At 38.7% G+C, this 57,671-nt stretch carries 46 protein-coding genes and 1 pseudogene; 18 read left to right on the top strand and 29 right to left on the bottom strand.

Going from position 1 to position 57,671, the window contains the following annotated elements; translation table 11 throughout:
• The first annotated feature begins 38 nt into the window (after nt 1-38).
• Both ACHFIZ_RS02000 and ACHFIZ_RS01995 read left to right on the top strand, forming a co-directional pair.
• Complete coding sequence (locus tag ACHFIZ_RS02000; RefSeq protein WP_410882344.1) at nt 39-1,022, top strand: IS982 family transposase; 984 nt, start codon at nt 39-41, stop codon at nt 1,020-1,022.
• 107 nt (nt 1,023-1,129) lie between these two features.
• The gene (locus tag ACHFIZ_RS01995) at nt 1,130-3,274 is read left to right on the top strand and encodes a carboxy terminal-processing peptidase (protein WP_410882342.1); all 2,145 of its coding nucleotides are present in this window, start codon (nt 1,130-1,132) and stop codon (nt 3,272-3,274) included.
• 32 nt (nt 3,275-3,306) lie between these two features.
• On the opposite strand, the gene ACHFIZ_RS01990 is transcribed toward ACHFIZ_RS01995, so the two are convergent.
• Nucleotides 3,307-4,230, bottom strand: a complete 924-nt coding sequence (locus ACHFIZ_RS01990; RefSeq protein ID WP_410882340.1) for an SPFH domain-containing protein — start codon at nt 4,228-4,230, stop codon at nt 3,307-3,309.
• A 93-nt stretch (nt 4,231-4,323) separates the two neighbouring features.
• Between ACHFIZ_RS01990 and ACHFIZ_RS01985 the strand changes: the two genes are divergently transcribed.
• Nucleotides 4,324-4,509, top strand: a complete 186-nt coding sequence (locus ACHFIZ_RS01985) for a hypothetical protein (RefSeq protein WP_410882338.1) — start codon at nt 4,324-4,326, stop codon at nt 4,507-4,509.
• Here the strand turns inward: ACHFIZ_RS01985 and ACHFIZ_RS01980 are convergent.
• Both ACHFIZ_RS01980 and ACHFIZ_RS01975 read right to left on the bottom strand, forming a co-directional pair.
• Nucleotides 4,506-5,612, bottom strand: coding sequence for a CapA family protein (locus tag ACHFIZ_RS01980; protein WP_410882336.1), 1,107 nt, complete (start codon nt 5,610-5,612; stop codon nt 4,506-4,508). The two genes, ACHFIZ_RS01985 and ACHFIZ_RS01980, sit on opposite strands and share 4 nt — an antisense overlap.
• Nucleotides 5,613-5,678: 66 nt before the next feature.
• The gene (locus ACHFIZ_RS01975) at nt 5,679-6,233 is read right to left on the bottom strand and encodes a C40 family peptidase (protein WP_410882334.1); all 555 of its coding nucleotides are present in this window, start codon (nt 6,231-6,233) and stop codon (nt 5,679-5,681) included.
• A 288-nt stretch (nt 6,234-6,521) separates the two neighbouring features.
• Here ACHFIZ_RS01975 and pdhA point away from each other — a divergent pair, with 288 nt between their 5' ends.
• The 4 genes from pdhA to ACHFIZ_RS01955 all read left to right on the top strand — a co-directional run bounded on the left by pdhA (nt 6,522) and on the right by ACHFIZ_RS01955 (nt 12,345).
• Complete coding sequence (gene pdhA / locus ACHFIZ_RS01970; RefSeq protein ID WP_410882332.1) at nt 6,522-7,517, top strand: pyruvate dehydrogenase (acetyl-transferring) E1 component subunit alpha; 996 nt, start codon at nt 6,522-6,524, stop codon at nt 7,515-7,517.
• 33 nt (nt 7,518-7,550) lie between these two features.
• Nucleotides 7,551-9,224, top strand: a complete 1,674-nt coding sequence (locus ACHFIZ_RS01965) for a pyruvate dehydrogenase complex dihydrolipoamide acetyltransferase (RefSeq protein WP_410882330.1) — start codon at nt 7,551-7,553, stop codon at nt 9,222-9,224.
• A gap of 889 nt (nt 9,225-10,113) precedes the next feature.
• A complete protein-coding gene (gene hisS / locus ACHFIZ_RS01960) occupies nt 10,114-11,502 on the top strand; it encodes a histidine--tRNA ligase (RefSeq protein WP_410882328.1) in 1,389 nt (462 codons plus the stop codon).
• Between the two features lie 69 nt (nt 11,503-11,571).
• Nucleotides 11,572-12,345 (top strand): Ku protein, encoded by a 774-nt coding sequence (locus ACHFIZ_RS01955; protein WP_410882326.1) that lies wholly within the window; start codon nt 11,572-11,574, stop codon nt 12,343-12,345.
• Nucleotide 12,346: 1 nt separating this feature from the next.
• Here ACHFIZ_RS01955 and ACHFIZ_RS01950 read toward each other — a convergent pair whose 3' ends face one another.
• The 3 genes from ACHFIZ_RS01950 to ACHFIZ_RS01940 all read right to left on the bottom strand — a co-directional run bounded on the left by ACHFIZ_RS01950 (nt 12,347) and on the right by ACHFIZ_RS01940 (nt 14,908).
• Nucleotides 12,347-12,739 carry a response regulator transcription factor gene (locus tag ACHFIZ_RS01950; protein WP_410882324.1) on the bottom strand — a complete coding sequence of 131 codons (393 nt, stop codon included), beginning with the start codon at nt 12,737-12,739 and terminating at the stop codon, nt 12,347-12,349.
• A gap of 210 nt (nt 12,740-12,949) precedes the next feature.
• Nucleotides 12,950-14,251 carry an ABC1 kinase family protein gene (locus ACHFIZ_RS01945; RefSeq protein ID WP_410882322.1) on the bottom strand — a complete coding sequence of 434 codons (1,302 nt, stop codon included), beginning with the start codon at nt 14,249-14,251 and terminating at the stop codon, nt 12,950-12,952.
• Nucleotides 14,252-14,254: 3 nt separating this feature from the next.
• Nucleotides 14,255-14,908, bottom strand: coding sequence for a TetR family transcriptional regulator C-terminal domain-containing protein (locus ACHFIZ_RS01940; protein WP_410882320.1), 654 nt, complete (start codon nt 14,906-14,908; stop codon nt 14,255-14,257).
• 558 nt (nt 14,909-15,466) lie between these two features.
• Between ACHFIZ_RS01940 and ACHFIZ_RS01935 the strand changes: the two genes are divergently transcribed.
• Nucleotides 15,467-17,803 carry a TonB-dependent receptor gene (locus ACHFIZ_RS01935; protein ID WP_410882318.1) on the top strand — a complete coding sequence of 779 codons (2,337 nt, stop codon included), beginning with the start codon at nt 15,467-15,469 and terminating at the stop codon, nt 17,801-17,803.
• Between the two features lie 111 nt (nt 17,804-17,914).
• Nucleotides 17,915-18,919 (top strand): alpha/beta fold hydrolase, encoded by a 1,005-nt coding sequence (locus tag ACHFIZ_RS01930; RefSeq protein ID WP_410882316.1) that lies wholly within the window; start codon nt 17,915-17,917, stop codon nt 18,917-18,919.
• Here ACHFIZ_RS01930 and ACHFIZ_RS01925 read toward each other — a convergent pair.
• Nucleotides 18,905-19,921 (bottom strand): Gfo/Idh/MocA family oxidoreductase, encoded by a 1,017-nt coding sequence (locus tag ACHFIZ_RS01925; RefSeq protein ID WP_410882314.1) that lies wholly within the window; start codon nt 19,919-19,921, stop codon nt 18,905-18,907. The two genes, ACHFIZ_RS01930 and ACHFIZ_RS01925, sit on opposite strands and share 15 nt — an antisense overlap.
• Before the next feature lie 80 nt (nt 19,922-20,001).
• Here ACHFIZ_RS01925 and ACHFIZ_RS01920 point away from each other — a divergent pair, with 80 nt between their 5' ends.
• Nucleotides 20,002-20,352: a hypothetical protein gene (locus ACHFIZ_RS01920; RefSeq protein ID WP_410882312.1), complete on the top strand. Its 351-nt coding sequence runs from the start codon at nt 20,002-20,004 to the stop codon at nt 20,350-20,352.
• A 50-nt stretch (nt 20,353-20,402) separates the two neighbouring features.
• Here ACHFIZ_RS01920 and ACHFIZ_RS01915 read toward each other — a convergent pair whose 3' ends face one another.
• The 8 genes from ACHFIZ_RS01915 to ACHFIZ_RS01880 are packed head-to-tail and all read right to left on the bottom strand — an operon-like array spanning nt 20,403 to nt 28,484.
• Nucleotides 20,403-21,083, bottom strand: coding sequence for an OmpA family protein (locus tag ACHFIZ_RS01915; RefSeq protein WP_410882310.1), 681 nt, complete (start codon nt 21,081-21,083; stop codon nt 20,403-20,405).
• 54 nt (nt 21,084-21,137) lie between these two features.
• Nucleotides 21,138-21,836, bottom strand: a complete 699-nt coding sequence (locus tag ACHFIZ_RS01910) for an ABC transporter ATP-binding protein (protein ID WP_410882308.1) — start codon at nt 21,834-21,836, stop codon at nt 21,138-21,140.
• A gap of 2 nt (nt 21,837-21,838) precedes the next feature.
• Nucleotides 21,839-23,311, bottom strand: coding sequence for a DUF5687 family protein (locus ACHFIZ_RS01905; RefSeq protein ID WP_410882306.1), 1,473 nt, complete (start codon nt 23,309-23,311; stop codon nt 21,839-21,841).
• Nucleotides 23,312-23,366: 55 nt separating this feature from the next.
• Nucleotides 23,367-24,647 carry a replication-associated recombination protein A gene (locus ACHFIZ_RS01900; RefSeq protein WP_410882304.1) on the bottom strand — a complete coding sequence of 427 codons (1,281 nt, stop codon included), beginning with the start codon at nt 24,645-24,647 and terminating at the stop codon, nt 23,367-23,369.
• A 21-nt stretch (nt 24,648-24,668) separates the two neighbouring features.
• On the bottom strand, nt 24,669-25,916 hold the full coding sequence (locus tag ACHFIZ_RS01895; RefSeq protein WP_410882302.1) for a DEAD/DEAH box helicase: 1,248 nt from the start codon (nt 25,914-25,916) through the stop codon (nt 24,669-24,671).
• Nucleotides 25,917-25,961: 45 nt separating this feature from the next.
• Nucleotides 25,962-26,699 (bottom strand): DUF4197 domain-containing protein, encoded by a 738-nt coding sequence (locus ACHFIZ_RS01890; protein WP_410882300.1) that lies wholly within the window; start codon nt 26,697-26,699, stop codon nt 25,962-25,964.
• The gene (locus tag ACHFIZ_RS01885; RefSeq protein ID WP_410882908.1) at nt 26,686-26,853 is read right to left on the bottom strand and encodes a YfbK domain-containing protein; all 168 of its coding nucleotides are present in this window, start codon (nt 26,851-26,853) and stop codon (nt 26,686-26,688) included. The genes ACHFIZ_RS01890 and ACHFIZ_RS01885 overlap by 14 nt, the downstream gene beginning before the upstream one ends.
• A 14-nt stretch (nt 26,854-26,867) precedes the next feature.
• Nucleotides 26,868-28,484, bottom strand: a complete 1,617-nt coding sequence (locus tag ACHFIZ_RS01880) for a YfbK domain-containing protein (protein WP_410882298.1) — start codon at nt 28,482-28,484, stop codon at nt 26,868-26,870.
• A 96-nt stretch (nt 28,485-28,580) separates the two neighbouring features.
• Between ACHFIZ_RS01880 and ACHFIZ_RS01875 the strand changes: the two genes are divergently transcribed.
• Both ACHFIZ_RS01875 and ACHFIZ_RS01870 read left to right on the top strand, forming a co-directional pair.
• Nucleotides 28,581-29,159: an RNA polymerase sigma factor gene (locus ACHFIZ_RS01875; protein ID WP_410882296.1), complete on the top strand. Its 579-nt coding sequence runs from the start codon at nt 28,581-28,583 to the stop codon at nt 29,157-29,159.
• Complete coding sequence (locus ACHFIZ_RS01870) at nt 29,152-30,453, top strand: carboxypeptidase-like regulatory domain-containing protein (protein ID WP_410882294.1); 1,302 nt, start codon at nt 29,152-29,154, stop codon at nt 30,451-30,453. The genes ACHFIZ_RS01875 and ACHFIZ_RS01870 overlap by 8 nt, the downstream gene beginning before the upstream one ends.
• Here ACHFIZ_RS01870 and ACHFIZ_RS01865 read toward each other — a convergent pair.
• The 8 genes from ACHFIZ_RS01865 to ACHFIZ_RS01830 form a co-directional block, all read right to left on the bottom strand.
• Entirely contained in the window at nt 30,450-31,460 is a 1,011-nt protein-coding gene (locus tag ACHFIZ_RS01865) for an anion permease (protein ID WP_410882292.1), read from the bottom strand. The genes ACHFIZ_RS01870 and ACHFIZ_RS01865 overlap by 4 nt on opposite strands.
• Before the next feature lie 11 nt (nt 31,461-31,471).
• On the bottom strand, nt 31,472-32,113 hold the full coding sequence (locus ACHFIZ_RS01860; protein ID WP_410882290.1) for a DUF47 domain-containing protein: 642 nt from the start codon (nt 32,111-32,113) through the stop codon (nt 31,472-31,474).
• Nucleotides 32,114-32,199: 86 nt separating this feature from the next.
• On the bottom strand, nt 32,200-33,225 hold the full coding sequence (locus ACHFIZ_RS01855; RefSeq protein ID WP_410882288.1) for a sensor histidine kinase: 1,026 nt from the start codon (nt 33,223-33,225) through the stop codon (nt 32,200-32,202).
• A 24-nt stretch (nt 33,226-33,249) separates the two neighbouring features.
• Nucleotides 33,250-34,014 carry a TIGR03915 family putative DNA repair protein gene (locus ACHFIZ_RS01850; protein ID WP_410882286.1) on the bottom strand — a complete coding sequence of 255 codons (765 nt, stop codon included), beginning with the start codon at nt 34,012-34,014 and terminating at the stop codon, nt 33,250-33,252.
• A 9-nt stretch (nt 34,015-34,023) separates the two neighbouring features.
• Nucleotides 34,024-35,280 carry a putative DNA modification/repair radical SAM protein gene (locus ACHFIZ_RS01845; protein ID WP_410882284.1) on the bottom strand — a complete coding sequence of 419 codons (1,257 nt, stop codon included), beginning with the start codon at nt 35,278-35,280 and terminating at the stop codon, nt 34,024-34,026.
• A gap of 51 nt (nt 35,281-35,331) precedes the next feature.
• Entirely contained in the window at nt 35,332-35,985 is a 654-nt protein-coding gene (locus ACHFIZ_RS01840) for an HD domain-containing protein (RefSeq protein ID WP_410882282.1), read from the bottom strand.
• A gap of 32 nt (nt 35,986-36,017) precedes the next feature.
• Nucleotides 36,018-36,296: a helix-turn-helix domain-containing protein gene (locus ACHFIZ_RS01835; RefSeq protein WP_410882280.1), complete on the bottom strand. Its 279-nt coding sequence runs from the start codon at nt 36,294-36,296 to the stop codon at nt 36,018-36,020.
• 155 nt (nt 36,297-36,451) lie between these two features.
• The gene (locus ACHFIZ_RS01830; protein ID WP_410882278.1) at nt 36,452-37,645 is read right to left on the bottom strand and encodes a class I SAM-dependent RNA methyltransferase; all 1,194 of its coding nucleotides are present in this window, start codon (nt 37,643-37,645) and stop codon (nt 36,452-36,454) included.
• Between the two features lie 72 nt (nt 37,646-37,717).
• Here ACHFIZ_RS01830 and ACHFIZ_RS01825 point away from each other — a divergent pair, with 72 nt between their 5' ends.
• The 3 genes from ACHFIZ_RS01825 to ACHFIZ_RS01815 all read left to right on the top strand — a co-directional run bounded on the left by ACHFIZ_RS01825 (nt 37,718) and on the right by ACHFIZ_RS01815 (nt 41,014).
• Nucleotides 37,718-38,086 (top strand): DUF3127 domain-containing protein, encoded by a 369-nt coding sequence (locus ACHFIZ_RS01825; RefSeq protein WP_410882276.1) that lies wholly within the window; start codon nt 37,718-37,720, stop codon nt 38,084-38,086.
• A 378-nt stretch (nt 38,087-38,464) separates the two neighbouring features.
• Nucleotides 38,465-40,309 (top strand): sensor histidine kinase, encoded by a 1,845-nt coding sequence (locus ACHFIZ_RS01820; RefSeq protein WP_410882274.1) that lies wholly within the window; start codon nt 38,465-38,467, stop codon nt 40,307-40,309.
• A gap of 9 nt (nt 40,310-40,318) precedes the next feature.
• Nucleotides 40,319-41,014 carry a response regulator transcription factor gene (locus tag ACHFIZ_RS01815; protein ID WP_410882272.1) on the top strand — a complete coding sequence of 232 codons (696 nt, stop codon included), beginning with the start codon at nt 40,319-40,321 and terminating at the stop codon, nt 41,012-41,014.
• On the opposite strand, the gene ACHFIZ_RS01810 is transcribed toward ACHFIZ_RS01815, so the two are convergent.
• Complete coding sequence (locus ACHFIZ_RS01810; RefSeq protein ID WP_410882270.1) at nt 41,011-41,781, bottom strand: GLPGLI family protein; 771 nt, start codon at nt 41,779-41,781, stop codon at nt 41,011-41,013. The genes ACHFIZ_RS01815 and ACHFIZ_RS01810 overlap by 4 nt on opposite strands.
• Nucleotides 41,782-41,790: 9 nt before the next feature.
• The gene (locus tag ACHFIZ_RS01805; protein ID WP_410882268.1) at nt 41,791-44,586 is read right to left on the bottom strand and encodes an outer membrane beta-barrel family protein; all 2,796 of its coding nucleotides are present in this window, start codon (nt 44,584-44,586) and stop codon (nt 41,791-41,793) included.
• Nucleotides 44,587-44,673: 87 nt separating this feature from the next.
• On the opposite strand from ACHFIZ_RS01805, the gene ACHFIZ_RS01800 reads away from it, so the two are divergent.
• Nucleotides 44,674-46,968, top strand: coding sequence for a helix-turn-helix domain-containing protein (locus tag ACHFIZ_RS01800; protein ID WP_410882266.1), 2,295 nt, complete (start codon nt 44,674-44,676; stop codon nt 46,966-46,968).
• On the opposite strand, the gene dapF is transcribed toward ACHFIZ_RS01800, so the two are convergent.
• Nucleotides 46,965-47,750: a diaminopimelate epimerase gene (dapF, locus tag ACHFIZ_RS01795; RefSeq protein WP_410882264.1), complete on the bottom strand. Its 786-nt coding sequence runs from the start codon at nt 47,748-47,750 to the stop codon at nt 46,965-46,967. The genes ACHFIZ_RS01800 and dapF overlap by 4 nt on opposite strands.
• A gap of 172 nt (nt 47,751-47,922) precedes the next feature.
• On the opposite strand from dapF, the gene ACHFIZ_RS01790 reads away from it, so the two are divergent.
• Complete coding sequence (locus ACHFIZ_RS01790) at nt 47,923-49,455, top strand: Do family serine endopeptidase (protein WP_410882262.1); 1,533 nt, start codon at nt 47,923-47,925, stop codon at nt 49,453-49,455.
• A gap of 199 nt (nt 49,456-49,654) precedes the next feature.
• Here ACHFIZ_RS01790 and ACHFIZ_RS01785 read toward each other — a convergent pair whose 3' ends face one another.
• On the bottom strand, nt 49,655-51,100 hold the full coding sequence (locus tag ACHFIZ_RS01785; protein WP_410882260.1) for an alpha/beta hydrolase family protein: 1,446 nt from the start codon (nt 51,098-51,100) through the stop codon (nt 49,655-49,657).
• A 562-nt stretch (nt 51,101-51,662) separates the two neighbouring features.
• Here ACHFIZ_RS01785 and ACHFIZ_RS01780 point away from each other — a divergent pair.
• Nucleotides 51,663-52,541: pseudogene (locus ACHFIZ_RS01780) on the top strand (IS4 family transposase); the annotation flags it as partial.
• A gap of 536 nt (nt 52,542-53,077) precedes the next feature.
• On the opposite strand, the gene ACHFIZ_RS01775 reads toward ACHFIZ_RS01780, so the two are convergent.
• The gene (locus ACHFIZ_RS01775; RefSeq protein ID WP_410882258.1) at nt 53,078-55,918 is read right to left on the bottom strand and encodes an outer membrane beta-barrel protein; all 2,841 of its coding nucleotides are present in this window, start codon (nt 55,916-55,918) and stop codon (nt 53,078-53,080) included.
• A 39-nt stretch (nt 55,919-55,957) separates the two neighbouring features.
• Nucleotides 55,958-57,229, bottom strand: a complete 1,272-nt coding sequence (locus ACHFIZ_RS01770; RefSeq protein WP_410882256.1) for a 6-bladed beta-propeller — start codon at nt 57,227-57,229, stop codon at nt 55,958-55,960.
• Between the last annotated feature and the right edge of the window lie 442 nt (nt 57,230-57,671).

The following is a 57,671-nucleotide window of genomic DNA, read 5'->3' as shown; positions in this document are numbered from 1 at the left end:
AAGTTTAACGTGTTGTGCGATTAAAAAAAGAGACGAAAATGGATAAAAAAGTTGTGCATAATACTGAAAATCAGTATCTTAAAGAGGAATTACGACCAAGTAAATTACTCTTTATGCACAACCTTTCGACCAATTTCAATCAATTTTTAGAAATAACCAAATCTGTTTTCAAATCCGCTATTAATGAGGACAATAACTTTAGATTTTATCCTAGAAAACCAAAACTATCTGATTGTGAGATTATTGCCTTGGTATTAACCGCTGAATCTTTAGGTATTGACTCAGAAAATTACTTGTTTGGCAAGCTTAAACACGATTATTCAACTGAATTTCCACGGCTAATCCATCGCTGCAATTTTAACCGGAGAAGAAAAGTAATCTTTCCCTGGTTGCAGCAGCTTAATGAACACCTGGCCAAACAAATGAATGAAGGAGAAAATGTATTTATTGTAGATTCTATTCCTGTTCCAATCTGTAAAATCGTTCGGGAAAAATCCTCAAGAATATGCAGGGAAAACTTTGATACAGCTCCTGATAAAGGGTATTCCGCAGTGAACAAGGCTTGGTATTTTGGATATAAACTTCATCTGGTTACTTCTGTAAAAGGGGTGTTCTACTCCATGGACATCAGTAAAGCAAGCGTACATGACATCCATTATCTGAATGACATAAAGTACTCTGGATTAAATAATTGCACACTGATTGGTGACAGGGGGTATTTATCCAAAACCAGTCAGTTAGATTTATTCAATACAGTTAAAATTCAGTTAAAGACTCCTATGCGTAATAATCAAAAAGACAAACAACCATTTGAGCCTGTATTCAGGAAATGTAGAAAAAGGATTGAAACCTTATTCGCTCAGCTGTGCGACCAGTTCATGCTTAAAAGAAATTATGCTAAATCTTTGAAGGGTTTAGCTATGAGAATATTTGCCAAACTTGCCGCTGTTACTTGCTTGCAGGCTATCAATATCAAAAACAACAAACCCATTAATCAGCTTAAATATGCACTCGCTTTTTAATCGCACAACACGTTAAGTTTAGTAAGTTTACAGAAAAGAGACAGTAATAATACTGTCTCTTTTCTTTTATTTTTGAAATTGGTACCATATTAGTATATAATAATAAAATGGATTTTAAATCAGTCAAAGAGATGTTGAGAAGAATATTACTGGTAACCTTTACCGCAGCCGTACTTGCATGTCACGCTTCACCAAAAACCCAGCAAATAGTGCCCGAGATAGCTAACATTGTGCCTGATGCTAAGCAATCTCTCGTGTGCAAGGAAATAGTGACACTAATAGAAAACTATAATTACAAGAAACTTAAGGTTACTGATTCGATATCTTCAGTAATTCTTGACAGGTATGTAAAGGATCTTGATCCATCCAAAAATTACTTCACTGCAGCAGACATAAAGGATTTTGAGAAATTCAGGTTTAAGCTTGATGATGATTTCAGAAATGGAGACCTGACTGCGCCATTTTATATTTTTAACGTCTACCTGAAAAGATATAATGATTGGATAAATTATGGCCTGGTACAAGTGAAAACTAAATTTGATTTCGCCGGGGATGACAGTTACGTTTATGATCGCGAGAAAATGCCTTGGGCTCCATCTACAGCTGATCTAAATACATTATGGAAGAAACGAGTTAAGTATGAGCTTGTTAATCTTAAGATCGCTGGTAGCACAGATGCTAAGAATGTAGAAGTGCTTACAAAACGCTATCAGAATCTAAAGTCTCAAGCCTCGAAAATAAATAATCAAGACGTGTTTCAAACTATAATGGATGCTTTTACAGAAAGTATCGATCCACATACCAATTACTTCAATCCCACAAATGCTCAAGCGTTTAGTGAAGATATGGCCAGATCTTTTGAAGGGATTGGTGCCAGACTACAATTGGAAAATGAAGTGCTGAAAATAGGAGAAATAATCCCAGGCGGACCAGCTTTCAAAAGTAAATTATTGAATACTGGCGATAGGATTATCGGAGTAGCACAAGGCAATGCAGAGTTTGAGGACATCACTGGTTGGAGAATCGAAAACTCTGTTTCAAAAATAAAAGGACCCAAGGGGACGACGGTTAGATTAAAAATAATTCAGGTGGGACAAGAGTTGTCTGCTAAGCCAGTTGTAATTTCATTGGTTAGGGAGAAAATCATTATGGAAGACCAATCCGCGAAGAAAAAAGTGGAAACAGTTAAATCAAATGGTAATACCTACAAGATTGGAATAATCACACTTCCAGCATTCTATGCTGATTTTAATGCGGCTAAGCAAGGTGATAAGAATTATAAAAGCACTACACGTGACGTGAGGTTATTGATTGATACCCTAAAGACTAAAGATAAGGTTGATGCTATTGTTATGGATTTAAGGTCAAATGGCGGAGGTTCATTAACAGAGGCGATCAATTTGACAGGTTTGTTTATTGATAAGGGACCAGTCGTGCAGGTCAAAGATCTAAGGAACCAGGTCGATGTTAATGAAGATACTAATGCTGGAGTAGCATGGGACGGGCCTTTTGGCGTAATGGTGGATAGACTTAGTGCTTCTGCTTCTGAGATTTTCGCTGGTGCAATCCAAGATTATGGAAGAGGAATTGTTTTTGGTACTCAGACCTATGGAAAGGGTACAGTTCAGTCTTCTATAAAAATGGATGACCTTGTAAACCCTTCAATCTTACAGAGGGTCGCAGCTTTAGTAGGTAAGACTGGTACATTGACTAAATCAGCAAGCGATCAGCCTCAGCTGGGTATAATTAACCTGACGATGGCTAAATTTTATAGAGTAAATGGAAGTAGCACTCAGCATAAAGGGGTAATTCCAGACATTAGCTTTCCTTCTTTATACCCTCTAGATAAAATTGGTGAGGATACTGAGAAATCTGCCTTACCCTGGGATACCGTAGATAAGTCTAATTATGTTCCGGTAGCAGATCTAGGTGCTGCCAGATCTGAGCTTGTTAAGTTGCACAATCAAAGAATGGCAAACTCTCTTGACTACAAAACACTCCAGCAAGACTTGGCTGATATCAAGAAAAGAGAAGGTGTGAACTCTGTAACATTGAATGAGGTCAAACTGAAAAAGGAAAGAGACAGTCTGGAAGCTAAAGCCTTAACAAAAACCAATATGTTAAGATCATCAAGAGGCCTTCCACCTATTAAGAAAGGTGACAAGATTACTAAGGAAGAAGGCTTTGACTTCGTTCAAGATGAAAGTCTTAAAGTCATGGCAGATTTGCTTCAATTTAAGAAAACAACATAATAAAATGGCCTCTACTTCAGAGGCTATTTTATTTATGACTGGTTTTTGGCGATTTGCATTGACATCATCTCCTTCATCGTTTTATTCATACCCTCTGTAGATCCATCCAAAAAGATAACATTTCCGTTACTATTTTCTGCAAAATGCTTGATTGATTCAGTCCACATGGTAAATAAGATAACCGATATATCTAAGTTAGCATCCTCCATTTCCTGTGCTGCTTTTGTCATTCCATGTGCAACTTCGGCGCGAAAGAGTGCAATACCTTGTCCTCTTAGTTGAGCGGCCTCTCTTTCTGCAGCAGCAGCGATTTTGATAGCATTTCCATCAGCCTCTGCTCCTTTTGTTTTAGTGATCAGCAAGGCTTGACCCTCATTTTCTGCTGCGGCCTTCAAGTTGTTAGATGCAACTACGCGGCTCATTGATCTCATAATTTCCTCATCAAAAGTGATATCATTGAGTTGAAGATCCTGTAAATGATAACCCCAACTTTCTAATACAATATCTATCTGTTCTTTTACATGAAGCACAATTTCGTTTCGCTGCGCCAATACATTAGCCTGTTTTTGAGTAGCAACATATGCCCTGATAGATCCTTCAATGGTTCTGATAAGCGCTTGCATTAAATTTGTAGAATCCACAAATTTAAAAGCGACATTTTTAATAGTTTCTTCCTGCTGATTCAATACGGAATAAAGTAGCATCGCCTTAAAATAAACATTGGCTTGATCCTGTGTCACCGCCTGAAAAGACAATTCTACTGACCTGTTTTGAATAGATATTCTGGAATGAATATTTTCTATTAAGGGAATTTTCAGACTTAGGCCGGGACCCAATTGCCTCTTGTACTTTCCAAATATGGTTATTACAGCAATCGTGCCTTGCTTAACGGTGACGAACGAACTGAATAGAATGATTAAAGCGAAAAATAAGAAAGCGTAAAAATAATATTCCATGATTTATATTGTTGTAAACTTCTTGAAGATACAAACAATTTCGTATTAGGCACAGATATTGTATAAATAAAATATCTAACTAGAAAAATAATTATGAACGTTAAACGTACATTTGGGACTATCCTTACTATCCTGGGAGTTATTGGTTTAATATATGCAGGTTATGGTTTTACTCAGCATGAACCTGCTACAAGACAACTTATTGTATTTGGAGTTATTGGAGCGATCTTCTTTTTCACTGGGGTTGGTTTAGTAAGAAACACAAAGGACGAGGCTTAGTCGTCCTTTTCCGTAATCAGATTATCAAGGAACTTAAAACGGTGTCCGGGAAAGTCTGTGTTTGTTAGGCTTTTTAGCTTTTCGAACGCCAAGTTATTGGGATCAATTGTCAGACCACGTAATTTATTTTGTCTTACTGAGATAACTTTAGCGGAGATAAAGTTCCCTGAGGTTGTAATTTGGATTTGAAGCAAAGGAGCGATTCCATTTATCCCTTTCAAATTGAACATTCCATAAGTACAGAAATTTCCCAGACTGTAGGCTATGAACCTTTTCTTATAAACTTCCACAGCCCTGGTAACATGCGGCCCGTGACCTAAAACGACGTCAGCGCCGGCATCTATTACTGCATGAGCAAACTCATAAACATTTCCTCTATTCTCTTGATAAAAGATCTCATTTTTGCGAGGCACATGTTCAAATTTTGAACCCTCGGCTCCACCGTGAAAGGACACGATAACGATATTCGCTTGTTTTTTTAACTCCGCTACAAGCATTCGTGCACTATCAAGGTTATTGATCGATACCGTATTCTCGTTCGGGGCAAACGCACAGAATGCATATTTGACACTGTCTATTTTAAAAATAGTTGATGGATAGGATTGTAATCCCGCATAGTTGATATTAAGGGAGTCTAGAATTTCCATAGTTTTCGTACGCCCTCTAATTCCAAAATCGCCCACGTGATTATTTGCAATGCTCAGCAGATTGAAACCAGCGTCCTTAAAAATTCCCGCATATCTCTCTGGCATCCTGAAGGCGAAGCAACTATTGCCAACTGTGTCCTTGCACTTGGTAGATTTACCTGAATTTAAAAAGCATCCTTCAAGGTTTCCAAACACGATGTCGCCTTTTAAAAAGGGAGCCACTTTTGTAAAACTGTTTATACCATCTTTCGGCGGAAGATTTGATAAAGATGGATAGGCGGATCCAAGCATAATATCGCCAACTGCACATACTGTAATCGTATCGTTTGGACGCGCCTGTATTATTTGTGTATCGTCTTTATTCTGAAATGCTACAACGTTTGTGTCTCCAATGCGACAACTTAACACAATTAAGAGCAACGCGGAGCAGGCTATAAGCTGATTTATAAATTTCATTGTAAATAATTTTGCAAAAAAAAGTCCTTTCAATGCTGAAAGGACCTCGTAACTCTTTTAATGATGTTACTCTTCTACAAGATCTTCCTTAATTCCGTCCACAATACGCCCGCCTTTGTAGAAATATCTAGAGTAATAGGGTTCATTCAAATTGCTAATCACGACGCCTCTTGTCGATGAGGCATGAGCGAAACGGCTATCTCCAAGGTAGATTCCGATATGAGTAATACTTCTACTTTTTATTTTGAAAAAAACTAAATCACCTTCTTTAAGTTCATCCTTAGGTAATGGATTAACCATACTAAAGATATCCCTCGAATTTCTTAAGATCGTAGTGTTGAAAACTTTGTCGTAGATCGCTTTGGTAAAGGCAGAACAATCAATGCCTTTCTTTGTATTTCCGCCGAATCTGTATGGAGTTCCAATCCATTCATAAATGAATTTGTATAGCTTAACATTTGATGTCGCGTCAACAGCTACACCCATCACCTGAGAAAAATATTGTGATGCTAAATTATCTGGGTCTTCTAATTTACTGGTTTCTTTTGCTTTGTTTTGTGCATTTACTGCCGAGAGGCTGCACAATACTACAATAGTAGACAACAAAAACTTTTTAATCATGTTATACTGTTAAGTTTGGGTTATAAGACTTACACTTAAACGTACACCACCAGGGGCTTATTGTTTGGATAGCAAACATATGTATTTATAAGACTTATTCCAAATCATCATCGCATTTTTGTTAACAGTTATTAACATTCCTTCAGATATTAACTGATTCTACCTATATACCAATAAGAATATTTCGGCCTAACTTGTGTAACCTTAGTATTCATTTTCGTTCATTTTCTTCCATATATTACAATAAAAAAGTAGATTTGCTCTCATAAATAAAATCAACACCCAACAATGAGTGCAGTAGAAATTAATAAAGATACCTATCTGAAGTGGTTTGAGTCGATGTTGCTTATGCGCAAATTCGAAGAGAAAACTGGGCAACTTTACGGACAACAGAAAATTCGTGGATTTTGTCATTTATATATTGGTCAGGAAGCTGTTATAGCCGGAGCAATCTCTGCTTTGCAACCGGAAGATTCTATGATCACTGCTTATCGTGACCATGCTCATGCATTGGCTAAAGGTGTTAGCGCCAATAGTATTATGGCAGAGATGTACGGGAAAGCTACCGGATGCTCAAAGGGTAAAGGTGGTTCTATGCATATGTTCAGCAAGGAACATAATTTCTATGGTGGTCACGGAATTGTAGGAGGTCAAATACCATTAGGTGCAGGTATTGCTTTTGCTGAGAAATTTAAAGGAACTAAAAACCTTAACGTTTGCTACATGGGCGACGGAGCAGTCCGTCAGGGTGCTTTAAACGAAGCTTTCAACATGGCAATGTTATGGAAACTTCCTGTGATTTTTGTTTGCGAGAACAACGGCTATGCAATGGGCACTTCAGTTGAGCGTACTACTAACATGACAGATCTTTATAAGATCGGTCTTGGATTCGATATGCCGTGTGCTCCAGTAGATGGAATGGATCCTGTTGCTGTTCACAATGCAATGGATGAGGCTGCACAAAGAGCTCGCAACGGAGAAGGACCAACCTTCCTTGAAATGAGAACCTATCGCTACCGCGGACATTCTATGTCTGATCCTGCAAAATACAGGACAAAAGACGAGTTGGAAGAGTATAAAGCTAAGGACCCAATTGAGCTTGTGAGAGAAGTTATTTTGAAAGAGAAATATGCTGATCAGGCTTGGATTGAGGAAATAGAAACTAAAGTAAAACAGATTGTTGATGAATCCGTAAAATTTGCGGAAGAGTCTCCGTGGCCTGAAGTTTCAGAATTATATACTGATGTATATGTTCAGCAAGACTATCCATATGTTAAAGATTAATTTTTGAACTCATTTCAATAGATATAATATAGAATGGCTGAAATAGTTAGAATGCCCAAAATGAGTGACACCATGACCGAAGGTGTTATGGCTAAGTGGCACAAGAAGGTTGGTGACAAAGTAAAAAGTGGAGACGTATTGGCTGAAGTTGAAACAGACAAAGCTACTATGGATTTGGAATCATATTGGGATGGAACCATTCTTTATATCGGTGTAGAAGAAGGTCAAGCTGTTCCTGTTGATGCCGTGATTGCTGTAATTGGTAAAGAAGGCGAAGATTATAAAGCAGCCTTGAATGCTGAGGATGGTGCTGAATCAGCTAAAAATGAAAAGGTAGAAACCAAAACTGAGTCACCAGATAAAACAAAAGAAGATAAACAAGAAGAAGCACCTAAATCTGCTGCGATGAGCGACTCTGATATGGAGAAGATGGGCGTTACGGTTGTTAGAATGCCGTTACTGAGTGATACTATGACCGAAGGCGTTATTGCTGAATGGCATAAAAAAGTTGGAGATAAAGTTAAAGATGATGATATTCTTGCCGACGTTGAAACCGATAAGGCGACAATGGAAGTAATGGGATATGCTGAAGGTATGCTCTTGCATATTGGTGTCGAAAAAGGCCAGGCTGCAAAAGTAAACGGCATCATCGCTATTGTTGGTCCTGAAGGTACTGACATCAGTGGCTTCCTTAATCAAAGCGAAGCGCCAGCAAAACCAGTTGCGGAGAAGTCGGCGGATGCTCCGGTAACTGAGAAAGGTGAGGATACTAAGGAGGAAGCTGCCCCTTCAACTAATACATCTGGAGATCGTGTTAAAGCATCTCCCTTGGCAAAAAGAATAGCTAAGGATAAAGGTATAGACCTTAATCAGGTATCAGGAAGTGCAGATGGTGGAAGAATCATTAAGAAAGATATCGAAAACTTTAAATCTGCTGCAGTTGCTCCGGGATTAACATCTAAAGAAGCGGCTCCTGCTTTTCTAGCTGAGAAACACGCTGCTCCACTTCCAGTTTATGTTGGAGAAGAGAAGTTTACTGAGAAACCGGTAACGCAAATGAGGAAGGTAATCGCAAAGCGCTTAGCTGAAAGTTTGTTTACTGCCCCTCATTTCTACCTAACAATGAGCATTGATATGGATGGCGCTATTGCTGCTCGTACAAAAATGAATGAATTCGCTTCTGTTAAGATTTCATTCAACGACCTTGTTTTAAAGGCTGTAGCTATTGCCTTGAAACAACATCCAAATGTTAATTCATCGTGGCTTGGAGATAAAATCAGATACAACGAACACGTAAATATAGGTGTAGCAGTAGCTGTTGAAGATGGCCTATTGGTTCCTGTAGTGCGTTTTGCTGATGGTAAATCATTGTCCCGTATTTCTGCTGAAGTGAAAGATTTCGCACAACGTGCAAAAGCTAAGAAACTACAACCTGCTGATTGGGAAGGTTCAACATTTACCATTTCAAATTTGGGAATGTTCGGCATCGATGAGTTTACTGCAATCATAAATCCACCTGATGCCTGCATTCTTGCGATAGGTGGTATTGCTCAGGTGCCTGTTGTTAAAAATGGTGCTATTGTTCCAGGAAACGTAATGAAAGTGACCTTAAGCTGCGACCATAGGGTTGTAGATGGTGCCACAGGATCTGCCTTCCTTCAAACATTAAAGGCGCTATTGGAAGAACCAGTGAGATTGCTGATTTAACAAGAAATTATATCTTATTAAATGAATGGGTGGCCTGCTTAGATGCAGGTGGCCCATTTTTTTTGCCTGAAACGGGTGATTTACTGTAATACGTGAGGCTGAACAATACCCGCGCTATACAGTGCATAAGGACAACAAAGTCCCCTATAAGAGCAGGGTAAACGCATTATATTTTGACTAAATGAAAGTATAAAAAAGTATGATTAAAGCTTGCTTTTTGCTGTAAATTATTGACCATTATATTGACAATCAGTATTTTAACTAAATTTTAATGGTGGGTAAATTATAGCTAAACATTACGGAAGGAATTACCCTATAAGGTATCAATTTCTTCGATTTAGGTAAAGCACACTTAAATTCTTAACTGCGCAGTCAGTATTTTAAGTGTACGCTTAAGGATTTATGTGCACACTTACCAGTTTAAGTGTGCAGTCACCCCATTTTAGGTGTAAAATCTGCCTTTGTTTAAAATCAGTATTGTAGGTTCGTTTCAGCAATCAACCAATGCTGCTTCTAATCATGGTACTATATATTACTACATTTCCCTGTCTCAGGGCTACAAAGAAGAGCCTCAATGGTTCATTACTAGTTGCCTCTTCTACGTCCTGGCTTCGAGTCTGCTATGTGTCTGCTATGTGTCTGCTTCGGCTCGGCCCGAAGGAAACAGCCATAAAACACATAGCAAAGCGGTATCCGAAAAGTTTCAGTACAAACCACATATCAACCAGAACGTTTCATCAAAAAGCAAAGTTGGAAAGGTCTAAAATTAAAATAGCGGAATGCCGGATCATACTCTCCATATTCTGTTTTTTCAGACTTATATACTCGCTTGAGAAAACAATTTGCTGCCTTCCCACCCAATTCTGTTACTTTTTGTACTTTTGCCTACATGTCAACTATCAAGCCTTCGCTAGCAAAAGGAACCAGAGACTTCTCGCCACAAGAGATGGTAAAACGTAATCATATTTTTGAAACAATAAAGACTGTGTTTAAAAAGTATGGTTATGCCGAAATCCAAACACCATCTATGGAAAACCTGTCGACATTGACTGGCAAGTATGGCGACGAAGGAGATAAGCTTATATTTAAGATCTTGAATTCTGGAGATTATCTGTCTAAGGCAGATGCTGATAATCTTTCTGCCATGGACTCCAATGCTTTGATAAAATCTATTAGCGAAAAGGCTTTAAGATATGACCTTACTGTACCTTTTGCAAGATATGTTGTGATGCATCAAAATGAAATTTCTCTGCCGTTCAAGCGGTTCCAGATACAGCCAGTGTGGCGAGCTGACAGGCCACAAAAGGGGCGGTATAGAGAATTTTATCAATGTGATGTGGATGTGGTTGGCTCTGATAGTTTGCTTAACGAGGCGGAATTCATCTTAATCTATCAGGAAGCATTGTCAAACCTTGGGATGAAAGATTTTACTATAAAAATCAATAACCGAAAGATTCTTTCAGGTATTGCAGAAGTCATAGGGAAGCCGGAGCTTATCATTGACATGACAGTAGCTATTGACAAGTTGGATAAAATTGGCCTTGAGGGAGTCACTACGGAATTGTTGGAGCGTGGGTTTGTAGAAGCTGACATTGCTTTATTGAAGCCTGTAATTTTATTAGAAGGCTCCAATGAGGATAAGTTATCAGCCTTGAAAGAGGTATTTTCGTCGTCCGAAATAGGTATGAAGGGAATAGCAGAACTCGAAAAGGTATTTGCATTTGTTAAGCAACTACTTTCGGGTAGCGAATTAAAGTATCCTGATCTTGAGCTTGACATTACTTTGGCAAGAGGGTTGAACTATTATACCGGATGTATATTCGAAGTAAAAACTAATGAAGCAACTATGGGGAGTATTGGTGGTGGTGGCCGTTACGATGATTTGACAGGTATGTTTGGCCTAAAAGGCTTAACAGGAGTAGGCATTTCGTTTGGGGCTGATCGCATCTACGATGTGCTTCATGAACTAAATCTTTTTCCGGTCTCAACGGCTAGTGGCACGAAGGTTTTGATTTGCAATTTTGACGCTCAAGCAGAGAACTACGCAATGCCATTACTTCAAAAACTTCGCGAACATCAGATTGCTGCGGAACTTTATCCCTCATCAGCGAAGCTTAAAAAACAGATGTCTTATGCCGATGCAAAGTCCATCCCATATGTAATTTTGATAGGTAGCGATGAAATGAATGACGGATTGTTGATGTTCAAAGATATGACCTCTGGAGATCAACAGAAATTAAATATTGACGCTATCATTAGTTTGCTGAGCAGGAATTAGTATTCGTCGTCATTTGCTCTTAAAACAAAGCAAAGTCCTTTGTTGTTAAAAGCTTACAAAGAACAATTTATGAGAGCAATTTGGAAAGGATCTATTGGTTTTGGGCTTGTAAATATTCCTGTTAAGTTATTTTCGGCGGTCCAGAATAGCAATTTAGACTTTGACATGCTTGATGAGAAGGATCATTCCAAAATAAAGTTCCAAAGAATAAATGAGTCTACTGATAAAGAGGTGCCATATGATCGTATAGTTAAAGGTTACCTATTAAATGACAACTATGTAATTTTAGATGACCATGATTTTGAGGATGCAAGTCCTGAAAAAACAAAGATGATTGAGCTGGAGAATTTCGTAGATATCAGTGAGATCAATCCAATCTACTACGAAACTTCTTACTATGCACAACCAGAAAGTCAAGGTAAGAAAGCATACGCATTATTGCTCAAAGCATTAATAAAATCGAAAAAGGCTGGGGTTGCTAGGTTTGTTCTACGTAGTACGGAAAACCTGTGTGTTATTCATCCCCTCAATGAAGTAGTTGTAGTCACTAAGATAAGGTTCGCTGAAGAAATTCGTTCAGATGAAGAAGTGGAAACTCCTTCTTTAGATAAGATAAGCAAAAAGGAGTTAGAGGTTGGTATGGCTCTGATTGATCAATACACTTCAGCTTTTGACATCAAGGAATTTCATGATGAGTATAGCAAGGAACTGTTGCGGATAATAAAGGCAAAGTCTAAAGGAAAGCGCGCGACCGTGAAGAAACTAAAACCTAGAGAAGAGTTGTCGGACGATTTGTATGGACAATTAATGAAAAGCTTGGCTGGGAGGAAAAAAGGACCTTGACCTAATAAGTTTTACCAGCTAAAATACCCTCGATTCTGTCTAATAATTCATCAATATCGAAGGGTTTAGCCAGGAAACCATTTGGTTTAAATTCACCAAGGTCAACATTCTGAGCCGTGTACCTGGCAGAGATCATGAGAACTGGAATGTCTTTTGTATTAGCGTCCGATCTCAACTGTTTAAGTAACTCCCGTCCATCAGCATCAGGCAGCATTATATCTAAAATCATTAAGTCAGGTCTGACCGAATCAATATGAGACATCATATCGGCACTCTTGTTAAGACCCGTTACTTTGTAGGCTTCGCTTTGCAAAATCAACGTTATAACATCCAATATCGCATGATTGTCTTCTATAACGAGAATGTTCTTATAACTAGGTGTACCTATTGCCAAAATTGCCGTTTGTTAATTAATTGCAAATATATTTAAGTAGTTTGATTTGTTCATACTTTATTTAAATTATATAAACAATTGTTAAATAATCTTTTTAAAATGAACATGCAAAAAATATTGGCGACAATTGAAACCTTTTGCAACAATTACAGTCTTATAGTCAGTTTTAGTTTTAGGTTAATGGGGTGCAATTGTGGCGATTGCACCCTTTTATTTTAATCGTGGTTTATACGTCTGGGTATTAACTACTGCTTTCAGATCTTGCAATATAGTGTAAAGGCCATAATTAGTACGATTAACATATATAAAATGCTTAACTCCACGTGCTTGTTTAAATTCAGGCATCTTCGCAATTTTCTCACCGTAATTATACAGTCCGCCAAAAAACTCTGGATTATCGAAGTTGAACACTGGGCTTGTATAGGGCATTGCGAAAAGCTTGATCATTTCCAAATACATTTCGTAATAGAATTCTATTTGTTTAGCAGAATCCCCTGTCTGTATCATTTCCAGCTTTCTAAATGCTTCAATAGTCTTAGCCTTATCAAGTATAACATCGGATGAGATTAGTGAAAAGAAAGGATAATAAAAGTCATCCGGCAGCTCCTTTATACACCCAAAGTCTATTACACCTAACTTATCATCGTTCGTGATCATAAAGTTTCCGGGATGCGGATCAGCATGCACGGCTCTCAATTCGTGTTGCTGGTAATTATAGAAGTCCCATAACGCCTGGCCAATTTTATTTCTCAAATCCTGCGAAGGATTCGTGGCAAGGAACTCCTTTAAGTGCATACCCTCTATCCAATCCATTGTAATGACACGCGGGCCCGACAGTTCCGGATAGTATTTAGGAAACCTTAAGTTGGGTATATCTTTGCAGGCTTCAGAGAAGGCGATAGACCTTTTCACTTCCAGTATATAGTCCGTCTCTTCCAAAAGACGTTCTTCAACCTCATTTACATATATGTTTAGTTCCTTCTCGCTCATACCAAGTAATCGAAAAGCAAAAGGTTTTACAAGCCTTAGATCTGAAGATATACTATCTCCTACTCCAGGATATTGAATCTTAACGGCTAATTTTTTACCGTTTAACTCGGCAGTGTGCACCTGACCAATGGATGCTGCGTTGGTAGATTTCAAACTGAACTTATCGTAAATTTGATCAGGAGTCTTTCCAAAGCTTTTTGTGAAAGTTTTTACGATCAAAGGTCCGGAGAGTGGTGGAGCGTTATACTGAGCTTGTGTAAACTTATCTACGTATGATTTGGGAAGGATGTTTTTATCCATACTCAACATTTGAGCAATTTTAAGCGCGCTTCCTTTTAGTTCACTCAAAGATTTATAAATGTCCGTCGCATTATCTTCATTTAATTCATCTCTGTTAAGATCTGGATTAAAGAGTTTTTTTGAATAATGCTTTAAGTAGTTGCCACCTATTTGAAATCCAGTTTTTACGAATTTTGCAGAGCGCTCTGTTTTTGATACCGGAATACTGTTCTGTTCCTTCATTCATTAAAATTTCATACGTTCCCTAAACTTGCTGTTTCTGGAAAGAAATTTTCCATAATCGAGTAAATTATCAATTGGCGAATGCTGAAAAAGATCAAATGTGACATTGATACCTTTCTCAATAGCCTCATCAGTTTTTTCAAAACCAGCACTATCGTCGCGTAGCCAGAACTTCAAAATAAAATCAAATTGGAACCATAAGGCATCTTTGTAGCGTTTACTAAAGAACTTTCTATCCGCCAATTCTCCACTCTCTAAACCATCGTTGATAACATTCTCCGCAAAGTTCTCGAATATTGTTTTTGTTCCTGACAATACTTTTGGGGTAGAAAGTTGACTGCCAGATTCTTTTAGAGTATAGATAATGAAACTTCTATGCTTTTTTAAAACCTCAACATAGCTGTAGAAAAACGAAAGGATTTTTTCTCTGGATGAGTATTGATTCCACACCTCCTGTTGCTGAAGTGTGTCGATAGTTTCAACAGTCAATTCTACCCAGATAACCTTTTCTATGCTCTCGAACGATGCAAAGAATTCGTAGAAGTCAACTTCGCTTATCTTAATTTTTTTTACAAAACTGTAAACGGATTTTGGCTTTTCATCATTAGTAAGAACATAATTGATGTAGCCGGTTTTAATTTGTTCTGCTGTTGCCATTTCTTTTATCTAATAAACGTTTTTATACTACCGTTAGTTTATTATGAATGTAAAGTTAGCGCAATCTTCAGTCATTAGAATGGAATAAAATAAAGAAGCAGAAAAGATTATTTACTTTCGCATGCGTTGAAGGAAAAAAAAAGACATATCAATCAAATATTAGCTGCAATTCTGCTTGTTGTCTTTGCTATTGCGCTTACGCCTTTCAGCATTTTTCATGACCACCACTCACAGAAGCTGACCACCTGTACTAAAGGCGAAGTGAGGTGCATGCATAAACAGCACCTCGTTAATCATGCTGAAAATTGTCTTGTTTGCCAAATGCATTTTGAGAAGACTTACACGCTCGATCGATTCTACTCGCAAGTTTTTTTAAAAGAGGTCAAAGTTGCTAGTTACTTTTCCGAGGATAATGCCTGTTACACTCAGTTAATCCGAACCTCTCTTCGCGGACCGCCCTTAGTTTAGATTTAATAGTAGTAACGTTCGTTTCAATTCGTATGGGCTAACGGGGTAATTCCTCGTTTGTGTCCGGTCCTTTTATTTCAAACATATAACATGAAAATTTTTCATCTAGCTTTACTGGTATTTATTTATATTTTTTTGCCTACTCCTAGTTTTGCTTCCAGCCTTGTTGAGCTTACCGGAAAGGTTACTAACGCCGAAACAAATACGGGTCTTCCAGGGGCAACTGTGTCCATCCCAGACCTACGTAAGTCTGCGCTAACAAATGAAAACGGTGAATTTACGCTTAAGAACCTTCCGACGCGTGGAAAGTTTTTAGTGCAGGTAACCTATATAGGATACCAGACTGTAACCCGGGTTGTAGATTTTAGTAGTCCTGGATCTTTAAACTTCGTTCTAAAACAAAGCGTGATCGAAGGTCGTGAGGTCGTTATTACAGGTTCACCATCAAGCTCCGACAATCGAAAAAACAGCACTTCGGTTGCCATATTAAGTAAAGCACAATTGCTTTCACATCCTTCTACAAATCTAATGGACGCTATTTCAAGGCTCCCCGGTGTGGCTCAAATTACAACTGGCCCATCTATCTCAAAGCCTGTGATTCGTGGATTGAGCTACAATAGAGTAGTAACATTGAACAATGGAGTTAAGCAACAAGGTCAGCAATGGGGTGATGAACACGGAATTGAGATTGATCAATACAGTGCCGACCATGTCGAGGTGCTTAGAGGTCCTGCAAGTTTAATGTATGGATCTGATGCATTGGGTGGCGTAATCAATATCCTTGACGGCCTCCCTGCACAAGAGGGTACTATAAAAGGAGAGTTTTTAACGAATTATGCTACCAATAACGGCTTGACTGGCAATTCATTAATGTTGCAAGGCAATGAGAATGGTATGATCTATAAAGTCAGAGGCACTTATAAAAATGCCTACTCCTACAAAACACCAACTGAGTATGTTCCTAATTCTGGTTTCACTGAGACCAATTTTGAGGGTCAGATCGGCCTGAATAAAAAATGGGGTTACGCCCATTTGGACGCCTCAAGTTTCCGTAACACGATTGGATTCTACGAACCAGCAAGAAATGATGATGGTCAGTTAGTTGATGAGAAAGGAAATGCTTTCAGTAATAACCAAAACAAGGACCGTAAACTTTCCTTTCCCAAGCAGGATGTAAGGCACTATAAACTCGCTTTAAATAGTAACATTTTGTTGGGTGATGGCAGTTTGAAAGCAACGCTAGGTTTTCAGCGTAACCTAAGGCGGGAGCTTGGAGGAGCAGAACCTGAAGGTCTTGCTTTATTTTTAAACAGTCAAACCTATAGTTATGACATCAAGTACACTTTTAAAGATTTTAATGGCTGGACACCGGTGGTCGGCTTATCTGGAGAATTTATGCACAGTCTCAACACTACTGGGGCAGAGCAACTCATACCTGACTATGACTCTAAGGCCTTTGGTGGATTTGTATTTATAAAGAAAACATGGACTAACGATAGCTTCAATGCTGGCGCACGCTTCGATTATAGAAAAATGGATGGTAAAGCTTTTAGCGGTGACTCAGAGTTTGATTCCTTCTCTAACAAATTTTCCCATTTAACCGGAGCATTGGGGTATACGCATGAATTCAATGATACATTTAATTTCAAAGCTAATTCCGGAAGTGCTTTTAGAGCACCTAATATTGCTGAATTATCGTCGAACGGTGTGCATGAAGGTGTATTTCGTTATGAAGTTGGAAATGTTAACCTAAAGCCGGAAAAGAGTTATCAGTTTGATGCTTCTTTTGAATATCAGAACCAATATGTAAGCGCTTCCCTGGGTGGATTTGCTAACATTCTTGACGATTATATCTACTATAGTACGAGCGGAGCAACTATTGATGTTGATATGAAAAATGGTAATATTACCCCTTTTCCAGTGTATAATTTTGTTCAGGATAATGCCTACTTGAGAGGTCTTGAAGCATCGCTGACATTACATCCTGTCAGCTTTATTCACTTTGAGAATGGTTTCTCTTACACAAGGGCGACTAATCGCAGCACTCAACAATCACTACCGTTCATACCTGCAGCCACATTGAGGAATGAGCTACGTTTCGAGCCGATGGTTCGAGGTACATCAAATTCCTATGTTTCTTTGGGAATTGATAATTTCTTTAGTCAAAACAAGATAGATAGCTTTGAAACTGCTTCAAGCGGCTATACGCTGCTGAATGCTTCTATTGGAACAACATTCCGCATAGGAAAAACGCAAGACGTCACCATATATGCTGCTGCTAGAAACTTGCTAGACAAGGCATATTACGATCACTTAAGTCGTTTTAAACCAGGCAGACTTAGCGACGAAGACCCGGGCTTAGGGATTTACAATCAAGGTCGTAGCATCACCTTCGGTTTGAATATTCCTTTCACACCTAAAAAGTAGCAAAGCTATTAACCATCTAATCCCGTTCCACAAGAACGGGATTTTCGTTAAATAATAGTTAGCTTAGAAACATTGGTGAACCAATTGTGTTTGTAACTAAAACCATTATTCATGCTTAGGAAAATCATCCTCCCATTCTCTTTTTCTCTGTTGTTACTCTTAACAATCACTGTTTCTTCATTCGCCCATCAAAAAGCAGATACGATTTCAATAACTTTGGAGGGAGTTAAGTATGGTTACCCTATAAAATATTATCCAATTCACACCGAAGGTCAGGACCTGAGAATGGCCTATATGGATGTGTTACCTACTCAACTAAATAACGGAAGAACAGTTGTCCTTTTTCATGGTAAGAATTTTGGAGGCTATTATTGGACTAATGTTATCAAAGCTTTATCGAGTAGAGGATTTAGGGTTATTGTACCAGATCAAATTGGTTTCGGTAAATCTTCCAAGGCTTATATTCATTACAGCTTTCATCAAATGTCGAAATGGAACAAGGGATTGCTTGATACTTTGGGAATAAAGCGCGCAAGTGTTCTCGGTCATTCTATGGGCGGTATGCTAGCTACGAGATTCGCATTGCTCTATCCGGAAGTGACTGAAAAACTTCTTCTCGAAAACCCGATAGGGTTGGAAGATTATAAGACTTTCATACCTTATATTAACACAGAAGATCAGTATAAAACAGAGTTAAAGGCAACTTCAGAAAGTATTAGGAAGTACTATCAAACATCATACTTTACAGTTTGGAAACCAGAATATGAAGAGCTCGTTCGCATTGCAGGTGGAATTACGAATAGTGGAGATTTCCCAAGGTTCGCAAAAGTTGCTGCGATGACCTACACAATGATATATGAGCAGCCTGTAGTTTATGAGTTTTACAATTTGAGAGTGCCGACTATCTTGTTTATTGGAAGGGAGGACAAGACCATCTTAGGAAAATCTTTGCTATCACCAGACCAACAAGCAATTCATGGGCAATATAAGCTGCTTGGTAAGCAGACTGCGGCAAAGATTCCTGGTGCAAAGATCATTGAATTTGAAGCCTGTGGGCACATTCCACATATTGAAGTGCCCACAGAATTCACCGTCGCGCTACTAGGGAGCCTGTAGGATTTCTATTTGGGTTAATACTTGTTCTCTGGTAACAGGATAAGGAATATTATTGACAATAGCTTCATACACCGCATCAAACAAGGGTAGATAGCTACCTGCTAACGATTTGACTGCATGTACAGTTTTATTTCCCATCTCGTCTATTAACGTTAGTTTTCCTTCATTTCCGGATAGCTCGATACCGTAGCCTTCTTCTGTCAATTTCATTCCCTTTAGCAATTGCTCTTCCTGAATGTCGGATCGTTTTTTATGTAAAGATCCCTGATCACCGTGAAGTACAAATGCAGGCAATGCATCCACCAATAGTAAATTTGAATGAACAAATACATTTACGCTATTTGGATAGCCAAGGTGGATAGAAAAGTAATCATCTACCTTAGTTCCTTTTCTGTTTTTACCAAGAATTTTATGAAATGTATCCGGCTTTCCAAAAACGCTAATCGCCTGATCTAGTAAATGCGGACCAAGATCATACATTAGTCCACTGGCTGAATATGGTTCTTCTTTGAATGTTTTAGGGCCAATGACATTGCGGTATCTGTCATATCTGAAGTGTACTTCATTAAGCTTCCCTAAAACGCCACTCTCAATTACTTGTCGGACGGCAGAAAAATCACTATCCCAACGCCTGTTCTGATAAAAGAATATTTGTTTACCCAATGAGTCCGCTAAGTGAAAAAGTTCTTTAGCTTCTTCAATTGTCGCTGTGAAGGGTTTTTCAACCAATATATGCTTTCCTGCTTTTAGGGCTTTGGTGGCATACTCATAATGAGTAAAATTTGGCGTGTTTATAATCACAAGTTCTATACTTGGATCATTTATGAGGTCATCAACGGTATCGTAACTTATTATGCCGTGGTAGTCGGATGCGGCCTGTTTTGTATTTCTTTCCGTTATTGCATGAAGTTTAAACCCAGGGTGACTATGAATAAATGGAGCATGGAACACCTTTCCGGACATTCCGTATGCTAATATACCTGTTATAATTTCTCTGTTCATATGGCTAAAAATACTAAAACACTTGGCTAAACACTATAATTATCTGAATAAACTGGAGCTGCTAGTTGTATCTTTGCTTTATGAAACCAGCGGAAATACATGCGAGATGGAAAGAGTTGCAAAACAGGATCGTCGCCGAGTTTGATTCTGATATTCCAGACTTAAAAGTGATCTTGTTCCTGATTGGAATTCAGGAATTAGGTAAGGGGCCAGGGAAGTATAGTAAACGCCAGAAGGAAGAACTTATGCATATTGCTACCTGCCGTTTGCTTAGCGAGATGGGCTTTTACGAGCTAGAAGGTCTTGATCAGGATGGTTGGCCTCATTGGAAGCTGGTAAAACCTGTTCCTTCGTTTGCTATGATGGAACAAGAACTACTATTAAAGTCTCTGGCTGTCCAGTATTTTGACGACATCTACAGTGAAGAATAAAAGAAGCCCGATGTAAATATTACACCGGGCTCCTCTTAATTTCTTTGAACTTATTTTCCTTGTTGTTGAGCTTCTTTTTTCAAAGATTCGTTGGCAACGATAACAACCTCAACCCTACGGTTAGCTGCTCTGCCTTCATCTGTAGCATTGTCTGCGATTGGCTCAGAGAATCCTTTACCAATGGTTAACAAACGAGAGGATGGTACGCCTTGAGAAACTGCATATGCTTTAACCGCAGCCGCACGTCTTTCAGATAAGCCCATATTGTAAGCTTCAGTACCTTTATTATCAGTGTGTCCAATTACTTTGATATCTGTTCCTGGATATTGGTTCAATGAACTAGCTAATGATTGAACATTAGTTTTGGCCTGTGCAGTCAAATTAGCTTTATCAAAGCCGAACAAAATACCACTGTCGAACTTAACAATAATACCTTCACCTTCACGGATTACTTCAGCATTAGGAATTGCATTTTGAATCTCTGCAGCTTGCTTGTCCATTCTTTTACCGATAAATCCACCGGCTGTACCACCTACGGCAGCACCTATAACGGCACCAACTGCTGTGTTACCTGCTTTCTTACCTATAATAGCACCAATTACACCACCTGCTGCGGCACCAATTCCAGCACCTTTTTGAGTTTTCGTTAAACTATCGCAACCTTGAAACGCCATCGCGCCAAAAGATAATGCTATGCTAAATGTTGCTATTTTAAATCTCGAAGTTATCATAATACTTTTTTTAATTATAACACCAGTAACTCAAACGTAATGCCAGTTTTTGATCTATTCAGAAAAATATTCTTCTAATTCTTTCAAAGAATTTTCGTCAGTATGAAAATCTTTGATAATCAACCCTTTTTCCAAAAGGATAATGCGATCACAAACATCGGTAACATGATTCAAATCGTGGCTAGAAATGAAGGTTGTCATTTTTCTTCCTCCTTTTAAACTTTTCAAAATCGTTTTCAATCGAATTTGAGTAGTCGGGTCTAAGTTTGCAAAGGGTTCATCTAGCACAAGTAACTCGGGATTCTGCATTAATGCAGCAGCTATGCCCACCTTATTTTGATTTCCTTTACTGAAATCACGGATATACTTTCCGCTGTTCAATATTTCTCCATTAAAGAATTCGCTATATTTTATCAGGTATGACTGTACATCGGCAATACTTAAATCGTGAAGACTGCCCACAAAAGTAAAATACTCTTCAGGAGTTAAGTAATCAATCAGAAAGCCCTCGTCCAGGTAAGATGCGGTGTAGTTCTTCCATTGGTCACTCGATATTACGTTCTCAGATTTCGACAGAATTTCACCTTTCGAAGGCCGTATCAGATCTAGGAGCATACGGAAGAAAGTAGTTTTACCCGCTCCGTTATTTCCTACAAGCCCTACAGTTTCCCCTTGTTGGATCTGCAGACTTTGGATATTTACAACAGTCTTATCGCCGTAAATCTTTTTCAGTTTATTTATTTCTAATATCATAATTATTCTCTGTAGCCCTCGGCCATTTTATATCTCTGTGATTTTAATCTTTTTGTAAGAAAATTTATCCAGAATCCGCGCATAAGGAGCATGATCAATCCAAATAAAGCAACGATAATCAGTCCTGTGTAGGGCATGCCTAATAGTCCGAAAGGAAGGTAAATTAGTATTGGTGTTAAAGTATAAGGAAATGCTAGTAGCCATTGGGTAGCCCCTGTGCCCTGATAATTAAAACTTGCGCTTTTATTAATGTCAAGTCTCTTGTAGTTAGAAGTCCCCATATAAAGTACGATTACCGTCCCAAACCCAATATTATATAGATAGGCAGCCAGATGTAATAGGAGCAGCTTCGGACTCAAAAATCCATAGAAGCTTGCTACTACGGTAATCATTGTACACGCAATTGTGAACAACAAAAACTTAGCTTTAATGTAGTCCTTGAAATTGATCTTGCTGACTAACAGTCCATCAAAATGAGCACTTTGCCAGGCATAAATGAATTGGCCGTAGATAATAATAGATATTCCCGTCATGAAAATAGCGCCAAACATCATCTGTCCAAAGGAATTTGAAGCGATTGCAGCCTCTTTGTAGAAAAAGAATCCGTAGAGAAGGAATAGGAAACCCATAAATACACTAGAGCGAGAGCGTTTATGCCTAAGGATCAGTTTCAATTCTAAAGCAGCTAATTCTCCTACTTTTCCAAATCTATTTAAGAATGCGTAGTCAGTACTCGCTTTCTTTTCCTTAGCTGTACCCAATTCTTCTACATACAGATTGTTAATCAAGAATTTTGAATTGAGTTTGAATATACAGAAGGCTGCCAGGGTAGCGATCAAACCTAAATATGGATACATGGCAATATGCCTGAAAACAAAATCAGATGCAGCCATCAAGGAAATGATCTTAAAATACTCTAACCCTGCAAGGGCCGCGAAGATCGAGAGTCCGACAACGGTATAGGCAATATTAGAAATGGATTTTCTCTTTATATATAATGCTAGAAAGTTATTAAACACGGTAAGTGAAAGAATGGTGATGATGTACATTGCAGTAGCAAATGCACCATACTTGCCGGCTATCTTGATGAAACAGAAAGGCAAAAATATAAAGAAAGGCCAAAGGTTAAAGGCACTAAAGAGCGCTTTTACATTTAGAAATCCGATAAGCTTTCTTTTTGGTATTTTGAGATGCAAGTAGGGGATGATACTTAGCGTTGGTAATTCCTGGAGCTGAATACGCATGATAAAATCAAACGCAAAATAGTATAGTATAAAACCATTGAAGCTCTTTGTCACATCCTGATCAGGAAATACCTCTGGAAGAAATTTCACCATACCAAAGCCAATGAATATGGCTATACCAAGAAAATATAGCAGTAACAGGCCGAAGACAATCTCCGCTGCAATACTTCCTTTTTTATTTCTTGAGCGCCAAAATGATTTTTGTTGGTGGCTTATAAAGGTACTGAGCATATTTTAGTCTAAATTTAAGTTATAATTTGGATACAAGATCCTAGTTTTTGTTACACTAATAATTGTATTTATCTTTCCAATTAGACTTGAGTTTCTCCCGCAACTTCTCTTCTGCAGGGTTGTTCCCGGGATCATAAAGTTTGGTGCCACTTAACTCTTCAGGAAAGTATTCCTGAGGAGAAAAGTTTCCTTCATAGACATGAGCATACTGATAATCTTTTCCGTAACCAATGTTTTTCATAAGCTTGGTCGGCGCATTCCTGATGTGAAGCGGAACAGGTAAATTACCTGATTGCTTCACGAGGGCCTGTGCACGATTAATGGCTTCATATGAAGCATTACTTTTGGCAGAGCTGGCCAGATAGGTAACACATTGAGAAAGTATGATTCTGGATTCTGGAAAGCCAATAACGTTTACGGCCGCAAAGCAATTGTTAGCAAGCAATAGCGCATTTGGATTGGCATTGCCAATATCCTCCGATGATAAAATAACTAGTCTTCTTGCTATAAATAGCGGGTCTTCTCCACCTTCAATCATTCGTGCCAACCAGTAAACTGCAGCATTTGGATCGCTACCTCTTATAGATTTGATAAAGGCAGAGATGATGTCATAATGCTGCTCCCCGGCTTTATCGTACAATGCGAGATTCTGCTGAGCATGGGCAAGTACGTTCTCATTAGTGAGTACAGGTTTGTCTCCGCCTATTCCGTTGACAACAATCTCCAGAACATTTAATAGCTTACGTCCATCGCCGCCAGAAAGACGAATGAGTGCTTCATGTTCTTTAATTGTTATTTTCTTTTGCTTAAGAAGTACATCTTGCTTAATCGCCGCTTGTAGCAAACCGGTAAGCTCTGCTTCATCAAGCGCCTTGAGTATGTAGACCTGGCATCGCGAAAGCAATGCGGAAATCACCTCGAAGGAAGGGTTTTCTGTAGTTGCACCAATCAATGTCACCAGGCCTCTTTCTACTGCCCCAAGGAGACTATCTTGTTGTGATTTGCTGAACCGGTGAATTTCATCAATAAACAAGATCGGCAGACCCATTAAGTTATTTTTAAGTTGTGCCGCCTTATCGATCACTTCTCTAATGTCCTTTACACCAGAATTGATAGCGCTTAGATTAAAGAAAGGCCGATCTAAGGTCTGAGATATAATATAGGCAAGTGTTGTTTTGCCAACTCCAGGAGGACCCCAAAAGATCATCGAGGGTAATTGCGCGCTTTGAATAGCTTTACGTAAAACCGCGTCAGGACCAACAATATGTTTCTGCCCAACATACTCATCCAGACTTTGTGGACGCATCCGTTCAGCTAATGGAGGTAAATTCTGCATGAAAGTAAATATACAGAATATTTATTCTGTCTTAGGATTGCTGTTAACTGTGCCAGGCTTTTTCTTCCAAAACTTTCTCTTAGGAGCGCCAGTAAATTTTGAGCGATCGGTTGCAACTGCACTTACCGATTCCAATGGAGCAGTGCCGAGATCTTCCGGCATAGGGATGCGATCAATTCTTTTTTCAATCAGCTTTTCAATGCTTTCCAGTTTTCTTTTATCCTTCGGATTTACTAAAGTTATCGCCGTTCCTTTTGTAGAGGCACGCGCTGTACGGCCAACTCTGTGCACGTAATCTTCGGCGTCATGCGGTACGTCAAAATTGACAACAAGGTCAATTCCTTCCACATCAATGCCACGACTTAACACATCTGTACCGATCAATATTGGGAGCATTCTATTTTTAAATTTCAACAGTGCTGCTTCTCTCTCTTTTTGGGTAAGATCTGAATGAAAGGCTTCAGCTTTTAACCCGAGATTTCTAAACACCTTACCCAAGTTTTTTACCTTCTCCTTTGTTGATGCAAAAACAATAATGCTTTTGAAATCACCGGATTTAAGTATTCTGGTTAGAAGGGGCACTTTTTGCTCGTCATGAGCAAGATATATTTGCTGTAAAATGCCTTCCGCCGGCTTAGAGATAGCGATATTTATTTGCTGCGGATCCTTTAGGAGCGTTGAAGCGAGCTTTCTAATTTTAGGTGGCATGGTTGCCGAGAACAATACCGTTTGACGAACCTGTGGTAAATACCCCACAATCTTCATGATGTCATCATAAAAGCCCATGTCCAGCATTCTGTCTGCCTCATCCAGTACCAGATGTTTAAGTTGATCAAGATTTAATAATCCTGAGGACAGGTGGGATATGAGTCTTCCTGGAGTGGCAATTATAATGTCGACACCTTCGCGCATTGATCTTTTTTGTTGTTCATAAGCTATTCCATCCCCACCGCCGTATACAGTTAAAGAACTGATATTGGTGAAATAGGAGAGTGCTTCAACTTGCAGATCTATCTGCTGTGCGAGTTCACGTGTGGGTGCAAGAATAAGCGTATTGTTATGCCGTTCTGGGGTTTCACTGATCATATTCATGATCGGTAAAAGGTATGCACCCGTTTTTCCTGTACCCGTTTGTGCGCAGGCGATTAAATCTTGCTTATTAAGAATCAGTGGGATAGCTTGTTGTTGTATTGGTGTGGCACTGCGAAATCCCATTGCCAATAAACCCTCGTATAAGTCCGGGTTAAAATTAAAATCTTTGAAATCCAATCTACTTTTTTATTGTTAGTTTTTTACTTTCTAAAAGTAACCTTTTTATTTTGCTTTATTCTTATCTGCATAACCAAAGACCCTTTGTAATAAAGTCGTGCTTCTTGCTCCAATATTGTCGCGGATTTTTAATTCCTCCTGTGCAACTTGTATAAACATCCCGTCAATTGCTTTCTGTGCTACATAGGAAGATAGATCTGTCGAAATCGGATTAACTAATGGAATCTTATTGTATTGGTTTGCAGCATCGCTCCAGTATTTCGTAGCGCCTACTTTAGCTAAGCTGGTTGTGATAACAGGCCGGAACTTTTCCATAAGCTGCGCAGTAGTAGCCCGCTTAAAATAGGTAGTAGCAGCATCTTCTTTCCCCAATAGTATATTCGTAGCATCCGCTATTGTCATTTGCTTAATGGCGGAAATAAATATAGGTTTTGCTTCTTTAGCAGCATCTTCAGCTGCTCTGTTGATGGTTAATATTACATTATCAGCTAAAGAGCCTAAGCCAATTGTACGTAATGTTTTCTCTACCTTTTGAGCCTCTGGAGGAAATAAGACCTTAACTGCCAAATTTCCCAGAAATCCATCTTTAGCAGATAATTCATTAGCCCCATTTGTTGTTCCTATTTCTAACGCCTGTTTCAACCCTAGTCCAATTTCTGTCGTCGTAGGATTTCCAATAGGAAGCTGCTTGATAATGTTTCCTAGCTGTGCCTGACTTTGTACGTCACAGCTACTTAAAAAGGTTAATAGAATTAAAGAAAGTAAAAGGCTAATAGTTCTCATCTGATTTGCTCGTATGCTCAATACTAAGCAATTCTTTGGCCAATAACTTTGCAGACCTAGCTAATTTCACGAATTCAGATCGATAGCCTTCGCTATCTTTACCCCTAGCAGCGTCTGCTGTGGATATTACATGGTCGAAACTGGACTGTTGAATAAATTCTGATTGCTTTAAAAGAAGTCCGAACTCGGCAACCGCTGCACTAAATCTACCAGAATTACTTCATATAGTGCGGTAACAGTGTGACCTGAGCCCATTTCACCAGCGTCTTTCTTATCGTCATTGAAGTCTTTCGACTTTAGCATCCTATTTTCGTAACCAATCAACCTGTAAGCTTGTGCCTTTGATGGATTAAACTCAACTTGCAATTTTACATCTTTCGCGACGGTGTATAATGTTCCTCCAAACTCAGTTACTAAAACTTTCCTGGCTTCAGATATATTATCTATATAAGCATAATTGCCATTACCCTTGTCGGCGAGCTTTTCCATCTTGCTGTTTTTGTAGTTTCCCATTCCATAACCAAGGACAGTCAGAAATATCCCACTTTTACGCTTCTGTTCAATCAAATTTTCCATTTCGTTATCGCTTGAAGCACCCACATTGAAGTCTCCATCTGTGGCCAGGATGACTCTATTATTTCCTCCCTTTACAAAATTTCCAGCAGCAATTTTGTAAGCGAGTTCAATACCTTCTCCGCCAGCTGTAGAGCCACCTGCACTTAACTTATTCAAGGCTTCCTTAATTTTTGTTTTCTCATTTCCATTAGTCGATGGGAGTACCACGCCTGCATTTCCGGCATAAACCACTATCGCTACTTTATCTTGTTTTCTAAGCTGGTCGGCAAGCATTTTAAAGGATGAAATAAGAAGCGGCAATTTGTTTGCCTGATTCATGGAACCTGAGACATCTATTAGGAATACAAGATTGGATGCCGGCAAATTGGCGTTGGATACCTTTTTTGCCTGCAACCCAATCTTCACCAATCTATGGCTTGTATTCCATGGAGCATTAGAAATTTCTGTATTAATGTTGACAGGGTTAGTACCCTTTGGTTGTTCATATTCATAATCAAAGTAATTAATCATTTCTTCAATCCTTACGGCAGCTGAAGGAGGCAAACTACCATTGTTTATAAATCGGCGAAGGTTGCTGTAGCTTGCGGCATCCACATCAATCGAAAAAGTAGATAGAGGACTTTGTAGCACATTTTTAAATTTATTCTCAGTTACTGTGGCGTAACTTTCATTGTCATCTAAACCGCGGATATTGATTGGTCTTCTTAAACTTGGAGCACCCGTGTTATTCTGTATTTTAAGTTTGCCAGTACTTACTCCTTGAAGTAGCTGCTCAACATTGCCAACAGGGATATCCTGTACTTTTTTTCCACTTACAATATACGAGCTTCCTGTCGTCGCTTCCCGAGTACGCTTTACATAACCTCTGATCACGACCTCTTCATTCAAGGCGTTCTGCGTCTCCTCCATTTTTACATCGATAATCCGGGCTTTATTTATTTTAATTGTAACCGTGTTGTAACTAACGTAAGAGAATACCAATTCCTGGACGTCTTTTCCAACTGTAACACTATATGTTCCATTCTGATTAACAGTCGTCTGAACCCTCAAAATTCTCTTATCGTCTGAAACAGAGACGTATGCCCCAACTATAGGGTTCCCGGTTCTTTTATCAGTAACTGTTCCTTTGATGGTTCGTTCCTGTGCTTTTGAAGTAGTATAATCGGTTAGAGACAAGAGGATTGTTAGAATTAGTATTAATATTTTCATAACCTTTAATTTGTAAACAGGATGAGCGCTTTACTCGAATTCCATAATAGTGTCAAAAAATATTTTTATACTTGAGCTCAATATCCGCTCAAACCTTTGAAATTTATTAGGAACAATTCGCGAACACAGGAACAGAATGATGCAGACCTTATAAGAAGCTACAAGGTAAGTGGCAGTCTTGATGTACTGGGTCAACTGTATAACAAATATATGCACCTGGTTTTCGGAGTATGTATTAACTACCTGAAAGACGAGGAGTTAAGTAAAGATGCTGTGATGCAGATTTTTGAAGAGCTTATTCTGAAGTTAAAAGTTCATGAAGTTCAGAATTTCAAAAGCTGGCTTCACGTGCTCACTCGCAATCATTGTCTGATGGCAATACGTAAAAATGCCAAACATGAAACCGTATCTTTAGAAGATACATTTGTGGAAAACACAGACTTTGTGCATCTAGATATGGATGATACAAAAGAAAGTAAGCTTTCCGTTATGGAGAAGTGTATGGAGAAGCTCCCTCAGGAACAGAGAATCACTGTAGATCTATTTTATTTGCAGGAAAAATGTTATAAGGAAGTCTCGGATATGACCGGATACGATATGCTTAAAGTAAAAAGCTATATTCAGAACGGGAAAAGAAACTTGAAGATTTGTATAGAAAAGAATAGTGGTGAATAACGATTGGTTAAATATAGATGTTTTAGAAGACTACCTTGACGGTAAGTTGGATGCAAAGACCATGAATAGGGTGGAGCGCGAAGCGCTTGAAGATCCATTCGTTGCAGAAGCATTGACGGGTCTGAGTGCTTCTCCAAAACGTTCCCTGGAATCTATTTCTTTACTGCAAAAGCAACTCAGAGACCGCATTAATCAACATCAAATTATAAAGAAGCAGTCTGTCATTACCTGGCAGAGACTCAGTATTGGCTCGGCTGCCGCTGTTTTGTTTATCACGGTAGGTATCGTGTATTGGATGAATCAGGTGAATTACGATAAAGCTTTGAATTCTTCTAAAAAAGTCGAAGTGTCTATTGCCCCTAAGAAAGACCAAGATAGCGGCCTTTCAAAAGCAGTTATGCGAGAAGTATTTTCTTTACCGAAAGAAGAAGCTATTGCACAAACTAGAAAAGCTAAGGTTGTTCTTTCTGCACCTGATGCAACAGCTTCTCAATCCAGTGTTGCTGTTCCTAAGCAGACAGATGTCGAAGAAAAAATTGCAAGCAGAAGAGCTTCTGCAATTTTTTCAAGCGCTGTAGTTATGAAGACCTCGCAGCGTTCGGATATTGTTTCGGGTAAGGTGGTGGATGAAGCTACAGGAAGCCCAATGATTGGTGCCTATGTTTCAGCAAGAGATTCAAAAGGATTACTTAAGGTAGTAGCCAGCGTTGATGCAAACGGTCTGTTTTCATTCAAAAAGGATGACTCGATAGTAGATTCGACTATTATAATAAGTTCTGTTTCGTATGACACACAGGTATTGCGGATTAAATCCAATCAGCCGCTTACAATAGCTCTTAAGGAAACTTCAAATATCTTAAATGAGGAAGTTGTGATTAGAGGCTACGTCAATAGAACCAAAGAACAGACCACAGGATCTTCATACATTGTCTCCGGTAAAGAAGTGGTTGATGTTCCTGTTGGCAATGTTGAGCAACTGCTGCAGGGGAAGGTGGCGGGATTAAACATTCAGAATAATTCTGGTGCACCGTCAAAGTCTCACCCCATAGAGGGTTGGGATCATTACTTCATGTATCTTAATAACAATAATAAATTTAAAGGTCAACCAAGGGTGGGGAAATCAGTTGAATTAAGCTTCATTATTGACACTGCAGGACTTGCCCAAAATATTAAAGTAGTGTCGGGCATTTCCAGTAAGTACGATAAAGAAGCAATACGATTGATGAAAGAAGGCCCGAGATGGTTACAGCCCCAGCTTGCAAATGCAAAAATTAGTTTTAGGATTGACTTTTAGAAAAACAGGTGGATAAAGCTGAAGATGATAGCAGCAAGTGTAGCCGAAACTGGGATAGTTAATACCCATGCCCATAAAAGGCTTACCGTTACACCCCATCGTACCGCTGAAACCCTTTTCAGAAGGCCAACGCCGACAATTGATCCTGTAATGGTATGAGTTGTTGAAACAGGAATTCCAAAGTGTTCCGTAATACCTAAGGTAACTGCACCAGCAGATTCTGCTGCGACACCTTCAAAAGCGTTCACTTTAGTAATTTTTGAACCCATAGTTTTGACGATTTTCCATCCTCCACTCATAGTGCCTAAGGCAATAGCTGCGTAGCAGGAAATTGGAATCCATTCCGGCATCGGGTCACCAGTAGTAAGGACATTTGAGGCTACCATGGCTACATAAATAATACCCATAACTTTTTGTGCATCATTACCTCCATGGGTAAAGCTCAACGCTGCAGAAGAAACCAATTGAAGCCTTTTGAACCATTTTTCGGCTACTGATGGTCTTGCATTCTTTGAAATATGAAGTATGATAATTGAAATGATCACTGAAATGGCCATACCAATGACTGGAGCCAAGACAATAAAAGCAACAACTTTCAATATAGGGGCAAGGTTGATAGCCGTCATCACATTAACGCCTAAGGATGCGGCTTTGGTCATACCAGCACCAGCGAATCCCCCGATCAATGTATGCGATGAGCTGGAAGGAATTCCAAACCACCAGGTAAATAAGTTCCACATGATCGCAGCGATCAGACCGGCAAGAATAACTTCTAATGTAATGAAATTCTCCACTACCGTTTTAGCTATTGTATTCGCTACTTTATGGTCTGTGAAATAGAAATATGCAGCAAAGTTGAATAATGCTGCCCAAAGTACAGCCTGAAAGGGCGATAATACTTTTGTTGATACTATAGTTGCTATTGAATTGGCCGCATCATGAAAGCCGTTGATATAATCGAAAGCAATTGCTAAAACAATTACAACAACCAGTAAGGTAGTTACCATTTTTAAATGTTTTAAGCGTTCTTAACCAAAATAGACTCTAACACATTGGCCGCATCCTCACATTTATCTGTAGCCATCTCTAGTGTTTGAAGAAGTTCTTTTTGTTTGATCAATTCGATCGCGTTTGTTTCAAATTCAAATAGACGGGCGACTGCTAAGTTGCATACATAATCAGCCTGATTTTCGCCGCTGTTGATCCTTACACATGCATCAGCGATAACGCGGATATTTTTGAAACTCCTTAGTTCTTTTATCGCTTTGTCTAAATCCGTACACATTTCTACTAAAAGCTCTGCAAGTTTGATCATTGCATCACCTATGTTGGTGATGTTGTATAACTCAATGTTTGTCGCTGAAGCGTGGATGTAATCTGCAATGTCATCCACTGCGCTAGCTAGTGCATGGATATCTTCCCTGTCAAAGGGAGTAATGAAGTTCTTACTCAGCTCCAGAAAGATTGAATGGGTAATATCGTCACCAACATGCTCTAATCGCTCGATTTCTTTAATGTGTTCTTTTCTTTTTTCCATGTCAGACGCGGTTAGCGCTAACAATAAGGCCTCTGAAATTTTCAAGACGTTACTTCCTGCCTGCTCGAATAGCGGTTGAAACTTTTTATCCTTTGGAGTGAAGAAATTGAAAATGCTGTTCATCTTATTAAATATAATATGGTACAAAAGTAGGCGTACAATGTTAACTTAATGTTAAGTGTCAAGGTTTTTTGATTATCTTAATGTACTTAATTGATCTTTTCCAATGTGAAGGCGAATGTTGTCCCAATTTGCAAAGTGCTTCGTACTGAGATTATTTGCTGATGTGCTTCTAAAATGTGTTTTACAATTGCGAGTCCAAGCCCAGTCCCACCTTCTTCTCTTGACCTGTGCGAGTCAATCCGGTAGAACCTTTCAAATAATCTAGGTAAATGCTTCTCCTCAATGCCTATTCCGTCGTCAGTAACCTCTATCAAAAATTGGTCATGTAGTTCAAATATCTTAATAGCGGTTGATCCGTTTGTCCTACCATATTTCAATGAGTTTTGCACCAGGTTAATCATCACCTGCCTTATTTTTTCACGATCGGCCTTAACATATGCAGGCGAAGTATACTTCTCTTTGAAGGAAAGCTTAATGTTTTTATTTCTTGCGTTGTCTTCCAGGCCTTCCATTACCTCTTTCGCTAAGCCAACAAAATCAAATTTTTGAAAGTTAATTGGGATCTCTCCGGTTTCTAATTTAGAAATTGAATCAAGATCGTTAATTAGATAGCTTAAGCGTTCAACGTTATTAGCAGCCTTTTTTAAGAATTTTGTCGCCATTTCGGGATCGTCGACGAGGCAATCTTGGAGCGTATCAATATACCCCTGTATAGCAAACAATGGCGTTTTAAATTCGTGAGAGACATTGGATAGAAATTCCCTCCTGAATTGCTCTTGTTTTTTTAAAACGTCAATCTCTCGTTTTTTAGCTCCTGCCCACTCTTTCACTTCCTGCTCCACATCATTAATAGGGTCAGAACTCACATACTCACCAAGCGCATCCTTTAGGTCTTTGCCGAGTTTAAGATTGTGGATCATTTTATAGATCAAAACAACCTTTGAATAGATATACTTTTCGAGCAGATAATAAAAAACAATAAAACTAGTAAAGAATGATACACCGAAAGAGATCAACATAAAATACCAGCTGTGCTGGAAATAATAATTGACAAGACCAATTGATAAAGCAACCGAAAAGGCTGTTATGAGTACCAATACACTTAATTTCATGCTAGCAATTTACAAGATAAAATATCAAATGCCTTGCTTTTCAGTAAGATATTTCCAATATCTTTTCGGCACATGCTGCATATGAAGTTTCCTATTTTTCCGTGCTACAATGTTCGTGCTCTTAAAGTAATTGATCCATAGATCTGAATACATTCCTTCTTTTTCCGATACTAAGTCTGTCTGCGGGTCATTTAGCTTCCTTTGATCCTCTTTACTTAGATAGATTTCCTCAATTTTTTCCAGATCATAAAATATTCCGTAATGTCTTTTCAGGTCATAGATTACCCATTTTTGATCTGCATAACGATCCTTGAAATGTTTCATGATTAGCGGTATCACATTAAAGTCGGGATCTATTCCACAGTAAAACATTCCATCTGCACCTTGTTTGAATCTTATAAATGCTTCCATTCTATGTTTTTCCCGTTCCACCTTTCTTGCTGTTTGTGCAATAGCCAAGACATACTCATTGCCGTAATTCTGCTCTGCACCACTTTTATTTAAAAACAAGTAACATGTGAATTCAAACAGGCTTACCAATGCATCTGGTTTTTCGGATAAAAAAGTACAATAGTACTTCCTGATCCAACTCGCGTCAAGCGTTCGTTGTAGTCCTTCCCAAACCCGGTCTGCCTTAACCGGATCATTGTTTACTGAAAATACCTCTTCAAATGCATCTGGTTCAAAATGCTGCTTCATTTTTAATAATACTTTGCCAGGTTTCCTTTCAAACCATTCAAAAACTGCACAAAGTACACTTTCCAGGCTTCCGTCAATAATGTATATCATTTCAGGATTTTAAAACATCACAAGTTGCTGAACATCATTTTTGATATATTTGCTTTGGCTCTCTGCAAGAATAAAGGATTTGATCTGTGTATTTTGATAATCTTTTAATTGATAAAGGGTATCTGCACATTTTATAAAAAACTTAGCCCTGTTATAGGCAACCCCAATCTTTTTTAGTTGATCGATTCGCAATTTTCCAAATTTCCTTGCCTGCACTATTTTTTGTGCAGAAGTGAGGCCTATCCCAGGAATTCGTAAAATCATTTTGTAGGCGGCGACATTGATGTCAATCGGAAAGAATTGGAGATTTCGCAATGCCCAGCTCAGCTTTGGGTCGATGTCAATATCAAGGTGTGGGTTAGCATCATTTAAAAGCTCGTTAACATGGAATCCATAAAAACGCATCAACCAATCAGTCTGATAAAGCCGGTTTTCACGAATTAATGGCGGTTGAGATCCAATTATAGGCAATCTGTTGTCATTGCTAATCGGAATATAACCCGAATAATAGACCCGCTTTAATGAGAAATCTTTATAAAACAAGGCTGCCGTTTGCATAATTTCTTTGTCTGTCTCAGGCGTGGCACCAATTACCATTTGCGTACTTTGACCAGCAGGAACAAATTTAGGGACACTCTTAATAAGCTTCTTTTCGTCCTTTAATCGGATAATTTGATTCTGGATAAAACCGAGGGGTTTGATCACATCATTATGGCTTTTTTCGGGGGCTAAGAGTTTTAGTCCAATTTCAGTAGGCATTTCCAGATTTATACTCATACGGTCTGCATACAATCCTGCTTCCATAATCATGTCTTCGCTCGCTCCAGGTATAGTTTTTAAATGGATATAACCATTGAATCTTTCTTCTAACCGAAGTTTTTTGACCACTCTAAGTAATCGCTCCATTGTGAAATCAGCGTTCTTAAAAATTCCGGAACTCAGAAATAGTCCTTCAATATAATTTCTACGATAGAAATTCATTGTCAGCGATACCACTTCTTCAACTGTAAAAGCAGCGCGCTCAATATCATTGCTTTTCCTTGAAACACAAAAGGCACAATCATAAATGCAATGATTTGTAAGCAGGATTTTGAGTAATGATACACACCGGCCATCTTCTGTATAAGTATGACATATGCCAGAGGTGTGGCTATTTCCGATTCCCTTGTTGTCATTTTTTCTTGTTCCACCACTCGAAGAACATGAAACATCATACTTAGCCGCGTCGGCCAAGATGGTCAGTTTTTCCCTAATCCGCTCAGACATGCTATATTTATTTACTAACAAATATAGCAATTAAAACTAATTATAGTAGCATTAAGAAAACATCGGCTGACCAGCCTCCTCGAAAAAATGTTCTAAATACGCTAACATGAAGTCATGCCTTTTTTGAGCAATCCTGGAACCGGCTTCAGTTTTCATCAGATCTTTCAACAGCAAAAGTTTCTCATAGAAATGATTTATAGTTGGAGCAACCGAATTTTTATATGCTTCCTTGGTTTGATTATTGGCCGGTAGAACTTCAGGATTGTACATCACTCTATTTTTATAGCCGCCATAAGTAAATGCTCTGGCTATACCAATTGCGCCTATGGCATCAAGTCGATCAGCATCCTGTACAATATCAAGTTCCTTCGAACTGAATTCTATCTTTCCTAAACTGACTTTAAAACTAAGATTTTTAATAATTTCCCGAACATGAGAGATGATTCGCCGATCCACAGATATTGATTCTAGAAACCCTACAGCTATTCTTGGTCCAATTTCCTCATCACCGTCATTGAACTTGCTATCTGCAATGTCATGTAATAAAGCTGCCAATGATACAACCATTAAATCGCCGCCTTCTTCAGCGTTAATTTTTAGAGCAGTTTTATAAACCCTGTCGATATGGAACCAGTCGTGACCAGCTTCTGCCAGCTCAAGCTTTTCTTTAACGAATGATATCGTGAGCTCAATAGTTTGCGTCATAAATTCTAAATATTGAAGCTCAAAGATAGTAATTAAGTGTTCACGATGATTTCACGTGATGGCGATGCTATCTGAGTAAGCTCTGTATCATCGAAGGAGATTAGCTGCATAACTTCTACTTCCAGAACAGTACTTATTTGAAATAGTCGTTCCAAAGTAAGCCTACTATATCCCAGTTCAATTTTGCTATACGCATTTTGAGAAATCCCTAATTTAGCCGCAAGATAATCCTGGGTATAATTCCTAAACTCCCTTGTCTTCCTTATGTTGCCCGCTACAACTTTTGTTTTAGACGCTAGTTGATCCCTCATAATCTCGTTTTTAATTCCCCCAATGAATTTTATAAACAAAAAAAAAGGAAGCGTGTTTTTCAAAAATTTAAACAAATCTGATTACACCTTTGCTTTTGGTAGAAAGTGAATGCCATCCATGTGGGCATTTGGAATTTACAGCGTAACTCAGTTGCCTAGATAGCTTCTACAGGTAATTTTTCCCCTTCAGGTCTTCTTGTACCATCATACAATTCGTATTCGAGCATTCGACAATCTAGCTTACCATTATAGAATTCTATTTTTCGCGTAGCCTTAAGGCCGATCTTTTTAGCCAAGTCGGGATTTCCTGTGAAGATGTATCCAAAATAGCCTTTGCAATCCTGCTTCAGAAAATCGCCTATTCGTTTGTAGGTCAGTTCCAGTTTAGAGTGTACCCCTAGTCGTTCGCCATATTCCGGATTAAAAATAACGACTCCCTTCCCGCCGTCAGGCACCTTTGTCTCTGCAAAATCACAAACTTCAAAACTAATCAGCGTATCAACACCAGCAGTTTTTGCATTTTTTCGGCTTACATCAACTGCATCCTCAGAAATATCTGTAGCGATAATTTGAAGGTCTATATTTTTTATTACCTGATCTTTTAGGATTCTTCTTTCTGCAAAAAATACTTCCTCATCATAACCAAGAATATGCATGAAGCCATAATTCATCCTATATAAACCCGGCCTGCGATTGGTTGCTATCAAAGCTGCCTCTATAGCAAGCGTGCCAGAACCACACATGGGATTAACAAACGGAGTCTTTTGGTCCCATTTGCTACTTAACACTACACTTGCGGCTAATGCTTCCAGCATGGGTGCTTTCCCTGGAATTTTACGATAACCATGTTTGGCCAATGTTTCTCCGGAAGTATCGATGAAAATATCAGCGTCACTATCTTTCCAATACAAATGGACAACAGCCTTATTTCCATCTGAGCCGGAATTAGGTCTGATACCTTTCTTGTCTTTTATTCTATCCACAATAGCATCTTTAACTTTAAGATTAGCAAAAAGCGGCGTAGTGATGGTTGGATTATCGACGTTTGACGTTACCGAGAAATATCCTGAAAAATCTATGAGGTCTTCCCATGGCATCTCGACAAGTTCTCTGTAGACCGCTTCGGGATCATCAGCCTTAAAGCTTTTTAAACAATACAGGATCTGACTTGCGCACCTCAAATTTAAGTTCAGCTTAATACATTCAGAAAGGGTTATCTTCAGTTCGACACCAGTAGGGAAATCCCTTACAATAGTGTACCCAAGGGCTAAAACCTCATCTTGTAAATAAGGAGAAAGACGTTTGTTGCAGGTTATGATTACCTTGCTTTTTGTGTGGAAAACTTGCATAATTAATTTTACGAAGTTATCAATAAAAATATAGAGATTTGAAATTCGCAGTAGAATAAAATAGTATTTGATATGGAAATTAAAGGAAAAGTGCATGAAATCGGTGCATTACAGCAGGTGAGTGAGACATTTAAAAAACGCGATCTTATCATAGAATATGCAGAAAACCCTACCTATCCTGAATTCATCAGGTTTGAGGCCTTACAAGATAAAACTGCATTATTCGACAGCTTAAAACAAGGTGATGATATAGAGGTTTCATTTAACTTGCGCGGTCGCCCTTGGACAGATAAAACAGGCAAAACATCATACTTTAATAGTTTAGTAGTTTGGAGAATCAATGCACTCACAAATAGTGCATCTGCTGCCGCTACTCCGCAATATGCACCGCCAGCTGATGTTAACAGTGCGCCAGGAGAGGAAGATGATCTTCCATTTTAAAGATCTTTTTTAAATAAACAAATTGACCGCTATGCCGCCCTCCATAAGAAGGCGGCATTTTTTTGTTAATTCGAAATACCTAAAGTCATGTGTATCGTATTTTGCCTTTAGCAATGTTAATTTTAAAGACCATACAATATTTGTCAATTATGGTCGTATGTATATATGAGAGCGTTAATTTAGATGAGCGGGCATGGTCAGGATGATCATTCCCGCTTTTTTTATGGTTTTCGTTCACCGTCTGAGTTTATTTAAGAGTTTCGGCTATGTTTTTTTCTCTTCCAGGTTCTGGAATATAGTACCCACATCCACTTGCGTGTTAAAATATGTTAAATTGCCACTATTGTATAAATGCTTCGTTAATTTTGGTATGCTGATATGAAAAAAAGAAGCCTTTGGCTTATTACTTCCCTGATGACCATAGCTTTGCTTGGCGTTTTTGTAATGCAATTGTATTACATCAGGGAAGCGTATAATCTTAAATCTCAGCTTTTTGAACATGATGTTAATGAGGTCTTGAATTCGGTGGTGAACAAAGTCCAAAAGCGATATGCAGCCAATCACATCAGTAAAAAGGACGCCGAAGTAAGACAAGAACGGGAGCGGGATTTTAGAGACAAAGCTCAGCAAATCGTCGATTTTAAGGAAAATTTCAGAGCTGCTGAAGAAGAACGAAAATTCAGACAAAAGAAAAGGATCTTTGATGACCTGAATACCCGTGATAGTTTAATCCGAGAAACCTTCCTCGATCCCAGACGGATTTCAGAAGATGTTTTTCTTGACATCTCCAGAAACGATACAAAGGGTCAGTCACCTTTAAAAGTTCAGGTAGACCTCTGGCGTGATGAATTCGGCGTTATTAAGGGTGGGTCGATCAACCAGACAATCGAGCCTACTGTTAAGCAGGTCAAACCTCGGGCATTCTCGCTTAATTCCAACGATTTGCCAGATAGTTTAAGATATCTGGCAATTGATCGACAAAGCTCAAGATTTATAACAATAACACTGGAACAGGTTCGGGCGGAAATGGCGTTAAAGTTTAAGATTGAGGATAAGATTGCAGAACAAAGATATAGAGATGGTCTGAAAGACTTTATGGATGACACCGTTGCCCTAAATGGAACCAATCTTAACTATCTGGCAGATCTGGAAAAAGAAATGCGACAAAAGTATGTCCCGATTGCCAGGAGGGTCAACAGGGAGGAACTCGACACGCTTTTGAAGAAAGAACTCCTCAACAGAAACATTACACTAAATTATGATTTTTGGCTGAAAATGGCTAACAAAGATTCGTTGGTTTATAGGAAAGCATCTACTGCGGTTGAAGAGTCACTTCAGGCTAATACTTTTAAAACCACCTTATTTAATAAAGACATTTTTGGCGATCCAGGAGTCTTATATGTTAATTTTCCTAATAAAAATAGCCTCATACTTGGTAACATGTGGACAACCATGGCTTCGTCGGCAGGGTTATTATTGGTACTTGTCTTTATTTTTTCTTATACCTTATATGCTATTCTTCGTCAGAAGAAAATTTCGGAGATGAAGACGGATTTCATTAATAATATGACCCATGAGTTCAAGACTCCTGTGGCTACAATTATGATTGCCAGTGAAGCCTTGAAAGACCCGGAAATTATAGAAGATAAAAAACGCATTAGCAGGCTGGCAGGGATTATTTATGATGAGAATGTGAGGCTTGGCAATCATATTGAACGCGTTCTAAGCATTGCAAGACTTGAAAAGAAGGAGTTGAAACTTGAAGAAGCCGAGGTAAATTTAAATGATTTGGTTATGGTCGTCTTGGATAGTATGGATCTGCAGTTGCAGAAAAAGGCTGCGAAGGTCGAACTTGCTTTGGATGCCATTGCCCCAATCGTTGTGGGAGATGAGTTACATCTTTCGAATGTTTTGTACAACCTCATTGATAACGCCAATAAATATAGCACAGAACAACCGAGGATTACTATAAAAACCAGGAATACGGCGAAGGGCATTGTGGTATCAGTCGCAGACGAGGGTATTGGGATGACTAAAGAACAAAGCAAAAGAATCTTTGATCAGTTTTACAGAGTGCCAACCGGTAACCTGCATGATGTTAAAGGCTTTGGTTTGGGATTAAATTACGTACAGGATATTATTACACAGATGGGTGGTAACATTAAAGTACACAGTGAAAAAGATAAAGGAACTGAATTCATCATAAGCTTACCCCTAAATTAAACTAAACGCATGAAACAAATCTTATTGGTGGAAGACGACCCTAATCTGGGGTTGCTTTTACAAGACTACCTACAGCTTAAAGGAAAGTTTGATGTTGTACTTTGTGTCGACGGAGACGAGGGACTAAAAGCCTTCACCAAGCAGGATTTTGACTTGTGCATCCTGGATGTAATGATGCCAAAAAAGGATGGCTTCACGTTGGGTAAAGAGATAAGAAAGATCAATCAAGATGTGCCCATTATTTTTGCCACAGCAAAGGCAATGATGGAAGATAAGGCCTCTGCTTATGATTTAGGGGGTGATGACTACATCACGAAGCCTTTTAGGATAGAGGAATTACTTCTTAGAATAAATGCTTTGTTAAAGCGAACTCAGAGTAAGGAAGGTTCAGAGAATTCTATTACTCAAACCAATTTTGAGGTCGGAGATTACGTTTTTGATTACACTACCCAATTGATTCATTTCAAAGGTCAGATACAAAAGCTTTCCACAAAAGAAGCCGAGTTGTTAAAACTGCTGTGCTTAAAAAAGAACGCTGTTTTGACCAGGGAAGAAGCTTTACTGAGCATCTGGCATGATGACAATTATTTCAATGGGCGGAGCATGGATGTATTTCTTAGTAAACTTAGAAAGTATCTTCGGGAAGACCCTAAAGTTGAGATATTAAATGTTCACGGAAAGGGCTATAAACTATTGGTGAATTAAAGCATAAAAGCCTTTAGTGCGGCCTGAGCATAGTCACCCCAATCTTTAAGCGCCGAATTAATCGTTGCTCTTAGTGATTTATAGTCCGCCGATTTTCCTTTTGCGGGAGATTTCATCTCTGCTGCCGGGATCGACTTATCGATTACCGTCTTAGCAAACCAAGTTACATTTTCATGAGGTAATGCCACACCTAATATCATACCTGGCAAGCCATTAAAAGATTCAGGTCCGCCAGAAACCGGGATCTTATCTGTATAAAATGCCACCACGTATATGGAGTCTAGAATAACGGCATTGGCTCTTCTGCACTCGTATCCTGCGATCGTTCTAACCTCGCTGGTTAGTTTCCAATTAATCTTTCTAACGCTGTCTTTTAATAAAAACGTCTCCTCGTAGACTTTTTTCTGGGCAGTAAATGTGCCATTTGCAATATCAGTAAAAATAGTGCTGTTCTGCTCTCCCATTGGGTCACTAAAGTATCCTCTAGTCATTTCTGCTGGTGCAATGGGAGTAAATAATGTTTTTTCTGCAGAGAATACTAAGGTGCTTTGCAACAATCTGAATTGCGGGTTGTTCTTTTTGTAGTTGTCATACATGTCGCGCATGTAACTGTTGGTGCTTTTATCCGCCGCTTTCTTCATCAGTGCATACATATTTATGCTTTTCTCAAATTCTATTACACCTGCTGGAGCAAATCTTACGTTTTGAGCATTAAGTGTCGAAAGGCCTAAGAATAGGCATATGGTAACTATGGCTATATTTTTCATGGCTTTTGATTATTTTTTGGCAGTTCCGCCCATTTTATTAAAGTCCCAAATGATGCTTCCCATAAAGTACCGCTGAATGGTAGTATACCTGTTTTCAATAAACATATTATTGCTAGAAGACCTGTCAAATCCTACGTTTTGATTCAATAGGTCATTGACAGCAATCCTGATTTGGAGATTCTCCGCTTTAAAGAACTTTTTGGCAATGAAGGCGTTAATAATTATACGTTCGAAGTCTTGATTAAAGGTCTGTGTTTTCGCAGTAAATTTATATTGTCCGTCTGATGAGATTTGGACTTTACCCGGAAGTTTCACATTAAAGCTGGCATTCCCTGTCGCGCCCCAGCCTTGGTTATTCGTGCTGGAAGGTAGCGATGACCTACTGTCATTGTAAGATGGCCCCCCAGAAATTCTAAAGTCATACTTATCCTTGTTTTGGGAAATTGATAACCCGGTAGAATAGTTATTAGATCTCGTTGTCGCCAAAACCCCATTGATCATGCTAAAGTTTTTTGAGCCATTTGCGGACACATCAAGTCCTACACTAAGCTCAATAGCCTTAATCTTTCTGGACGTAGACCCATTAAAATAGAAGTTAGTTGGTGTTTCATTAAGGTTGATTGCTTGATAGGTATTATTTCCGGCGGCATCCGTAAAAGTGGTGTTAGTGATTGGGTTATTGATAAAAGAATATGATCCGTAAAAATATATATATTGGTCAGTAAGTATCTTATAAGAATTATAACCCATAGATACTCTGTTGTTAAAAGACGGATTAAGGTCGGGGTTACCAATTGTAATATTCAAGGGGTCGGTATTTTCCCTTATTGGCTGAATCTGGCTTATACTTGGTTGAGTGTTATATCCGTAATAGCTAATAGATAGTGATTTTTGCTGCGAGAAGCGGTATCTGTAGGAGGCATTTGGATTCCAGTTTATAAAGTTTCTATCGAACTTTCTGTTGCGATATAAATCAAGCTGGCGGAATTGAACAGCGCTTACATTTGTTCCAAAGTTGATGGTCGCTTTTTCTTTTTTGATATTTACAGTTGCTCCTCCTTGGTTCGTTAATTGATTTAGCTTAAAATTATTACTAAACAAGGTGTCCAATTGGTCATATAGGCCGGTTCCCGATTTATTGAATGACTTCTTATCAGATGTGCTGTTATTAAGGTTGAGCCCATAATTAAACACCACTGAAGTTGCCTTGCTAATTGGCTCAGTGTAGGTGATTCTTGAACTTAGAATAGAAGATAAGGAGTTATTCGTTTTAGACTGATCTATGTTTCTCATGCTGTCCAATTGTTCTGCCTCGTTAAAAAACTCATTTTTAGAATTTAGAAAGCCATTTGATTTATTCTGGTTGAGTGATTGAGTTAAAGTAGCAGACAATGTTCGTCCTTTTTTCTTAAGCTTTTTTGTGTAAAATGCGTTTATGTTAAACAGGTTTTGATCAGCATCGTTAGTCACTTGTCTGTCGCCTGTATTAATCAAGGAGCTGTCTGCTCTTGAACTGAAGCTAGCAAAATCTTCTCTGGTTTTTGTCTCTTTCTGAGTGCCATCTATTATTAATTTTAAGGTGGAGGTAGAGTCAAGTTGGAAATTAAGTGTAGCGTCTAATTTCTGTCTGAAAGTACTATTATCGAACTGTTGAGCTGATGCACTATTGATCGTTCTTAAAACTCCATTTGCATCCTGAGGAAGAATATTTTGAGTGAGGTTGCTGCTTGAACCTTTTACACCAAGCGATCCGATCTTATAATTAGTGTTTAATCCAAACTTATCTTTATTCCATTTATCTTCAAAATGCAGGCCCCCGGTTTTAGTTGACGGTATCCCTCTTCCATCATATCGCCCATTCCAACCTCCAAGGTCATCACCACCGCCGATGTAATAGACTCCGTCTTCAAACTGTGTGCCACCGCTTGAACCATACTTGTCACCGTCTTCCCAGCCTAGACCCGTTTGGCCCGTGTTACCAAATATTCCGTATCCAGATATACGCTGTTTACCTTTAAAGATATTGATCATCGCCTGACCCTGATAAAATTTATCCGTACCTGCGCCAAGATCAACCTTCCCAAAATACCCGTTTTTCTTATCCTCTTTAAGTTTGATGTTTATTGTTTTATTCTCCACACCATCGTCTACACCAGTGAAAGCTGCCTCATCGCTTTTTTTATCGTAAAGCTGAACCTTATCTACCATGTCAGCACGGATGTTTTTTGTCACCAGTGTAGGGTCGTCGCCAAAGAACTCTTCTCCATCTACCAAGACTTTCTTTACAGCCTTGCCTTGGGCGGTGATGTTGCCATCTTTGTCGATCTGCATTCCTGGAAGCTGCTTGAGCAAATCTTCTACTTTAGAGTTTGGTTGAATGTTGTAGCTTCCCGCGTTAAACTCCGTGGTGTCACCTTTAATCTTTATTGCCGCTACTTTCCCCTGAATAATTACGTTTTCCAGCAATGTTGACTTGAGTACTAGGTTTATGGAATTAAAATCTTTTTCCCGCTTCAGGCTGTCCAGGCTAAACTGTTCTGCATAATCCGCATACCCTGGGTAAGTAATGAGCAGGATGAATTTACCACTACGTAGGTTGTTAACCTGAAAAGTTCCATCCTGTGCGACCCTGGAGAATTTAACCAGCGTCGAATCTTTTTGATTGAGAATAGTTACGGTACTATTCACCATTGTATAAGATGCCGCTGTGTCTACAACCTTACCTTTTATTAGGTAAGAATTGTCTTGAGAAAAGGAAAGGGTAACAGAAAGAAATAACAAGAGTGTTAAAGCTGCTAATTTCATGAGGGAGCATTTGTTCGGCGAAAGGTATAACTAAAAAGTTAGTATTCAAAAATTTCAAATGTTAAATTGTTTAATTTAACTTTGCTTATGCTGAATCCGGAAATGACAGGTCCTGCAACGTTAGCCGCAAGATTTGTAAACTATACTTCTAAACACATTTTTTTAACGGGAAAAGCAGGAACAGGTAAGACAACATTCTTGAGAGGCTTAACAGCTTTGACTCACAAAAAAACTGTTATTGTTGCACCTACCGGAATTGCAGCCATTAATGCTGCAGGCGTCACCATACATTCGTTGTTTCAACTTCCTTTCGGTACTTACTTGCCGAAAGCACCGGCTGTAGATGGAGATCATTATAGTCAACAATACAATACAGCGAAATCAATTGTCCGCCATCTGAACATGACGGCGAGCAAACGGAAAGTATTGGTCGATATGGAGCTGCTCATTATTGATGAGGTAAGTATGTTGAGGGCTGACCTGTTAGATGCCATCGACATGGTGCTTCGCTACATCCGAAGAAACAACCAAGAGAGCTTTGGTGGTGTTCAGGTTTTGTTTATTGGCGATTTGCACCAGCTTCCTCCTGTGGTGAAGTCAAACGAGTGGAATTTGCTTGGGCAGTTTTACAATAGTGCTTATTTCTTTGATGCGCATGTGTTAAAACAAAACCCACCAGTGTACATCGAATTGGAGAAGATCTACAGGCAGGCAGATGATGTATTTATAAACCTGCTAAATAACCTTCGAAATAGTACAGTTACCTCACAAGATTTAGTCCTGCTTGAGCAGCATTATAAAGCTGACTTTAGAGCGCCGTTGAATGAAAAATACATTACCCTAACTACGCATAATAATAAAGCGGATGCTCTGAATAGAGAAAGTCTGGATAAACTTTCGGGCGCTTCATTTCTTTATAAAGCCAGGGTAGAAGATGAGTTTAGTGAATATGCCTTCCCTGCGGATGAAATTCTGGAGTTGAAGCTGAATGCCCAAGTCATGTTTATCAAAAACGATCCGACAGGAGAACAGCGTTTTTTCAATGGGAAAATAGCCACAGTTACGGCTTTGCGAACAGATACCATCGAGGTGCAACCTGAAGACAGCACACAGAAAATCATACTCGAGAAATACACCTGGAAAAACATCAAATATACCACCGATAAAGTTTCCGGAGAAATAAAGGAAGATCTTGTAGGTACTTTTACACAGTATCCGCTGAAACTGGCTTGGGCCATTACTGTGCATAAAAGTCAGGGTCTGACCTTTGATAAGGCCATTATAGATATCGGTAATGCTTTTGCGCCCGGACAAATTTACGTAGCACTTTCCAGATTGCGGTCGCTAAAAGGATTGGTACTTACTTCTTTGATTTCTGGTTCGGGAATTAGGCAGGATCAAAATGTATCAGTGTTTTCAAAAAACAAGCTCGCCCCAGATGTATTGCAGGAACAGGTTGAAAGAGATACTGAAGTTTTCTTAAGAAGTTACCTATTGCAATGTTTTGATCTGGCGCCTTTAGATAACATGGTTTATGAGCATGTGCACTCTTATACTAAAGACATGAATAAATCTGCCAAGCAAAAGCATCACAAATGGGCAGAAAAATTTCTTAAAACAGTAATTGAGGTAAGAGGTAATGCCTCAAAGTTTCTGGTACAGATTACCAGGCTGAGTCAGGACAGTTCTCCCTCCGGAATGCAGGCCTTACTGGAACGTGTGAAGGCTGCCGAAACGTATTTTACACCGCTGTTAAACGGTTTTTCAGAACATATTTTTGAACGTATGGAATTGGTAAAGCAAGATAAACAAGTACTGGAGTTTTTAGGGGAACTACTGGAGATGGAATCAAGGTTTTACGAGAGCTATAAGAAAATGAAAAAGGCACCCGCACTACTAACTTCAGTTTTAGATAATAAAGAGTTCAAGCGGGAAGACGCAGATAAACTGATTGATGTATCTTCAAGGACTAAGCGGATGCTTAAAGTATTTGCGCTGGATGGCGCTGACGATTTCACCCAAAAGAAAGTGGCAAAGGCAAAAACTTCAAAGACAACAAAGAAGGCTTCTACTGCGCCTAAAATTGACACCAAGGAAGTTACTTTAGGACTGTTCAATGAAGGAAAAACCGTTATGCGTATCGCCGCAGATCGTAAAATGACGGTAGGTACTATTGAAGCACACCTGGCTCATTACATTGCTTTGGGAGAGATCTCAGCTAAAAAGATAATTGGCTCTGCCAAGCTGAGCACGATCCTTAAAGTCATCAAAGACCTTAAAACCATTAAGTTAAATGAATTGAGAGATAAACTTGGTCGTGATTATTCCTTTAGTGAGATAAAAATAGGCATTGCTTCCCATCTTTCAGAGGGTCAAGATTAAACCCGAAAATCTCCTTCAAATACTTGTTCTGCCGGTCCGCATAAAAATACATTTCTAAAGCGTTGCCCGTCATAATCAAAATTGATATTCAGTTTCCCGCCTAAAACTTTCACTGGAGTATTAACATGCCCTGTGTTGTTGTTTTGCCTGGCCATTGCCAATGCTACCGCTGTAACACCTGTTCCACAGGCATAGGTTTCGTCTTCCACACCACGCTCAAAAGTTCTAACAAATAAATGGTCTCCCAAGTCCTCTACAAAGTTTACATTGATGCCCTCTTTTTTGTAGGTTTCATTATTTCTAATCTCAGATCCAAATTTAAATACATCGAAGTTCTCCAGATCTTTTACTTCAGCAACATAATGTGGGGATCCGGTATTTAATACATATGCTACCCCATCGTTACTAATGCTATCTATATCAATCATTTGAAGATCAACCCAATTCCCTTTTTCTGAAATTTTGGCATAATGCGGGCCATCTACTGCCAGGAAGTTAGTTTCTGTGTCAATAATGCCGAGATGTTTTGCGAACGCAACGATGCACCGTCCGCCATTTCCACACATACTTCCAAGATTACCATCCGCATTGAAATATAGCATTTCGAAATCAAAGGCACTGTGGTTTTGAAGTAGCATCATCCCATCAGCGCCAATACCAAATCGCCTGTTACACAGCTGAGAAACTGTTTCTTTATCAGTATATTTAAAAGAAAGATCACGATTGTCCAGAAGGATAAAATCATTACCTGCGCCTTGATATTTATAAAAATGAGTACTCATTGTAGTTTTGCTTCTTATTTAACAATTTTTAACAGAATTCATGACTTGTTACAGATGCAAATATCGTTAATATGGTATTAAATTTGAATAAGTCAACAAAAAGAAAGTAGGTCAACTAGAAAAAGAAGACTTAAATTATTTAAGTAGTAAACAAACACTAAAAAATATATAAATGAAAAGATTAGGATTAATAGCGCTGGCTGCATTTATAGGGGGTGCAGCTGCAATTGGTGGCTATAAATTATTAGAGCCATTGAACAACCAGCTTTCTTTTGCTGAACAACAACATGTACTTTTTGCAAATAACCCGAAGATTTCATCTGCTGGAACACTTGATTTTGTGGAAGCCGCGGCGGCAGTTTCGCCAGCAGTTGTACACATCAAAACTTCCTATGGGGCTACAAGTTCCGCTAAAGGCGGATCATCTCCAATGGATATGTTTGAGGATTTCTTCGGTGGAGGTGGTGGTGGAAACAGAAGAGGACAACGTCAGCCTGGAGCTGCTTCGGGTTCAGGAGTGATCTTAACTCCGGATGGTTACATTGTTACCAACAATCATGTGGTTGATAATGCAGACAAGATTGAAGTGATTTTATCTGATAGAAGGAAAGTTAGTGCAAAGGTGATAGGTAAAGATGCAAATACAGATTTGGCGTTGATAAAAGTCGATGCGACTGATCTACCAGTGGTGAAAATGGGTAACTCTGACAATGTTCAAATTGGTGAGTGGGTATTAGCGGTTGGTTTCCCATTAGACTTACAGACCACTGTAACAGCTGGTATCGTGAGTGCCAAAGCACGTAGTATAGGGATTTTAAACAGAACTCAGCCAACAGAAGAGCAATATGAAGAATACCAGAGAACTGGTAAAACGCCATCTAGTCCTAGTATAGAATCTTATATTCAAACGGATGCAGCTATCAATCCAGGTAATAGCGGTGGCGCATTAGTTAACGCAAATGGTGAACTGATAGGTATCAATGCAGCAATTGCTTCGCAAACTGGCACTAACGTAGGTTATGGCTTTGCTATACCAATCAATCTTGCTAAAAAGATTCTTGATGATTTTAGAAAATACGGTGAGGTTAAGCGTGGATATATTGGTGTAAGCTTTGTGGCACTTGATGCAGATAATGCGGAGTCATTTAAAGTAAAGGATATTGCAGGTTTATATGTTAATGAGGTCTTTGCTAACAGTGGCGCAGCGGCTGCAGGGTTGAAAAAGGGTGATATTATCAAGAAAGTGGAGGGAGATATCATATACGATTCTCCAGACTTACAAGAGAAGATTGGTCGTCTAAACCCTGGAGATAAAGTGCAACTAACTTATCTGAGAGATGGTCAAATGAAAACCACAAGTGTTGTTCTTAAACCTGAATCTTCAATTACAGAAAGGAAACCAGTTTTGGCTAAATCATCTGCGGCAAGCATTGAGAAGTTAGGTGCAACGTTTTCTGCCCTATCTCCTCAAGTTAAAACTAAGTTGGGTATTAAAAATGGAGTTGTAGTAACCAGAACCAATACTTCTGGCTTGTTTTACCAGTATGATCTTATACCTGGAACTGTTATTACTAGTATCAATGATGTTCCTTTGAATACTACTGCTGACGTGACTTCCGCGTTAGGAAGATCAGCCGATAAGATCAAGGTAGTGGGCATTCTTCCAGACGGTGGAAAGATGTCTTGGATGTTTAGTACGAAATAGATTAGAGAAGTAAATATTTAGTTTGGCTCCATGTTTTCACAACATGGAGCCTTTTTTATTTACTGGCTTTTGTAAGTTTATAAAGGAACGTGTCATTAAAAAATACCTTCGTTTTCTGAGACATTAGTATTTTCTTTTTCGTAATTATGACTCTTATTTTATAGCAGCAAAAAGAAATGAAAATAGCTTAGCTTATATTTTAGCGCTTATTGATCCAATCAGTAACTTTTGCAAGTACAATCGGACTAACTGTCTCCTCAATTTCGCCATACTCTATTACTCCTCCTGTCTTTGCGGTTTGAAAAAGATGGTTAAGACCTGTTAGAGGCAATACTTCAAAGCGTTTGTTTCCAGCTTTCTTTAGGCTGTTGCTAATCCCTTCCAGATTCTCTTTATAGCTCACCTGCATATCCAAAGTTCCATTAAGCGCTAATACTGGACATTTTAATTTACTAAGATACGGAGTTGGATCAAATGAGATAAAGTAACGAAACCATGGTCCAGATAACTGGCTAATATTAGCTGCTACCTGTTTATCAATCTCTGCTTTCGATATTACGTCTGCTCCGCGGCTACTTAAATCTGCTGTAAGCGCACTGTCTAATTTTGGTTTTAATTCATCAACGCCTAGATTGCTATAGGATTTAATAAGTTGGTATAGTTTACCGTTACTTGCAGCGTTAACTTCAACAACACTATCAACCGCACCAAGCAACCGCATTTGGTCGGCCGACTGTATTACAAGGAGCTCTGTAGTGGGAATTCCGGGAGCTGCAAGCAAAACTACAAAACCAATTGTATGGTCATCAGCAGCAACCATTGGAGCAATCATTCCACCTTCACTATGCCCCATCAAGCCGATGCTTAATTTTGCAAGATCGCTTCGAGATTTGACATAAGCTATTGCAGCACGAACGTCATCCGCGAAGTCTGCACTGGTGGAGTTACCAAAGTTTCCAGTTGATTTACCTACTCCACGATCGTCGTAACGCAACACGGCGATTCCTTGTCGGGTCAGCCAGTCGCTCCAAACTAAGAATGGGCGGTGATTAAATTGCTTTACTTCTTCATTACGGTTCTGTGGACCGGATCCTGAAATTAAGATCACTAACTTTTTGGTCGCCCCTTTGTCTTTAGGCATGGTCAGCGTTGCGGCAAGTTTAACGTTTGCCTTTGTATTATTAAATGTTACTTCTTCCTGAAGGTAGGAGATATCTGAAGGGTCTTGAGTACGCTTAACGGTTTTTGCGCCAGGAAAACTGTTGCTGCCTGAATTATTTGAAGAGGTCACTTTATACAAGGTCAGGGGAATACTACCCGGTCCCTGACTGAACGTCCCAGTGATTCTGTTGCTGTCTGCTTGGTAAGTTCCTACATACTTGACTGCGAGCTTCGATGCCTCAATGGTGATCGCGTTATCCAACACCACCGTTTTATCCGTTAACATACCTTTGGCACCTTGGTCTGGACTGTCCATAGTGGAAGTGTAAACCCCCGCTTTTTCTGAAATATGAAGAACGATGCGAAGCTTAATGTTCTGCGCTCCGGAAATGTTGAGTACACCATTCCAGTCTCCAACAAAATTTTGTGCCTGGGTGATTCCACTCACCAAGAATATCGATGCGACGATGATTATTTTTTTCATAAGTCTATGTATTAACTAAAGGTAGACATCCAATTCATACGATCATAATTTCAGAGAACTTCTTAATTAAATTCTGTTTTAGGAAATAATAGTTACAAAAATGTTGATGATCTGTAGCCGTTTATTATGTAAAAATGCCCAAAACATTACATCATTACTACCTATCGCTGCAGCTTTTGATACTTCATTGATAATCTGAAGACAATTTAATGGAGTAGTTAACTATTTTCTAAGGAGTCTATTTTGTTCGATTTTTTAAGACAACCTGTTTTTACATTTTGTTTAATAAGACTGTTTTGTCTATTTGTCAGTGCTTATTCTAAATTTACAGCTTAAAGAAAAATATATAAAATATCACTACTAACCGACAAAAAATAAAAGCAAGGCAGAGCGCCTAAGCACTCTGCCTGATGTTGTAAGTTTGTTTTGCAAAATAAACGACAACATGAGCAAAAATACTGAAATTAAGTTAGTCGGTCAGCCGATTTTAAGCCAGGTGTTACAATTAGTAGATAAAGTAACCTTCCAGAATTTGGTAAGGAAGTAAAAAAGTGATCGGTATTATAAGGCGTTTAAAAGTTGGCCACATTTTGTGACGATGATGTTTGGAATACTAAGCCGATGTGATTCTATGGCAGAAACCTGCGAAGGCCTAAAGGGAATGAGTGGGAAGCTCAATCATTTAAACATGCTGAAAGCCCCCGCCAAAAGCTCGGCAGGCGATGGCTTACGCAATCGCAACCCTACCTTTTTTGAAGCATTGTATTATGAGCTAACTGATCGTTATCGTAGTTTTTTGTCGGACAGCCGAACACTTGGGCTAACCGTAAAAGAGCTTTATATTGTAGATTCGACCACCATTCGTTTGTTTAGCGATATTTTGAAAGGTGTAGGGCGTAACCCTAAGAACGATGGCAAAAAGAAAGGTGGGTTAAAGGTTCATATGCTGATAGATGCGGTACAATCCGTAGGGAAATTCATGCGCATTACAGAGGCAAAAGTACATGACAAGAATTTTTTGAAAGACATCCGGGTACCTGAGTTCAGCATGATCGTATTTGATAAAGCTTACAACTATTACAAACAATTCGCCCAATGGACAACTGCAAACATTTATTTTGTTACCCGTCAAAAAAGCAACGCCATTTATGAAGTATTGCAAACCCTCTCAAAACAAACACTGCCCGACAAACATGCTGGGGTATTGAAAGAGGAAATTATACAGATAAGTTACAAGCAAAAAAAAGAGGTGCAGTCATTGAAGTTACGCAGGATAAGTTATCAGGATGAAAAAAACCGACAGTATGTATTTATCTGCAACAACTTCATTATTACGGCAGAGGAAATAGCCTTGATATACAAAAAACGCTGGGGCATTGAGTTGTTGTTCAAGAAAATGAAACGAAACTTTCAATTGCATTATTTTTACGGAAAAAATTAAAATGCCATCCGCACACAGGTATGGTGTACCCTGATTGCCCAGCTCCTGTTAACCGTATTGCAAAAGAAAGCGAAGGTGGCCAAAGCCTTTTCAACAGTAGCCACTATGGTAAGAATACATTTGGTAAGTATGCTGGATGTATATGAGATGCTGAGAAACGTAAACCGGGCATGGGCTAAACAGCGTACTGACAAGGCCAATACCCTCTCATTGTTTCCAACATAATAAGCAGGGGTCGGTTTTAAATGTAAAATAATGTACACTAAATCAAACCTGAATCAACGATTATAACCAACTTTCGATTTTTGTCGGTTGGTAGTGATAAAATAATTTTTAGCGTGAACAATATATTAAAGGTTTAAACGCTATAGTAGGTGAGAGCGTTAATTTAGATAAAGGGACTATGATCACAGATTGCGGTCCCTTTATCTTTATATCGTTATGGGTAGACAGAGCTCCCTAATATCTTAGTCAGAACCTTCGTTTATTGAGACAAATCCATGGATTTCCTTTTTGATTAGCTTATATATCGACAGCTATGCTTTTTTAATTTTCTTTTCTCGTTTTCCAAATTGCCTTGGATAATAAGAAAGTGTAGTCATAAAATATTGCCTCAATACGTTTTGGGTTCCAATGGTAAAACTATTTGCAGTGCCGAAATTGATGACGCTGGTATTTTGACGCAATAAATCAAGTGCGGAAAATTTGAGTTCAGCATTATTTCCTTTTAAAAATCTATAAACTACGCTCGCATTCCAAATTGTAAAATTGATTGCATCAGAACCTAGCGAAGCGCTGGTATTAAAAGTAATGTTAGTATTCAGTGTGAGTTTTTTAGTCAGATTGTAAGTCGAACTCAGATTTGTACCCATATTTTTGCCGCTGTAACGAGTATTGAATGCTTCTTGCTCTGATAAATACGTGTTAAAAAACTGAGTGGTAGATAAGGCAAAAGTATTCCTGTAGGTATAATCTATGTCCAAAGTAGAGTTGGTATTAACATTCCTGGAAAAGGCAAATGTTCCATTGGTGTAACTTGGATTTTTAGCTGTACTCACATCACTCTTAAGGTTGAACTGTAACTCAGAGGTTTTAAATTTAAGTGCCTTTTTTAAGTTTAGACTAGCATTAAGATATCTGTTTCCATTTGCATTTACCCGATAAATTATTCTCCTATTCTGCTGGTCTATTAAAATACTATCCACTATATTATCCTCTATTTGACCGGCGCTGATTTGAAAGCCATAAGAAAACGGATTGGTTTCTTTCCTGTCCTCATGCCGGAATGAGAAAGCAATGCTTCTCTTAATAGATTCTTTAAGGTAAATATTCCCTCTTTGAAGGTAATACAAGTTGGTACTATCCGTCAACGGCGCAAGTTGTTCGATGGTGGGTATAGTAATTTTGGTATTGTACGATACAGAATAATACCTATCAGATTCGCCATACTGATAGTTGGAATAAGTGAGGTCTGCATCAGGAACAAATCGAGTGTATGTCCTTGATAGAGTTTGAAACGCTTTCGCAGAACTGCTTTTAAAACCAATAAATGCTTGTTTTAACGTGATATTAATGTTAGTGTATTTGCTGTATCTGTTTGTAAGGGAGTTGCTGATAGATTTACTGAAACCAATCCCTGGGACCTCTTCAGAAACATTAACTTTGAGTTTGTTGGTTAGGTAGTTGTTTAAATCGTATGACGTTGTAAGTGTATCTAAATCCTGCACCCGTTGCTGCTCCTTATTGGTGTTCAATGAAAGCTTATTAAAGACGGAAAGGTCAACTCCCAAAGGCTTCCCTCCGAACAAAGTTTGAGCTAAATTCGACAATTCTAAGTCGAGTTGCTGGTTTAAACCTTGTGTATTGGCGTTGTATTTCCTATTAAATTTTTGATTCGATAGTGGGTCAAGAAAAGACATAAATTCTGTAATATTTAGTCGCTGGCTATGACGGTCGTATCCATCTAATTGGTAGTTTGCGCGAAAATTTCCCATCAGTTCTTTTCTTTTTCCAGAAGTTGAGGATTTACGATATTCTGCGCTTAATCCGAACCTGTCATTATCGAAAGTTTCTGAAGCCATAGTGTTGTTAATGCTGGTCAAGGCTCGTTCTTCATTTTCTGCGGTTCGATAAACACGGTTTTCATTGCCACCCACGTCGTGATTGAAATATTGTGAAAGGCGCAGATTATGTTGATTTTTAATTAAGTCATAGCTTGAATTAAAACGTTGGTCTGTACTTTCAGTTAAACTAGTGGTGGCGTTTCGTTCTAACACCCTGTTATTTACATTAAGGGTGGTAGTGTTGAGCAATTCGGACTGGTAATCCCGGTTCCTGTTCTGCAGAAAATAAGCTGCTTTGAGCGTATTTCTCTTATACGAATCTGGTTTTTCGATGAAGTCGTAGGTAAAGGAAGTACCCGTTGTATTAGATCGATTAACTCCAGATTGTCGGAAATCAGGCTGATAATCCATCCGGGTTCCTACTCCTTTAAAAGTACTATTAGACATTATTGTTTCAATATCTCTAGGGGTCTTGTTGAGGTTATTGCTGGCTCCAACTATTGCGACTTGCATTTTAGGTGAGAAAATATTCAGGTTAAGGTCGGTTTCAAATCTATTGTTGGTTCCATAACCTGCGCTGAGTTTTCCAAAGTACCCAACATCTTTCCCCTTTTTCAGCTTTAGATTCATCTCTAAAGTGGAATCTAAGGGATTATCATTGCTCTGTTGTGATTTATATACCTGAATTTTTTGCAGTGCATTTTTTGGAATGTTTTGCAGTGCAATTTCGAAATTCCCTCCAAAAAATAGTTTACCGTTTACCTTAAGACTTTTTATTTCTGCACCATTTACTGTGACGGTCCCGTCGCCCCATAAAGTTATGTTGGGGACAGCCCTAAGCATATCCTCTGCAGTAGCATTGCTGTCCAGCTTAAAGGCACTGGCATTGAACTCTAAGGTATCACCATTTACGGTGATAGGGGATACTGAAATGGTCACATCAGATAACGTGATGTCGCTGGGCGTGATAATGAGACTTTGAAAATCAATGACTGGTTTATCACGGGTTAGAAGGAAACTCTTGTGCAAAGACTGATAACCAACGTGGCTTACCTCCATTTTCAATTGCATATTGATGGGAAGGTTTGTAAGCTCAAATTCACCGTAATTATTGGTGATCCGGTACCCTAAAAGAATGCTATCTTTTGCCTGGAATATAGAAATAGTGGCGGACTTCAGAATGTAATTGTTGGTCGTGTCGCGTATTTCACCTTTTACGGCGCCAAGACCAACAGTCTTCTTTTGTTGAGCGGATGTGCACAATGATGCTACCGCTAAAATAACAGCAATCGCGACTGAGAGAGACTGGCGCATTGGAGGTTAATTGTTGACATGTTTATGTTGGTTAGGATGTTAGCTGGTTCTTTTAGGTTTCAATTTTACCAGTACCGGGTTGCTTTTCCGATCTTGGGTTTTAAAGTAATTTTCCAAAGTAGGCGTGTATTTCGGATTTTTACCCGCACTTTGCTCTTTAAAGCTAAACATTGCCAATGAGGATATGGTGGTGTATAGATAGGTGCCGTCGAAAAGTTGAAAGCCTGATCTGTCGAAGTCATTGAATTCTCCCATATCTGTCACGGGAAGAAACATGGAAGTTTCATCGGGTTCTAGGTCTTTAATAGACGTCAACATTCCATTTTTCAGATTGTGAATCAAGCTGTTTCTCATTTCCCTGCTGTTCATTGTATATGTTTTAAAGAAAAGATTGTCACCGATTTTAAAGACGTTTTTTAGCTCAGAAATTTTACTCTGGTGTTCTTTAAAATATTCCTTCCGCTTTCCAAAATAAACGGGATTAGTTTTAAAATCCGTTGGTAATGAATTTTCTGACGGCAGTAACATACGATAGGTTAGGTAAAGGTTATTAGGAGTGACCGTATAAATATTATAGTCATACCAGTTTGTGAAAAATAGTTCATTAGGAATCCCTGAGTTTGTAAAGATATCTACTGTTGAGTGAAAATAATTATCTTTATGTCTTTCTGAACTGTAGGGAAAGAAAGCCGCGACTTGTTTATCATTCTTTGTAAGCATAAGATCATACTCAACCTTATCCTGCCCCCGCATAGCTTCGTCTATAGCTGTACCGTCTGGAAATCTTAAACCCCAATCATAAATATCATCTTCCACGAGAATTTTTTGTACGATTTTTCCAGTAAAATCATAATAAAAGAAATGCTTTCCAGCTAGTATACGTATCAGACTTCGTTCAGGCTGGCTTTTTATATTAAACCCACGCATACCATAATCAAATTCTCCTCCATCTAGCTTTAATTTTGCGGCTTCAATCTTTGATTTAAATTTGCCTTTCAAATCGAAGACGAGAATCGAATGAGTATCATCATCGTAGATGACATAGTGTTGATCCGCTATTAAAATTTTAGAAATTGTTCCAAAAAGACTCTCCTTTGTAGTTTGCAAGGGTATATATTGAATGTCTTCAAATACCTTCGAAACTTTTCCACCTTTTGCATTTTTCAGGTCAATGCGTATCGTAGTCATTTTTGAACTGTCAACTTTATTACCTTGTCCATTGCTGTTAAGAGTATGAAGTACAAGGAGAGAAGCGATTAATAAGCTTTGATATTTAATAAATTTAATCTTTGGAGAGGTTAATAACATCATATATGGTTAGGTTTCGTTGCTTGTAAATTACAAAATATAAAATGAACAGTACACCTAAATTTTAAAATTAATATTTTTTTCTAAAAACATATTTAATAAGCGATAAGTACAATCCCTGTAAGGAAGTCAGCTATTACTGTTGTTGTTGTAACAAGCATAAGGACGCTAATACTTAGTATATGTTTGTAGAACTTAAATGCTTTCAACATTTGTCTATTACGCAAAAGCTTTCACAATTCAACAGCTGAAAGAAAGATAGCTAATAAGGTTCAAACAATTTAGTCTTTCAACCATTATACGGCTATTGGCCGCATATATCTTCGTTTATTGAGATTTTCTAAATCTTATCGACGCAGAAGTTTCACAGATAATATTGTGACTACCTGTATTATAATGTACTCCCCTTTGTTAGGACGACAATCCTTACAATGTTAATTATTTA

It is taken from the genome of Pedobacter sp. JCM 36344 (assembly GCF_046546555.1).
In the GTDB taxonomy this organism is placed as follows: domain Bacteria; phylum Bacteroidota; class Bacteroidia; order Sphingobacteriales; family Sphingobacteriaceae; genus Pedobacter.
This window is presented reverse-complemented; position numbering and strand designations above follow the sequence as displayed.

Bases quoted from the DNA above. Each gene is read 5' to 3' on its own strand.
- ACHFIZ_RS02000 (WP_410882344.1), top strand. From the start codon at position 39: ATGGATAAAAAAGTTGTGCATAATACTGAAAATCAGTATCTTAAAGAG.
- ACHFIZ_RS01855 (WP_410882288.1), bottom strand. From the start codon at position 33,225: ATGAAATTAAGTGTATTGGTACTCATAACAGCCTTTTCGGTTGCTTTA.
- ACHFIZ_RS01930 (WP_410882316.1), top strand. From the start codon at position 17,915: ATGCTTAGGAAAATCATCCTCCCATTCTCTTTTTCTCTGTTGTTACTC.
- ACHFIZ_RS01900 (WP_410882304.1), bottom strand. From the start codon at position 24,647: ATGCAGAATTTACCTCCATTAGCTGAACGGATGCGTCCACAAAGTCTG.
- ACHFIZ_RS01770 (WP_410882256.1), bottom strand. From the start codon at position 57,229: ATGATGTTATTAACCTCTCCAAAGATTAAATTTATTAAATATCAAAGC.
- ACHFIZ_RS01840 (WP_410882282.1), bottom strand. From the start codon at position 35,985: ATGACGCAAACTATTGAGCTCACGATATCATTCGTTAAAGAAAAGCTT.
- ACHFIZ_RS01815 (WP_410882272.1), top strand. From the start codon at position 40,319: ATGAAACAAATCTTATTGGTGGAAGACGACCCTAATCTGGGGTTGCTT.
- ACHFIZ_RS01910 (WP_410882308.1), bottom strand. From the start codon at position 21,836: ATGATATTAGAAATAAATAAACTGAAAAAGATTTACGGCGATAAGACT.
- ACHFIZ_RS01995 (WP_410882342.1), top strand. From the start codon at position 1,130: ATGGATTTTAAATCAGTCAAAGAGATGTTGAGAAGAATATTACTGGTA.
- ACHFIZ_RS01810 (WP_410882270.1), bottom strand. From the start codon at position 41,781: ATGAAAAATATAGCCATAGTTACCATATGCCTATTCTTAGGCCTTTCG.
- ACHFIZ_RS01790 (WP_410882262.1), top strand. From the start codon at position 47,923: ATGAAAAGATTAGGATTAATAGCGCTGGCTGCATTTATAGGGGGTGCA.
- ACHFIZ_RS01800 (WP_410882266.1), top strand. From the start codon at position 44,674: ATGCTGAATCCGGAAATGACAGGTCCTGCAACGTTAGCCGCAAGATTT.
- ACHFIZ_RS01955 (WP_410882326.1), top strand. From the start codon at position 11,572: ATGAGAGCAATTTGGAAAGGATCTATTGGTTTTGGGCTTGTAAATATT.
- ACHFIZ_RS01975 (WP_410882334.1), bottom strand. From the start codon at position 6,233: ATGATTAAAAAGTTTTTGTTGTCTACTATTGTAGTATTGTGCAGCCTC.
- ACHFIZ_RS01775 (WP_410882258.1), bottom strand. From the start codon at position 55,918: ATGCGCCAGTCTCTCTCAGTCGCGATTGCTGTTATTTTAGCGGTAGCA.
- ACHFIZ_RS01845 (WP_410882284.1), bottom strand. From the start codon at position 35,280: ATGTCTGAGCGGATTAGGGAAAAACTGACCATCTTGGCCGACGCGGCT.
- ACHFIZ_RS01860 (WP_410882290.1), bottom strand. From the start codon at position 32,113: ATGAACAGCATTTTCAATTTCTTCACTCCAAAGGATAAAAAGTTTCAA.
- ACHFIZ_RS01965 (WP_410882330.1), top strand. From the start codon at position 7,551: ATGGCTGAAATAGTTAGAATGCCCAAAATGAGTGACACCATGACCGAA.
- ACHFIZ_RS01830 (WP_410882278.1), bottom strand. From the start codon at position 37,645: ATGCAAGTTTTCCACACAAAAAGCAAGGTAATCATAACCTGCAACAAA.
- ACHFIZ_RS01940 (WP_410882320.1), bottom strand. From the start codon at position 14,908: ATGGCAACAGCAGAACAAATTAAAACCGGCTACATCAATTATGTTCTT.
- ACHFIZ_RS01850 (WP_410882286.1), bottom strand. From the start codon at position 34,014: ATGATATACATTATTGACGGAAGCCTGGAAAGTGTACTTTGTGCAGTT.
- ACHFIZ_RS01985 (WP_410882338.1), top strand. From the start codon at position 4,324: ATGAACGTTAAACGTACATTTGGGACTATCCTTACTATCCTGGGAGTT.
- ACHFIZ_RS01785 (WP_410882260.1), bottom strand. From the start codon at position 51,100: ATGAAAAAAATAATCATCGTCGCATCGATATTCTTGGTGAGTGGAATC.
- ACHFIZ_RS01945 (WP_410882322.1), bottom strand. From the start codon at position 14,251: ATGAAGGAACAGAACAGTATTCCGGTATCAAAAACAGAGCGCTCTGCA.
- ACHFIZ_RS01905 (WP_410882306.1), bottom strand. From the start codon at position 23,311: ATGCTCAGTACCTTTATAAGCCACCAACAAAAATCATTTTGGCGCTCA.
- dapF (WP_410882264.1), bottom strand. From the start codon at position 47,750: ATGAGTACTCATTTTTATAAATATCAAGGCGCAGGTAATGATTTTATC.
- hisS (WP_410882328.1), top strand. From the start codon at position 10,114: ATGTCAACTATCAAGCCTTCGCTAGCAAAAGGAACCAGAGACTTCTCG.
- ACHFIZ_RS01925 (WP_410882314.1), bottom strand. From the start codon at position 19,921: ATGAACAGAGAAATTATAACAGGTATATTAGCATACGGAATGTCCGGA.
- ACHFIZ_RS01880 (WP_410882298.1), bottom strand. From the start codon at position 28,484: ATGAAAATATTAATACTAATTCTAACAATCCTCTTGTCTCTAACCGAT.
- ACHFIZ_RS01805 (WP_410882268.1), bottom strand. From the start codon at position 44,586: ATGAAATTAGCAGCTTTAACACTCTTGTTATTTCTTTCTGTTACCCTT.
- ACHFIZ_RS01935 (WP_410882318.1), top strand. From the start codon at position 15,467: ATGAAAATTTTTCATCTAGCTTTACTGGTATTTATTTATATTTTTTTG.
- pdhA (WP_410882332.1), top strand. From the start codon at position 6,522: ATGAGTGCAGTAGAAATTAATAAAGATACCTATCTGAAGTGGTTTGAG.
- ACHFIZ_RS01990 (WP_410882340.1), bottom strand. From the start codon at position 4,230: ATGGAATATTATTTTTACGCTTTCTTATTTTTCGCTTTAATCATTCTA.
- ACHFIZ_RS01920 (WP_410882312.1), top strand. From the start codon at position 20,002: ATGAAACCAGCGGAAATACATGCGAGATGGAAAGAGTTGCAAAACAGG.
- ACHFIZ_RS01980 (WP_410882336.1), bottom strand. From the start codon at position 5,612: ATGAAATTTATAAATCAGCTTATAGCCTGCTCCGCGTTGCTCTTAATT.
- ACHFIZ_RS01890 (WP_410882300.1), bottom strand. From the start codon at position 26,699: ATGAGAACTATTAGCCTTTTACTTTCTTTAATTCTATTAACCTTTTTA.
- ACHFIZ_RS01835 (WP_410882280.1), bottom strand. From the start codon at position 36,296: ATGAGGGATCAACTAGCGTCTAAAACAAAAGTTGTAGCGGGCAACATA.
- ACHFIZ_RS01820 (WP_410882274.1), top strand. From the start codon at position 38,465: ATGAAAAAAAGAAGCCTTTGGCTTATTACTTCCCTGATGACCATAGCT.
- ACHFIZ_RS01915 (WP_410882310.1), bottom strand. From the start codon at position 21,083: ATGATAACTTCGAGATTTAAAATAGCAACATTTAGCATAGCATTATCT.
- ACHFIZ_RS01825 (WP_410882276.1), top strand. From the start codon at position 37,718: ATGGAAATTAAAGGAAAAGTGCATGAAATCGGTGCATTACAGCAGGTG.
- ACHFIZ_RS01865 (WP_410882292.1), bottom strand. From the start codon at position 31,460: ATGGTAACTACCTTACTGGTTGTTGTAATTGTTTTAGCAATTGCTTTC.